The following is a 43381-nucleotide window of genomic DNA, read 5'->3' as shown; positions in this document are numbered from 1 at the left end:
AGTAGGCACCCACTGCTAAACCTACCGAGATCCAAATCGCTTCCATTCCAGCGACGTAAGCATAACCTGGCAATCCTAGTAAAAGCCAGCTACTCATATCAGAAGCACCCGCACTTAAAGCGGCGACCCCCCCACCTAATCTTCTTCCGCCTAAAACATAGTCTGATAAATTGTTAGTCATTCGATAGGCAACAAGACCGATCGCTAACATCCCTACTAAATATACGATAAACGTAACTAACGTTGCTGTTTCCAATTTTATTCTCTCCCCTCAACGAAATAAGTAATAATCGACAATACAATTAATAGCGGCATTGGAACGAATAGCCAAAATACCGTAGCTCCCGTTAAAACGAACTCCATATGATCACTCTCCTAATCTTAAATGTGAAATATCCACTTACACTAAAAAGTATGATTTTTTTAAAATTCTCGATTAATTTCTTTTTGAAACGAGAAATTTATTTCTTAATCATTCCTCTTAACGCGAAACTAACATTTTGTGGTCTTTCCGCTAATCTTCTCATAAAGTAGCCGTACCAATCGTTCCCATACGGAACATAAATTCGAACGGTGTAGCCCTCTTTCGCTATTTCTCGTTGTAATTCTGTTCTAAATCCATAAAGAAATTGAAATTCAAATTGAGTCTTCGGAATTCCCTTTCCGTCTGTAAACGCTTTCAATTCATTGATAATTCGATGATCGTGCGTCGCAATTGCCGTATAACTACCACCTAACAAATGTTGTTTAATTAAATTTAAATAATTATCATATATTGTTGTTTGATCTTGATAACAAACTTCTGGCGATTCTTTATATGCTCCTTTTATTAACCGTACAGAAGTTCCTTTTAAATCTTTAAGATCTTCTTGGGCACGGTGTAAATAACCTTGAATAGCTGTTCCTACATTGTCATAATCTTTACGTAACTCGTTAAAAATATCTAACGTTTCTTGGCAATGAGCATAATCTTCCATATCAATTCGGACAAAGTTGTTATACTTTTTCGCTGTTTGAACAATTCGACGGATATTGTTTAAACAAAGCTCGCGATCGATATCTAAACCTAATTGTGTTAATTTTAATGATAAATTGCAGTTAACCCCCGCTTGGTCAATCGCTTCTAACGTCTTTACACAATAGTCTGTCGATTCGATGGCTTCATCTTTATTAATGACAAACTCCCCTAAATGATCGACAGTACAGATTAAACCTTGACTATTTAACTTTTTTACCGTCTCAATCACACTAGGAATAGTTTCTCCAGCTACGACGTTCGATGCACCAAATTTTAAGCCCCATTTTTTTGCACTATTATTTAATAATTTATTTTTTGATAAGAACAGAAAAAATTGTCTCGACGCTTTTTCAACGATCATTTAAATCCCTCCCCATTTTCATAAAAATTTGCAAAACACGTCTCAATTACGCATTCTACAAATGAAAGACCGTTTATTTTTCTTTTTTAATCGCTTGTTATTTCTTAATTTGGAATCTTTGGAATCTCCCCCTAACTTTCCCCTCCTTAAAAGTATTTTCCAACTTTTATAAATGCAATTCCCATGCCAAATTTAAAATGTTCAGAATTGTACGAATTAATATAATTAAGAGAAAAAATTGACGCAAAACTATTTGGCGGTTTATAATATTTTTTGCAGGTAGGTGCTATATCATTTTGCATTAACGGTTAGGAGGAGCAACATGAGTTTGGAAGAAGAAGTTAAACATTTAAGATACTTAAACGATATTTATAAAAGTATTCTTGACGAAATTAATGTTGGTGTCCAAGTAATTGATCAAACTGGTAATACAATTATTTATAATCCTAAAAAAATGCAACTAGAATCGATGGCGATTGAAGATGTTTTAAACAAAAATTTACTTGAAATTTTTAACTTTAAAAATAAAAAAGATAGTAGGTTGTTACAATCATTAGAAAAAGGAGTTAAAACAAACGCTACGAAACAAACGTATTTTAATAATAAAGGAAAAGAAATTACGACAATTAATAATACATATCCAATTGTAAAAAATGGTGAAACGATTGCAGCTGTAGAAATTGCCAATGATATTACTCAATATGAACGACTAAAGAAAAGTGTCTTAAAGACAGGCGATACTAGATATACGTTCGATAGTATTATTGGAGAGAGCAAAGCATTAAAAAATGTAATTGAAGCAGGAAAGAGAGCAACTAGAACTTCCTCTTCCGTATTAATCATCGGTGAAACAGGAACCGGTAAAGAGTTGTTTGCTCAAAGTATCCACAACGGTAGTGGTCGTTCACATATGCCTTTTGTTTCACAAAACTGCGCTGCTTTACCTGATAATTTAGTTGAAAGTTTGTTATTCGGTACTAAAAAAGGAGCGTTTACTGGGGCAATTGATCAACCAGGCTTATTAGAGCAAGCCGAAGGAGGAACACTTTTACTTGATGAGATTAACTCTTTAAACCCTATATTACAAGCAAAGCTTTTAAGAGCGATTCAAGAAAGAGTGATTCGAAGAGTAGGCGATACGAAAGATAAAGAAATTGACGTACGTATCATAGCAACAATGAATGAAGATCCGATTGATGCTATCGCCAATGATCGACTTCGTAAAGACCTTTACTACCGCCTTAGTGTTGTTTCATTATTTGTCCCTCCTCTAAAGGAAAGAAAAGAAGACATACCGCTACTCGCGACAAAGTTTATTGAGAAATATAATTCCTTATTTCAATTAAATATTAAAAAAATATCGAACGAAGTATACCAACTTTTTTATGAATATAATTGGCCTGGCAACGTAAGGGAGCTAGAACATATTATTGAAGGTGCGATGAATTTAATTATCGATGACGATGTGATCAACTTTAGTCATTTGCCAAATCATTTTATTCATAAAAAAAAGCAATCACCAAAACAGTCATCTACCTCTTTAGAAAATTCCGTTAATGAAGATTTCAAGAAAAAACTAAAAGATTACCTCGAGGACGCCGAAGCTAACTACTTAAAAGCGGTCCTCAGTAACCATAAAAATAACGTTTCTCATACCGCTAGCATTCTTGGAATAAGTAGGCAAAGTCTTCAATACAGATTGCGAAAATATCAAATTTATAAACAATCGTAACCAAACTTTCTATAGTTCTCATTGTTCTCTTTATAAAAAAAAAATCGCTGTAGGCTGTCCAAAACAAAGTGTCAGACACTTATGGGACCGCCTACAGTGATTTTGTTTGTATTTAATTCGCTACAATATTGACAAGCTTATTAGGAACTGCAATCACTTTTCGAATTGTTTTTCCTTCAAGCTCGGCTTTCACTTTATCATTTTCTTTAGCGAGTTGCTCCATCTCTTCTCGACTTGAATCTTTTGGAATGACTAATTTCGCTTTTAGCTTACCGTTAACTTGAACGACAATTTCAACCTCATCTTCAACAAGCATGCTTTCTTTATACGTTGGCCATGAAGCATAAGCTAACGTTTCACTATGGCCAAGCTTTTGCCAAATTTCTTCTGATACGTGTGGCGCGACTGGAGAAAGTAATTTTACAAAACCTTCGATTAACGATTTTGGTAACTGTTCTTGCTTGTATGCTTCGTTGATAAATACCATTAATTGTGAGATCCCTACGTTAAAACGTAGTCCAGCAAAGTCGTCAGATACTTTCTTCACTGTTTGGTGATAAACGCGCTGGAAGTTCTCATCGCCATCTACATCTTTAATGATAGGATTTAATGAACCTTCATCAGTAACGAATAAACGCCATACACGGTCTAAGAAACGGCGCGCTCCATCAAGACCATTTTCACTCCAAGCAATCGATGCATCTAATGGTCCCATAAACATTTCATAAAGACGTAGTGTATCGGCACCATGGCTTGTTACGATATCATCTGGATTTACGACATTTCCTTTTGATTTACTCATTTTTTCGTTATTTTCACCGAGGATCATTCCTTGGTTAAAAAGCTTTTGGAACGGCTCTTTCGTTGGAACAATTCCTAAATCGTAAAGAACTTTGTGCCAGAAACGCGCATACAACAGGTGAAGAACCGCATGCTCCGCACCTCCGATATATATATCAATCGGAAGCCATTTTTTTAGTTTTTCTGGATCTGCTAAAGCTTCTTTGTTATGCGGGTCGATATAACGTAAATAATACCAGCAACTACCTGCCCATTGTGGCATTGTATTCGTTTCTCGTCGACCTTTTTTGCCGGTTTCAGAATCGACAACATGTAACCAATCCGTAGCATTCGCTAACGGCGATTCTCCTGTTCCAGAAGGCTTAATTTCTGACATTTCTGGAAGAATTAACGGCAACTCTGATTCCGGTAATGGCTTCATTGTTCCGTCTTCAAAATGAATAATCGGAATCGGTTCTCCCCAATAACGTTGACGGCTAAACAACCAGTCACGAAGGCGATACGTTATTTTTTTCGTACCTTTTTCTTTTTCTTCCAACCAATCAATCATTTTCGCAATCGCTTCTTCTTTATTTAAACCATTTAAGAAGTCGGAGTTAACAAGCGTTCCATCTCCAGTGTAAGCTTCTTTGGAAATATCTCCACCAGAAACTACTTCTACGATCGGAAGCTCAAATGTTTGAGCAAACTCATAGTCACGCTCATCATGACCAGGAACGGCCATAATTGCCCCTGAACCGTAAGTCGCTAACACGTAATCTGCAATCCATATAGGTAATTTTGCTCCATTTACGGGGTTAATCGCATAAGCACCAGTAAATACCCCTGTTTTTTCTTTCGCAAGTTCTGTTCTTTCAAGATCACTTTTCGTTGCGACTTTTTTCTTATAAGTATCAACAGCATCTTTTTGTTTTTCAGTCGTAATTTGATCAACTAGTTTATGCTCTGGTGCAAACACTGCGTATGTAGCACCAAATAGTGTATCTGGTCTCGTTGTAAAGACGATAAAATCTTGGTCATGACCATCAATTTCAAACGTGATTTCCGCTCCTTCAGAACGACCAATCCAGTTACGTTGCATATCTTTAATACTTTCAGGCCAATCTAAATCTTCTAAATCATCAAGAAGACGGTCTGCGTACGCCGTAATTTTTAACATCCATTGTTTCATTGGACGACGTTCAACCGGATGTCCCCCACGTTCACTTTTTCCGTCAATGACTTCCTCATTTGCAAGCACCGTTCCTAGTGCTGGGCACCAGTTAACCGGAACTTCATCCACATAAGCAAGACCCTTGTTATAAAGTTGAAGGAAAATCCATTGTGTCCATTTGTAATAGTCTGGATCCGTTGTATTTACTTCACGATCCCAATCATAAGAAAACCCTAACGCTTTAATTTGACGACGAAAATTATCGATATTCGTTTGCGTAAATTCATTCGGGTGCTTTCCAGTATCGAGTGCAAACTGCTCAGCAGGTAAACCAAACGCGTCCCACCCCATTGGATGTAAAACGTTATAGCCTTGCATTCGTTTCATTCTTGATAAAATATCAGTAGCTGTATATCCTTCAGGATGCCCTACATGAAGACCTGCACCAGATGGATACGGAAACATATCAAGCGCATAAAACTTTTCTTTTGTTTCGTCTTCTTCTGTTTTAAACGTTTTATTTTCTTCCCAATAATGTTGCCACTTTTTTTCTATTTCTTGATGTGAATACGACATAATAAAAAACCTCCTTCATTTTCTCTATGTAATTTAAATTTGATGAATAAGCATTCATAGCCTGTAAACCAAAAGCCCATCATTTAGTATTTAAACGGCTAGTGATCCCCAAACCAACTAACCACTAACCAACTAATCAACAAAATATAAAAAACCTCCCACCACTAACGTTAACGTTAGGGACGAGAGGTTAATAAACGAAATTTTCCCGCGGTACCACCCAATTTAGTGTTGGATACACTCACTTGTTTAACTCCTTAACGCGGAAGACGACAAGAACTACTAAGTTTCACTCTTGCAACTTTAAGGCGAGTTCATGGATCTCTATGATTGACTTGCACCTACCGTCAACTCTCTAGGTCACGAGGTTCCATTACTACTCCTCTTCATTGTTTTTTTCTCGATGAGTAATTTAATTAATCTCATAATTTGTATTGTATGAATTTGTCGAATAAATGTCAATAACTTATTTCACATTTTAGTCAATTTTTTTAAAATATATACCGTAACTTAATAAATATTTATAGTAAAAGCCACAATCTTTACGAAAAGAGCCTTTAAAAAGAGTTTGTTGGCAAATTAATTTTAACTATCTCCCTTAACACAAACATTGTTTCGTCCTTCATGTTTCGCTTTATATAAAGCGTCGTCAGCATCCTGATACAGCCTAACTGGATCAACTTCTCCACCGTTGTATGAAGCAACTCCAATTGACACTGTAATATTTATTTTTTCTTTGCTAGGTAAAATAAAAGAGTGCCTTTCAACGGCTATTCGAATTCTACAAGCAACTTCCTCTGCTTGTTGTAAATTGCACCTATCAAGTAAAACAGAAAACTCTTCTCCACCATTTCGCGCTACAATATCACCATCTCTCATTAATTTCTTTAACAGTAAGGCGAGCTGTTTTAAAACTTCATCACCAGCTGGATGTCCGTATTTATCGTTTACTTTTTTAAAATAATCAATATCAATAATACAAACCGCACAATCCTCTTTTGCTGACTGCGCCTTTTCTAACATTAAATTATAGTAATAATCAAATGACCTCACATTGAATAAACCTGTTAACGGATCACGCTGCGATCTATCTTTATATTGATTGTACAATTCCGTATACCTTCTAATATAATTAACGAAATAAAGAGTTAAAAAGCCTCCGATAAGTGAACTTACTATATGAAAAAAAGCAATATTTAAAACTTGAGAAAATGCGTCCACAACTATGTATAAGGCTAACGTAAAAACAAATTGACTATATAAAAGTAATAACGTCCATTTTTTTATCCCCTTAACTTTGACGTAACGAACGATGATACCTGCACCAATCGCCATTGTAAACATCATAAACAGTGATACCACCGAAGAAAAGTTTACATCAATAAAAAAACGACCAATCGAAATAATTGCAGCTGATACAATCGCAGGGAGAAAGCCACCAAAGTACGCTACAAGTATGACTGGTATATGCCTTAAATCTAGTATAGTAATCTCATTCACTTGAATGCTGTAATGCATTAAAATAATACCAAGCACTCCACCAATAATTCCATCTAAAATTTTTATTTTAGTTCGTGAATTTAGAGTAAGCCGGTTATTTTTTAAAGCTTGGTGCCAAAAAAATGTGAACGACGTCAAAACCGCAATATTTACAATTAAGTCACTAATCATGTTAATTAGTCCTTTCACAATATAGTAAATATCATGATGAAATTTTTTAAGGAAAATTTTTATTAATGAAATTATATCATAATTTTACCAATATTAAGAAATGTTTTTTACGAAATTAAACTTAAATAACATTGATGTGTCTTGAAACTAAATAGCTTTACTAGCTTCACAATACAAAAACCAGCATGACGATGAACGCCACGATCTATTATGGAAAAATGTCGGTCAACTTTCTTTCGCTTCGCTGTAAATCTCTAACGACCTTTAGAGGCTCACTCAAGAAAACCGACCGAGCATTCTTTTTTCATAAGATTAGCTTGCTTTCATTTCTTTTTTTACAATACCTTCTTCTAAATGCCGATCATAGAAATACGTGGACACAAAGCCAATCAAGAACATTAACATTAAGCCGTAAAATAATACTTGCATCCCGTAAATGTCAACAACAATTCCACCAAGGAGCGGCCCTACCATCCGACCACCTTGCGCGATACTATTAACGACACCTTGATAAAAGCCAGCTTTTCCTTTAGGGGCTAGCTGATGAGCAATCGTCGGCACTGCCGGCCAAACAAACATTTCACCGATCGTTAAAATAATCATAGCGACTACAAAGACACTAAACACTTCTGCTTGTGCCAAAACAAAAAACGAAACCATAAATACGCCAAGACCAAAATAAATTTGTCCCTTTAACGTATGGAACCATTTATTAATCATACCAGATATAAGTGGTTGACCTAATACGATTAAAGCTCCATTTACCGTCCAAATTAAACTATATTGTTGTAGGCTAATACCCAACGATTGCGTGTGAACAGAAATCGTTGATGGCCATTGTGAGTATGCAATCCAAGAAATTACAAAACCGATACATAAAATGAGTAGTGCTTTAAATCTAGACTTGTTTGCAATCAGTGTTTTTTGGTCAAAAACATTGGTTTGTTGTGCAGTATCAATAGCTTCGCCTTGCATTCCTCTATAACCGAAGAAAGCAACTAAAAAGAAAATGAAAAACATAAAGCCATTGGCAAAAAAGACGTAATCAAACCTAATTGATGCGACGAGCCCACCTAAAGCAGCTCCAACAGCAATTCCGAAGTTTTGAGCGACATAAATCGAATTAAATGCCTTTCGTCCTCCCTCAGGCCAAACAGTTCCTGCCATTGCATACATGGATGGAAATGTCATTCCTGAACCGAAACCTATACAAATTAATAAAACAACATAATAGTTAAAACTGTGAAAAAATGCTAATGTAAATGCACTTGTCATTGTAATAGAAATACCTAATACAATCGTTTTATAGCCACCAATTCGATCAAAAAGTCTACCACCAATTAAATTACCAATGACTCCTGCACCAGAATTCATCATTAGAACAAGACCGGCAACACTTAATGATTTCCCCAATTCTTGATGAATGTAAATCATATTTAATGGCCACAAAAAAGAAGCGCCCATTACGTTAATCACCATTCCGATGATCAGTAACCATAACGCCTTTGGATATTTTGGCATATTGACCTCTACCTCTCTCTATTTCGTCTCTCTAAGGGAATTGTATGCCATTGGAAGGGATTTAGCAATGTTAATTTTTGTGCGGGATACCTTCACCTTTCATTTATAATAATAGTTTACAAATAGCCTTCCTCCATCATTTTCAACAAATCACTCTCTGCTAAAATAATGTCATCTGTCGCACGGACACTGATTTCATGAGCTACTTTTTGTGCTTCTTTCACCGCCTTTTCTTCATTAACAGTTAGTAACTTACCTTCTTCGACAATTACTTCGCCATCTATTAGCACAGTTTCAACTTCATTGCCACGAGCAGAATAAACTAAGTTCGGAACGATGTTGCGGATTGGGCTCGTAATGATCGGCGATAAATTAGGATGTTGTAAATCGACTATAATGACATCAGCTTTCTTCCCTTTTTTCAGCGATCCTACTTCATGATCTAAACCGATCGATTTTGCTGCTTCAATGGTCGCTAAACGTAAAGCAAGTGGGGCTGGAAAAACCGTAGGGTCACTTCGTTTTACTTTATTTAAAATTGCTGCAAACTTCATCTCATTGAACATATTGTTATTGTTATTTCCTGGAGCTTGGTCACTCCCTAGTCCTGCCACACCGCCCGCTTCGATAAATTGCATCACTGGTGGAACTAAGCCATCGATAATCCCAATACTCCCGGCACAATAAATCATTGATGCACCACTTTTCGCGACGATCGCAGTTTCTTCATCTGTCGCTTCTGTCAGGTGTACTGTAATAAGGCGGTCATCTAGATAGTTAATGTCTTGTAAAAATTGGACTGATCTTTTCCCGTAACGCTTAACCATTTGCTCAATTTCTCGATCTCCTTGAGCAAGATGCATATGGAGCTTCGTATCATATTTAATTGCTAACTCTCGGGTATGTAAAAGCAACTCATGACTCATCATATCAGGACCATGCGGACCGAACATTACAGTTATGCGACCATTTTCTTTTTCATGCCACTTTTCCATTAATGTTATATTTTCTTGTAATTTACGCTCACCTATTGTGGGGTCAAATGGATATAATTCTCCGACTGGAATTTTGCCAATATCATTAGGAATTTCGTTCACCATCTCTGCAACACGGGCACGAGCACCTACTGTAACATAATTTTCAACTAACTTATTCATCGACGTATCATAATCACAAAAAGTTGTCGTCCCTGCCTTTACTCCTTCAATAATATTTACTAAAGATCCTTTGACCGTATCTTCTTCATGCACATGTTTTAAAAAAGGCCATAGCCCCTTTTGCATCCAATGGTTCATATCTTGAGAAACGCCACGAACGATCGATAAGCCTGTATGAATATGGGAGTCAATCAAGCCGGGCATCACTAATTTATTTTTCGCGTCAATCACTCGATCAGCGCTATACCTAGCCGTTAGTTCTTCTGTCCCCCCCACAGCCTCAATCATATTTCCGTTAATCGCCACTGCTCCATTTTCAATCATTCCTACACCTTTGCCTTCCATCGTCATCACAAAAGCGTTCTTAATAAGTAAATTAACGTTCATTCTAATGACCTCCTCATCTTCAAATCTAGACTTTTCACTATTATCTATTTTCCTTCACTCAACTATGTTGTAAACTACAAGTAGAAAAAATTTAGCTACACTAAATAGTTTAATATTTATTTCACTATTCTGGCAAGTCGCACATTTAAAGCTTACATATAATATTAGGACACGCATGAGGAGAAATTAAAAATGTCCAAAGTAAAAGTTCAAGGCAAATGGGTACTCAGCTGAGCAAACATTCGCTGCTGAAATACTTTTGCCAATAATGCTCAATAAAACCTTTTCTAGAATATTAAAAACCTTTTATGTTAAAATGCACAAAAAGCCTATTGGAGGATTCAACAATGATTGATTTACGCAGTGATACAATTACTAAACCGACAAAAGCAATGCGCGAAGCGATGTACAACGCTGAAGTCGGTGATGACGTTTACGGTGAAGACCCATCCATTAATAAATTAGAAAAACTTGCAGCACAAATGTTAGGAAAAGAAGCGGCATTATTTGTGACGAGCGGAACACAAGGAAACCAAATAGCCGTACTTACTCATTGTCGCCCGGGTGACGAAATTATTTTAGATGAAGATGCTCATATCTTCTTTTATGAAGGTGGGGCAATTTCAGCGTTCGCAGGAGTTCAACCTAGAACGATTAAGTCGGAAAACGGTTTACTTTGTCCTGATAAATTAAAAGAAGCGATTCGGTCGGACGACATTCACTTTCCAGACACTAGCCTTATTTGCCTTGAAAATACTCATAACCGTGGAGGCGGCGCCGCTATTCCACCATCACATATGGAAAAACTATTTACGGTCGCAAATGAACACAATATACCTGTTCATTTAGATGGAGCCCGCCTGTTCAACGCGGCAGTCGCTTTAAATGAACCGTTAACTGAGTTTACAAAATATACAACAACGGTCCAAATTTGTTTATCAAAAGGATTAGGTGCGCCTGTCGGTTCGATTTTAGCAGGGCCGAAAGACTTTATTCAAAAAGCTCGTAAATGGCGAAAAAGATTAGGTGGTGGCCTAAGACAAGTTGGGATCCTTGGAGCTGCTGGTCTTATTGCTTTGAACGACATGGTCGACCGTTTAGCCGAAGATCATGAAAGTGCAAAAGCACTAGCAAAAGGACTCGACAAACACCCACAGCTTTCAATTGCCAACAATGTTGATACGAACATCGTCTTAATCGATATTAGTAAAACGGGAAAGCATTCAACAGAATTTATTGATATGCTAAAAAAAGCAGAGATACTGGCTGTTCCATTCGGTCCTTCGACGGTTCGTTTTACAACACATTATGATTTGAATAAACAGCAAATTGAAGACGCGGTTCAAAAAATTTTGAGTTTTGAGTTTTGAGTTAATGAAAGTTTTGCTTCGCAGCTTTCATCAACCAATTATAGTAATTATTATCGATATAGAAAGAAAGGATTAATTATGAATATTAAAGGTCAAGAAACGCCGATCATGTTTGGTGAGAAGCGCTACCATTCATGGAATTATCATCTCCGCCAACAGTTTGGAGAAAAAATCTTTAAAATACCACTTGATGCGGGATTTGATTGCCCTAATCGTGACGGTACTGTCGCTCATGGCGGCTGCACATTTTGTAGTGAACGTGGTTCTGGTGATTTTGCCGGGGACCGTAAAGACGACCTCATTACACAATTTCATTCGATTAAAGAAAAGATGCATAAAAAATGGCCGAACGGAAAGTACCTCGGCTATTTTCAAGCTTATACGAATACATTCGCTCCTGTGGAAGAATTAAAAGAAATGTTTGAAGTGATCCTTGAGCAAGAAGGAGTAGTTGGCCTCTCAATTGCGACACGTCCTGATTGCCTTCCCGATGATGTTGTCGAGTATTTAGCTGAGCTAAACGAGCGAACTTACTTATGGGTTGAGCTCGGATTACAAACGGTTCACGAAAGCACAGCTGACTTAATTAATCGAGCGCATGATTATGAGACGTATGTCGATGGCGTTGAAAAGTTACGAAAGCACAATATTCGCATCTGTTCTCATATTATTAACGGGTTACCAATGGAAAACTACGACATGATGATGGAGACAGCAAAAGAAGTAGCAAAGCTTGATGTCCAAGGAATAAAAATTCACCTATTACACCTATTACGTAAGACAGCAATGGTAAAGCAGTATGAAAAAGGAATGTTGGAATTTATGAGTGCCGACAAATACATTCAGCTCGTTTGTGATCAGCTTGAAGTCATCCCACCAGAATTTGTGATTCATCGCTTAACTGGTGATGGTCCTGCCGACTTAATGATTGGTCCAATGTGGAGTCTAAATAAATGGCACGTATTAAACGGTATCGACGCCGAGTTGAAAAAACGCAATAGCTGGCAAGGTAAGTTTTATCAAAGGGGGAATAGCTAATGAAAGTATTAGGTATTCTTCCTTTTGCACGAAAACTTTTAAGTGAGGCTGTGTCCACAGGGGACATTACGATTGATGGAACGGTAGGAAATGGGCATGACACATTATTTTTAGCAGAGCTCGTTGGTGATTCTGGCCATGTATATGGTTTTGACATTCAAGAAGACGCAATTAACAAAACTAGAGACCGATTATTAAAAAACGAGTGCCTTACGCAAACAACCCTTTCACAAATAGGTCATGAAAACGCGTTACAAACCATACCTGAAAAGCATCACGGTAAGGTCGCTGGGTGTATTTTTAATCTCGGGTATTTGCCTGGTGGGGATAAAACAATTGTCACTAAACCAAACACGACGTTAAAAGCAATCACTGATGTTTTTTCAATGCTAAAAAAAGAAGGCATTATCGTTCTCGTCATTTATCATGGTCATGAAGAAGGAAAGAATGAAAAAGATGAGCTTCTAAAATTCGTTGAAAATATTGATCAAAAAGAAGCGCATGTTCTAACCTATCAATTTATCAATCAAAAAAACGATCCACCTTTTATCATCGCAATCGAAAAAAGATGAACAAAATTTCAAATTTTTGATAATTTTTAGAAAATTGTATTGACAGGCTTACCTCCTTTCAATCAAACTATAATTGAAGTGAAATTTTTGAAGTAGGGGGGGAGTCTATTGAGATTATTGGAAGAGATTTTGCAAAACAATGAATCTTTTGTACAAGAAAGAAAGTTTGAACCTTACTTAACAACTAAGTTTCCAGACAAAAAGTTAGTAATTGTTACATGCATGGATACTCGTCTAACAGAAATGCTACCTCAGGCCTTAAACTTAAAAAATGGAGATGCAAAAATTATTAAAAATGCGGGTGCTGTTATTTCTCATCCGTTCGGAAGTATAATGCGAAGTATCATTGTTGCGATTTACGCATTAAAAGCCGAAGAAGTATGTATTATCGGTCACCACGGTTGTGGGATGGCAGGATTGGAAGCAAATGTGATTATGGATCAAGTAGAAGAAAGAGGAATTGACAATAATACAATTGAAACGCTTCACTTTTCTGGAGTCGATATTAAATCTTGGTTAAAAGGTTTTTCAAGCGTTGAAGAAAGTGTCTCACACAGTGTAGAAATGGTAAAAAAACACCCACTACTACCAAAAGAGATTCCAGTACACGGTCTCGTCATTGATCCAGACACTGGAAAACTAGACCTTGTAGTGAACGGATATGAATTAAACGAAATGAGCGCCCAATAAGGCGCTCATTTTTTGCCGTTTTCCGTATTTTAACGTATGCACTAAAAAGTGATGATGTGTAAGGTAAAAAGCTGAATATTGGTAGCCTTTTGGAAAAACGCTTAATTTTCTTTTGTGACATTTTCTATATTTTTCCCATAAAAAATTGCATCCATCTCCATTTTTAAGCGATTTTCGATTTCACGCTCTTCTTCTGACGTTAGCTGGTCTTTTTTAGAACCGAAAAGATAATTTTCTAATTGAAAATCTTTTAGCTTACATTTCGTATGAAATATATTATCAGGATATACATTCACATCAATCATGTCGTATAACTCTTTTACATCGTCTGGGATGTAATTTTGGATTGAATTGATTTCGTGATCGATGAATAGTTTATGCCCACTAATGTCTCTCGTAAATCCTCGTACGCGGTAGTCCATCGTCATTACATCGGTCTCAAAAGAGTAAATTAAATAATTTAATGCTTTTAATGGAGAAATTTCTCCACAAGTTGCGACATCAATATCCGCTCGAAAGGTACTAATTCCTTCACTCGGGTGATATTCAGGGTATGTGTGTACCGTAATATGGCTTTTATCTAACTGCATCGTTACCGCATTCGGAAGTGGTCCCGGTGACTCTTCATACGATTCAGTTGGTACTTCAACGATCGGTCCCTCCGAAACTAACATCGTTACGCTTGCTCCTTGTGGAACATAATCTTGTTTGGCGGTATTCAATACATGTGCCCCGATAATATCAGCGACATGGTTTAATATTTTGGTAAGTCTGTCCGCATTATACTGTTCATCAATATAAGTGATGTACGCTTCCCGTTCCTCTTTTGTTTTTGTATAACAAATATCATACATATTAAAACTTAAAGATTTAGTTAAGTTGTTAAAACCGTGCAAAGTAATCCGTTGTTCTGGAGTAAGCATAATAAATCCCCCATATGTAGTATAATTATTGTTTCTTTACTGTTGTTGATTCAACATTTCGCAATAAATATTATTATGTTACCCCATTTGAGTGAATTTCATAATTACCAAAAATGAGCGACAACTTCAGGTTGTCACTCATTTCTTTAACCTACGATATAACCAACCGTTAAAAAAGAAAAACCATGTTGAACCGCCCCCGACTCTTAGAAGTCGTTTAGCAATAGCCCTTACTTTTTTCTGTTTTCTCACCTTTTCGTCTGCCAAATAAATCGCTAATAGACCTTTATTAATAAAATAATGAAACTGCCAATCTGGCATATGCCGAATACTTTTATCAGCTTCAACCGCGAAGTGTTCAAGCCTTTCGATTAACTTCTGTTCACTTTCGTAATAAAAACAAAAATTCAAATCTCCACCTTGAAGATCCTCCTCTTGATCAATAAAATAATCAAGCATAATATGGAGCCCTTGAACCCATGGGAAATAACTATTTTTTACAAGAGATGCATCCTTTTTAGAAAAACCTTCATTCGTTGCATATGCGACAAGACAAAAAATACCTAACGTTGATCCCGCACATGCTGAAAATTCATACCAAAACATTTTAGGAAGTTCACTTTTATAATCATTAAACCATGACTCTAATCGTGGGACACGCTCTTCTATTTTTACATGTTTATGAACTTGTAAGTCACAATAATATTGAGCTAATTCAATATTTGCGGAATGTATGTGGTCGTAATTCGGCAACGTTGACAGCACTTCTTGACAGGTTGATACAAGATCATGCAAATAACCACCATCATCTTGCTCCTCGCGATATCGATAATAATTTTCAAGAGGCGTACCAGGTGTTAAAGCATGTAGCATCGAATCGTGAAGCGCGCGAAAATCTGCTGGGTCAAGCGAAGTGCTACGATCACATAGATTGTCTAAATAATCACTAATCGTCTGGTAAGCTACGATAAATCGAATCACTTTATCAATGTCTGCACCTGCTAAAATTCCGTAAATGCTGCCACCCTCACAATGAAACGTTTTTGTCTCAATGCTAGCTAATGCCTGTTTTCTAAGTTCACTGTTCGGTATGTTGCTCGCTTTCTCTTTCCAGCCATCTAAATAATGGTGGACACGAGGTAATACTTCTTTATAAATTTTCGCCATCATCGTCCATGGCTGTTTTGGAATACTACTCAACGGTCGCAATCCTCCTAAAGTCGTATAAATCTACTTTTTCTAACACTTGAGTGAATTTCATAATTACCAAAAATGAGCCACATCACGCAATATATATTTTACGAATGGTTTTGACGCAACTTATATTGATCTTAGTGGCGAGAATAATGAATTATGAAATTCATTGACTTATATAAAATTAAAGCGATTAAGGCAATTGATTACCATTTAAATTCACATGCATATCGGCAAATGATTTCGCCACATGAAACACTCTTTCCTTTTCAGGTTCATTAAATACCTCATGATAAAGACTTGGCCATTCTTTATAGTACTTATCATCAATCGTCAATTGATTAAACCACTGGGCAACCGCTTCTTTGGCAACGATTAGATCTTCACCACCTTGTAATATAAGTAGTGGGACATTAGGAAATTTTTTCACTTTCTTATGACTGTCCTCGATTGCCTTACTAAGCTCATAATACCAGCGGACAGAAACTTTTTTTACGATATGTGGGTCACTTTCATCTCTTTTTATCATTTCTTGACAACGTGTTCCTGGTGCTAAATCTGTTGGAAGTCGCAATGTCGGAGTGACTTTATTTAACAGCGATGCACCAAAATGCTTCATTTTTGATGGCGGCTTAACAAGGCCTAAACAAGGTGAGGACAAAATAATCGCATCTACTTGTAAATTTCTTTTTAACATTGTTTGGATCACCACAAGACCACCCATACTGTGCCCTAAAAGAAAAACTGGTAGCTCATAGTGTTTCGCTCTTTCAAACCATTGTTCTATCGCCGTAATATATTGAGAAAACGAATCGATATGCCCTTTATGTTTTGGACTTTCCCCTTGTCCTGGTAAATCGCCCATAACTACGTGGAAACCTGTATCGGTTAGTTTGTTTATTAACCACTCGTAACGAGCGTGATATTCATTGGCACCATGGACAATAACAAACACTGCTTTTGCTTCTGAACTCTCCCAAACTTTCATCTTAAACTCTCCCTCCCCAAAAAACTTATTTCTATATACATATTTTAATGAATTTCATAATTCATGATTCTCGCCACTAAGATCAATATATAGTTGCGTCAAAACCAATCGCAAACTATATATTGCATGATGTGGCTCATTTTCGGTAATTATGAAATTCACTCATTTAGTACCGAAAGCATTTAATCTTTGTTAAACTAAATTAAAAATACCATTGTTAACGAGGTGATTCAATTATGATCTATCCGTATAAGGAAAAATATCCAAAAATCGCAGATAGTGCGTTTATCGCTGATTTTGTAACAGTCACTGGAGATGTAAAAATCGGTGAATACTCGAGTATTTGGTTTAACACGGTCATCCGTGGTGATGTTTCACCAACAATTATTGGCGATCGCGTAAATGTTCAAGACAATTGTACGTTGCACCAAAGTCCCCAGTACCCACTTATCATTGAAGATGATGTTACTGTAGGTCACCAAGTTTTATTACATAGTTGCTCGATTAAAAAAGGGGCATTAATCGGGATGGGATCCATCGTTTTAGATGGAGCAGAGATAGGTGAAGGTGCATTTATAGGAGCTGGAAGTCTAGTACCACAAGGCAAAAAAATACCACCTAACAGCTTAGCCTTTGGCCGTCCTGCGAAAGTAGTACGAGAGCTCAGTGACGCTGATTTAGAAGATATGACAAGAATTCGCCGTGAATATGTAGAAAAAGGACAGTATTATAAAGAAATAAAGAACAGTAATCGATAGTCTAGAAAACCGGAGGGTGGGCCAAAAGTGTCTGACACCACGCGGATCGTACTAAATATAGACAAGAAAGATTAATCGAATGTCTATATTTGGTGCCTAGTGGTGTCTGACACTTTATTTTAGGCGGAGGCGCGCCCTAACCAACAAACCAACTATCCAACAAACCAACTATATAACTCGTCGCTTCGGGATCACAAATGGCATTTGTTCATTACCGATTAGCCTTTTACCCTCTGTTAAAGTAACATCTTTATCAAGAATGACATTTTCTAAAATCGCCCCTTCACCAATTTCACAGCGTTGCATAATAATCGAATTCTTTACGATTGCATTTTTATGAACTTTAACACCACGAAATAAAATACTATTCTCTACCGTTCCCTCTATGATACAACCGTTGCCAACCAATGAATTAGAAACATTTGCGCTTTCTAAATATCTTGCCGGAGGCTCGTTTTTCACTTTCGTATTAATCGTTTGTTCATTAAAAAATAAATCTCGGTAAAAATTCGGGTTTAGTAAATGTAAATTATTTTTATAATAACTTTCGACAGAATTTATGACACAATGTACCCCTGTATATTTAAAGGCCTGAATGTTAAGGTTATCTACTTCACTAGCAATACAATCGTTAAACAAATGCGAAGCGCCATGAGCTATGCCATACTCAACAAGCTGTAGTAAAAGCTTTTTACTAACTAAATACATATTCATGTAAACATTGTTATTATATTCTTCGTTGGTTACTTCAACGACACGGCCTTCTTCCGTAACGGATAACTTCTGACATTGTTTGTGCTCGGGCTCTAGCATATCTACTTTTTTATAAATAAGTGTGATATCTGCGTCACTGCTTTGATGATGTTCAAATACCTCTTGATAATTAATACCACAAACATGTTGACTCCCCGATATAAGTACATATTCAGCTTTACCACGATGGAAAAAGTCAATGTTGTTATGAAAATGTTGTAAATCACCTTTAGATATATCCGTAGGGTCATTCCAATCAGGGGGTAAAATAAACAAGCCACCGTACTTCGTGTCTAAATCCCATGATTTTCCTTTGCCAAGATGGTCCATTAAGGAGCGGTACTTTTTACGAGTAAAAACAGCAATGTCAGCAAACCCAGCATTAGCCATATTAGAGATACCAAAATCTATAAGACGATATCTCCCACCGAACGGAACAGCTGCACCACAACGAAAATATGTTAATTCATTTAAGAAGTCTTGCTCATTGTCTAAGTTAATGACTCCCATCATTTTCATTACTCTATCCTCCTTTAAATATGACCTTTAACTCTTCACTGCTACATTTGAATTTGCTGAAATATGACTATTTTCACCGATTAACGTAATTTCACTTTCTTGAGATGGTTCTGGTTCAATCACTGCTCCATCCTCAATGAATGAATTTTCTCCAATAATCGCTTTATTGATGGTAACGTTTTTACCGATTTTCACATTAGGCATAATCACCGAATCTCTAATACTACTTCCTTCTCCAACATGGACACCGAAAAATAAAATAGAATGGTCCACATTTCCATCAACGTAACACCCTTCATTAATGAGAGCTCTATTTACTGTTGCCTTTTGTGAAATATATTGAGGAGGTTGATTCGGATTCACCGAATACATTCGCCAATTCATATCATTTAAATTAAACTGAGGTTCATCCTCCAATAAATCCATATTTGCTTTCCATAGGCTTTCGACTGTTCCAACGTCTTTCCAGTAACCTTGGAACTTATAAGCATAAAGACGTTTTCCATCATCTAATATTTTCGGCAATACATTTTTACCAAAATCATGGCTTGACCGTAAATTTGCCGCATCTTCGCTTAAGTATGTTTTTAATAAATCCCAATTAAAAATATAGATGCCCATAGAGGCTAAGTTATTTTGTGGATTTTCAGGCTTCTCATCAAATGTGTGAATGCTCAAATCTTCGTTTGTGTTTAATATGCCGAACCGACTTGCTTCTTCCCAAGGTACTTCAATCACAGAAATGGTCACATCAGCTGCTTTTTCCTGGTGATATTGAAGCATTTTCGCATAATTCATTTTATAAATATGATCACCTGATAAAATAAGCACGTATTGAGGATCATATTGCTCTATAAAATTTATGTTTTGATAAATCGCATCGGCTGTGCCTTTATACCAATTGCCACCTTCTTGTGCTTGAAATGGTGGTAAAACACTTACTCCTCCGTACTTACGGTCTAAACTCCAGGCAGATCCAATTCCGATATAGCTATTTAATATAAGTGGTTGATATTGGGTAAGAACCCCTACTGTATCAATGCCTGAATTCGTACAATTACTTAATGGGAAATCAATGATACGATATTTCCCTCCAAAATAAACCGCAGGCTTTGCCAGCTTTTTCGTTAAAAGTTGTAACCTTTTTCCTTCCCCACCAGCTAGTAGCATCGCTACGCACTCTTTTTTACTTTTCATTCATATCCTCCTTACTTAAAGCATACTTCTACTAAAAAACCCCTCTATTTCATATTTATACATAGGTAAGGTAAATAGACCAGCTAATAAATATAGACTTATAATTTTCACTAAATAATTCTCGAACCGTGAACTTTATCAAATTAACCATGTGTTCAAAAATAATGAGCATAAACTATATATGTTAATGAAAGTCACACATGTGGTTATAAAAGTAAAAAAGAGATCATATATAAACTTTTGGTATATTGTATAATGTTTCTCGCAGTTAAAAAAGATAGGCAAATTACTTAAAACTAGTAATTTTCATAATTTGACATCTTTTTTAACTAGAAAATTGGATAACTATAAGCCTTGGCAAAAATAGGTGATCGCTGAAAAAAATTTATCGACTACTTTCGAGGGAGAAAAGGAGATTTATGTAACAATTTGCATTAAAAAACCACATTCAGTTGAGCAAAAGCTCTCTCAACTAAATGTGGTCTAGTTCAATTTATATAATGATTATTTATTTAAAGCTTGTTGTTTTAAAGCTTCTGCTTTGTCCGTCATCTCCCAAGGAAGTTCAACATCTGTTCTTCCGAAGTGACCATATGCCGCTGTTTGTTTGTAAATTGGGCGACGAAGATCTAACATTTTAATGATGCCTGCTGGACGAAGGTCAAAGTTTGAACGAACGACCTCTACTAGTACTTCTTCAGTCACTTTCCCTGTTCCGAATGTATCAATTGAAATTGACACAGGCTGGGCAACACCAATCGCATAAGCTAACTGAACTTCACAGCGATCTGCAAGACCAGCTGCTACGATATTTTTTGCAACGTAACGGGCTGCATAAGCTGCAGAGCGGTCTACTTTTGTAGCATCCTTTCCTGAAAAGGCACCGCCACCGTGACGAGCGTAGCCACCATACGTATCAACGATAATTTTGCGACCAGTAAGACCGGCATCACCTTGAGGTCCACCAATAACGAAACGTCCTGTTGGATTAATGAAGTATTTTGTTGCTTCATCAATTAAATCTGCAGGGACAACTGGCTTAATCACATACTCTTTTAAATTACGTTGAATTTGCTCTAATGAAATTTCTGGGTGGTGTTGAGTAGAAATAACGATCGTGTCAATTCGTACCGGTTTGCCATTTTCATCATATTCAACAGTTACTTGCGTTTTGCCGTCAGGTCTTAAGTATGGAAGAATTTCTTCTTTGCGTACTTCTGTTAAACGACGAGCTATTTTATGTGCAAGAGAAATTGGTAATGGCATTAATTCAGCAGTCTCATTATCTGCGTAACCAAACATTAAACCTTGATCCCCAGCACCAATCGCTTCAATTTCAGCATCTGACATTTGCCCTTCCCGAGCTTCAAGCGCTTGGTCAACCCCTTGAGCAATATCGGCTGACTGCTCATCAATGGATGTTAGTACGGCGCAAGTTTCAGAATCAAAACCGTATTTTGCACGAGTATAACCAATATCACGAATTGTTTCGCGAACAATTTTCGGGATATCTACATATGTAGATGTCGTAATTTCACCGGCCACTAAAACTAACCCTGTCGTTACTGAAGTTTCACAAGCTACACGAGCATTAGGGTCTTTCGCTAAAATTGCATCAAGAATTGAATCTGAAATTTGGTCACAAATCTTGTCTGGATGACCTTCCGTTACACTTTCAGAAGTAAATAAACGTCTTGTTTTCTTTTCTGTCATTAATTGTACCTCCTTTATCCTAATTAGGATATGCACTTCTTTGATACGGTACTCATTTTTCCCAGTGTCTGACACCATACATGGACAAAATCATAAAAAGGACCGTCCTGAGTGAATATATGGTATCTAGTGCCACCTTTATGTAGCCTCATAATATTAGAAAAAAACCTTTTCCAAAAGAGAGGAAAAGGTTTTTAATTAATCCGCTTCGCCTCTTATCGATCAAGACAATCGTCTTGCAGCAGGTTAGCACCTTTTCACTATATAAAACGTGAAGCAAGTAACAAACATTGCGCTTTCACTATAAGTGTTGGTTGCCGGGCTTCCTCGGGCCTGTCCCTCCACCGACTCGGGATAAGAGTATCCGTTCGGGACATATCATAACGCAACCGCCTATTATTGTCAACTTTTATCAGCTGACTCACATAGTTCCGGTAAATTATTTTTCTAAAAAAATGTTAATAAAATTAACATAATTTTGTTCCAAATTTTTCGCTATTAGTATAGACTAATAATGTAAATGTGTTATACTAATTCATATCAAAGATGAATTTTATATACAAAACAAACAAACAAAAACGAAATAATACTATTTTTTTAAGAAAGGGTTTGGGTGCGAATGAGTACACTTAGTTACGAAACAGAATTAGACAAAGTATTAAAAGGTGAAAATGTATGTCATGATTTATCGGTCTCTCAACTAGTAGAACAGTCTCTTGAAAGAAAAGAAGGAATGCTGACTTCAACTGGAGCCCTTCGCGCAACAACTGGGAAATATACAGGAAGATCTCCAAAAGATAAATATATTGTTGAAGAAACATCTGTTAGAGATAAAATTAACTGGGGAAATGTTAATCAACCTATTAGTAAAGAAGTATTCGAAAACCTTTATAAAAAAGTTCTGAACTACTTACAAAAGAAAGATCAAGTTTTCGTATCTAAAAATTTTGCAGGTGCAGATAAAAACTATCAATTGCCAATTCGCGTAGTTAATGAATATGCATGGCATAATTTATTTGCTCGTCAATTATTTATTCGCCCGACACAAGAAGAATTAAAAACTCACGAAGCTAAATTTACGGTCATTTCTGCTCCTGGGTTTAAAGCAGACCCTAATATAGATGGAACAAAATCTGAAACATTTATTATGATTTCATTTGAAAAGCGTGTAGTTTTAATTGGTGGAACTGAGTATGCTGGTGAAATTAAAAAATCCATTTTCTCAATTATGAACTACTTGTTACCTGAACAAAACGTGTTATCAATGCATTGCTCTGCAAACGTAGGAAATGAAGGGGACGTAGCCCTATTTTTCGGACTATCCGGAACAGGAAAAACGACGTTATCGGCAGACCCTGAGCGCCATTTAATTGGTGATGACGAGCATGGCTGGTCACATACAGGAGTATTTAACATTGAAGGTGGCTGTTACGCGAAATGCATTAACTTATCTGAAGAAAAAGAGCCTCAAATTTATAACGCCATTCGATTTGGCTCAGTACTCGAAAATGTTATGTTAGATGATCAGCGCAAACCTGATTATGATGATACACAATTAACAGAAAATACTCGTGCAGCATACCCACTTGAGTTAATTCCAAATTCGGTTATGCCAAGTGTTGCTGGTCATCCGAATACAATTATATTTTTAACTGCTGATGCATTTGGTGTGTTACCGCCGATCAGTAAGCTAACAAAAGAACAAGCGATGTACCATTTCCTTTCTGGTTACACTAGTAAACTAGCAGGTACTGAGCGTGGTATAACAAGCCCTGAGGCAACGTTCTCAACGTGCTTTGGTGCACCATTCCTACCACTTCCTGCTAACCGTTATGCAGAAATGTTAGGTGAGAAAATTAACCAGCATGAAGTGCAAGTATTTCTAGTGAACACAGGCTGGTCTGGTGGAGAGTACGGAGTTGGAAAACGAATGAACTTATCTTACACTCGTGCAATGGTTCAAGCTGCTCTGCAAGGTGAATTAAATACGGTTGAAACGATTGTTGACCCAACATTCGGATTAAATATTCCAGCACATTGCCCAGGGGTACCTGATGAAGTGCTTCAACCGCGCGAAACTTGGACGGACAAAGTAGCTTACGATGCAAAAGCAGCAGAACTAGCTACTCAATTCCAAGAGAACTTTAAAAAGTTTGCTAAAGTGTCAGACGAGATTCTTAACGCAGGTCCTAAAGTATAAAATTTACCCGGCCTAGCTTAACTAAACTGATGCTCTACTAGCTATATAAAACACCGTTTTCTATGAAGGACTTAGCACTACCTTCGTAGGAAGCGGTGTTTTTGCTTTGAATCGTAATGTCAGTCAATAGCCCTTTTTTTTCTAATAATCACTAATTCTTCACACACACATCTAGGCGAATGAACATAGACTATCACAGCTAAAACTAAATATATTTATTCAGGAGGAATTAATATGAAAGGCTTACGAAAACTTTTACTTTTGAGTTTTATCGCACTAGTAACAACACTTTTAGCAGTCGGGTGTTCTTCTAATGATGACATGGATAAAGTACGTTTAGCGGAAGTAACACGTTCCATCTTTTACGCTCCACAATATGTAGCAATCTCTGAAGGTTTCTTTGAAGAAGAAGGAATAGAAATTGATTTGACGACGACTTGGGGTGGCGACACAACGATGACGACGTTATTAGCTAATGGAGCTGACGTTGCCCTTGTAGGTGCTGAAACATCTATATACGTTTATGCCCAAGATGCCAATGATCCACCAATTAACTTTGCAGCTTTAACACAAACGGACGGAACGTTTTTAGTTTCTAGAGAGCCTATCGATGATTTTAATTGGGATATGTTGAAAGGTAGCACATTCCTAGGGCAGCGCACAGGTGGCATGCCACAAATGGTTGGTGAGCATGTATTAAGAAATCATGGAATTGACCCTCACGGAGATTTAAATTTAATACAAAACATTGATTTTGGTAATATTCCTAGCGCCTTTGCTTCAGGCACTGGTGATTATGTTCAACTTTTTGAACCGACGGCAACACAATTTGAACTTGATGGGATTGGCCACATCGTAGCCTCATTTGGCGTTGAGTCTGGGACAGTTCCTTACACTGGCTTTATGGCAAAACAAAGCTACATTGATAAAAATGGCGAAGTCCTCGAGCGATTCACAAAAGCTTTATATAGAGCACAACAATGGATTGAAGCAAGTTCTACTGAGGAAATCGCAAAATCAATTCAACCTTTTTTTAGCGATACTTCCCTTGAAGTCATCGAATATGTCGTGGAAAATTACAAATCTCAAGGTTCATACGCTACTACGCCAAGAATTAAAGAGGAAGCGTGGGAAAACCTTCATACCATCATGGAGCAAGCAGGAGAATTACCAATGACAGTTCCGTATGAAGAATTAGTTAATACAGAAATTGCTGAGAAAGTAATGGAGTAAGTTTTGGGTTTTGAGTAAAAAGTTTTGAGTTTTGAGTGAAGAGTTTTGAGTTGTGTGAGTAACGCTTCGTTGTCTATTTTAACAGCAGAGATTGCTTCAACCACACTTGAGCTAAAAGAGCTAAGGAGCGAGGCTACCAACAACTCAACACTCAACACTCTTAACTCAAAACTACTAATAAAAGGGAGGGTTTTGCTGTGTCTATCGTAAAAATTAATAATGTCGATAAAACATTTTTTACTAAAAAAGCTGCAACAACCGCCCTCAAAGATATTTCACTCTCTATTGAAGATGGGGAATTTGTTTCATTAATTGGGCCAAGTGGATGTGGTAAAACGACATTGCTATCATTGATTGCCGGCCTTTTCCAACCGACAAACGGAGAGATTAATATTGAGGGGCAGCAAATATTGCGTCCATCACCGAAAACCGGTTATATGCTTCAACAAGATTATTTATTTCCATGGCTTACGATTGAACAAAATATTACACTCGGTTTAAAAACGATGAAAAAACTAAATGAAACTACAAGAGAGAACGCCTTATCTTTATTAGATAAAATGGGGCTTTTAGATAAAAGGAGAGATTATCCGAGTCAACTGTCCGGTGGAATGCGACAGCGTGTCGCTCTCGTTCGCATGTTAGCTACGGAACCTTCACTACTTTTATTAGATGAGCCGTTTTCTGCTTTAGACTATCAAACGAAATTAAAGTTAGAAGACCTCGTTTCATTAACGCTTAAAGAACAAAAGAAAACAGCGATTTTAGTGACTCATGATATTGGGGAAGCGATCGCGATGTCTGATCGAATTATTTTACTTTCAGCTCGCCCGGGAACAATTCACCAAGTTTTTGACGTACCTGAAGTCTTACGTCAATTAGCACCATTTAAAGCGCGCAACCATAGTGAATACAATAAGCTCTTTCAACATATATGGAAGGAGTTGGAGAGCCTTGAAGAAGAAAATATCTGAGCTTCATGAACAGTATAAGCATAAAAAACGTATCGAAAAAATTAAAATTATTATTTGCCAATTAAGTATTTTAATCTTTTTCTTCGCATCCTGGGAGATTGCCTCAAGAATGCGTTGGATAGATCCACTATTGTTTAGTATGCCTTCGAGGGTATGGAATTTATTTTTAGAAAAAATCCAAGATGGTAGCTTACTTACTCACGCATCAGTCACTTTATTTGAAACGATCGCAGGATTTATATTAGGAACGGTCATCGGAACATTTATCGCAGCCATTTTGTGGTGGTCGCCGTTTTTATCAAGGGTTTTAGATCCTTACCTTGTAGTTTTAAACTCGATGCCTAAAATTGCTTTAGGACCCATATTAATCGTCGGCCTAGGACCAGGGTACTCGTCGATTATAGCGATGGGGGCATTGATATCAGTTATTATTACGACACTCGTCGTATACAATGCTTTTAAAAATGTCGATGAAAACTATTTAAAGGTTGTTCAGACGTTCGGTGCGACGAAACCACAATCTTTTACTTCCGTCGTTTTACCTGCGACATTACCGACGATCATCTCAACATTAAAAGTTAACGTCGGTCTGTCTTGGGTAGGTGTCATTGTAGGGGAATTTCTCGTTTCTAAACAAGGACTCGGATATATGATTATTTATGGTTTCCAAGTATTTAACTTCAACCTTGTCATTTTGAGTTTGTTAGTTATTGCCGTCCTTGCAACAGTTATGTATCAAGGCGTAGAGTTACTAGAGCGGAAACTAATGAAACAACTACAGTAAAGCGAACTCGTTTCAGCAAGCTGAAACATCGAGATATCAGATGGAGTCCCGACTCCATCTGATTAAATTCCCACCTACGCTACGCGTTGAGGTGGGAGTTTATTTTATAACCCTTAAACCATTTCCGAGCTTTTTTAAGTTTTAAATACTTAGTTCTTCTCGGTGCCTTTCTAACCATTGTAAACTATTGGTAAGAACACCATCTTTCATAATAAAACTATATTGTTTATCTTGCTTTATCTCATTAGGAAGTGTTTTTAACAAAACAGGTCCAGCGGTTTCAAAATAATGATCTTTTTCTTTTAACGTTGAGATTTTCGCAAAGTAAATATTTTTTATAACAACATCGTTTCTTGCGGTAACTTTATACTGACCAATTTTCACAAGGTTTTCGACGATGCCTCCGGTCTCCTCGTACACTTCACGAACAGCGGCTTCATCTGCGGTTTCTCTCTCTTCAACTTTCCCCCCAGGAAATTCAATGCCGCGATCTTCGTGACGGGTCAAGAGCCACTCTTCTTTATATTTACAAATCACCCAGACATGTTTAGGCTGTTTCGAGAAATAATCTTTTTCAAATGACAATTCAACTTTATTATTATAAAAATCAAAAAACGTATAATTTTTAGTTTGCAACAGAACAAATGACACTCCTATCTCCCTTATATTTTTTTCTATTATACACACCATTAGTAGAAAAAACGCAAGTACATTGCATATTTAAATTTAAAGTTATTCATTCGTCTTCTGAAGGTTTAATAAAACTAACGGTAATTAAAACCGACACCAAACTTACAAAAGTAATTACAGCAAATAAGGTGAAATGTGAAGCTTTCATTAACACAGCAACAACCGGTGGGCCAAGAGCAACCCCAACAAAACGCATACTACTGTAGACAGAAGTGACCGTCCCTCGTTGCGCCTTCTCAATACCTTCAGTTACTAAAGCATCTAAACTAGGTAAGGCAAAGCCAATTCCTAAACCAGAAGCAAACATCGCGGTAAGTAAAACGTATATATCTTTTGTAAAGGCAACGGAAAAGTTGGCTATCGTTAAAATGATTAAGCCAACGGTTGTTACTATTTTCATTTTTTGCTTTTCTTTCCCTATTGCTTTCCCCGTTATGAACGATGAAAAACAAAGAGCTGCTAACGGGATCGCAAGAATAATCCCCTTCTTAATCCCATCAATATTATGTTGTTCTTCGAGCATTGTTGACAAATAAAATAAGACACCGAAAAGGACAAACATACAAATACAGCCAATGGCAAAAACAGCATACAACCAACGACCTTCGTTTTTACAAATATATTTTAATGACCTAATAAAAGCATCTAATTTCGGTGGTGTTGTTGACAATGGTGGTGTTGAAACTAAAAAGTTCATCATTAATATCGAAATTAAACAAAAAACAGGAAATGCAAAAAAAGGCATAAACCAAACCATTGCCGCTAATGCCGCACCTAATATCGGACTTAACACTTTCCCAAACGTATTTGACGTTTCAATGACACCTAACCCATTACTGACATCACTTTCATCTTGAAAAAGATCACCTACTAAAGGCATAACAATTGGAGCGGCACCTGCAGCACCAACACCTTGGAGCAACCGCCCAATTATAATTAAATTGTATGGATCTTTAACTTGCCATGACGCCCAGCCTGAAATTAATCCACCTATCGCTGCAATAATTAAACTCGGAATTATTATTACTTTTCTTCCGTACTGATCCGATAAATATCCTGCAATAGGAATTAAAATAATTGCGACAACTGAGTACACCGTAATAATTAAGCTACTTTGTAAAGCAGTTATACCAAGTTTTTTTTCAATCGTCGGAAGTACCGGAATCAACATGGAATTCCCAAGAGTCATGACTAAAGGAATAGACGCTATCGACACAAGTTCCCACGTTTGCTTTTTTTCCATAAAAAAACTCGCCCCTCTTTAGAAAATTTCATTAAAAAAATAATTTAATGAATTTCATAATTCAATATTGTCGCCATTAAGTATCTATATGTAGTTGCGTTAAACCGCCCGGAACTACATATAGCTTGATATGGCTCATTTTAGGTAATTATGAAATTCACTCAATTAAAGTTGCATTAACTTCAATTTGTAAGTGCGAGCCTTCACCTATTTCCTCACTCAAAATTCTTACTCTTATTATTTTAGAAAAGAAAAAATCTATTCTAGAAGGTTAAATTATAAATAAAATTGCTTTTTACATACAAAACACTCATGACGATTTACCGTCACCACCTACTATGTAAAAGAACGAGCGATTTCCTTCACTTCGCTGTAAACTTCTAGCGAATTTTAGAGGCTTGTTCAGGAAATCACTCGTTCTTTTTTCTTACAAAAGTTCATGACTTCATTCCATCATCAATTATTATGTATGTAGATGTTGGGAGTTTTTTTTCAAACTTTCCAACCAACTATCCAACTATCCAACTAAAAAACAAGTGAATATTTTCCTGAGCTTTAGGATAAATTATCAATGACCATTTATCATTTATACTCGGTTATGAATTCGTATTGTGCTTAATAGCACGTAAGAATGACTTAAGAATAAATACGATAGATGGAAATATTAAGATATGATTTAGGAGGAATTTTTTAATGCAAGGTAAAGTAAAATGGTTTAATGCAGAAAAAGGATTTGGATTTATTGAAGTTGAAGGGGAAGATGATGTCTTTGTTCATTTTTCTGCAATTCAAGGTGATGGTTTCAAATCATTAGATGAAGGGCAAAGTGTTAGCTTTGAGGTTGAACAAGGTAACCGAGGTCCACAAGCCGTTAATGTTGAGAAAATATAAGAAATTTTAAGCAATTTGTAAAAAAATGAGGGTGTCCCATCAAAAGTGTCAAACACTGCAAGCATTAATTACAGACGAACGTCTAATTAGTACGTCTATATTTATTGTCTTTCGCGTGCTGACCCTTATGGGACACCCTCATTCACTTTAGGCTAGAGGTAAAGCATGATTACACTTTAAATACTTTGACTGACTGACGGAGCTCTTCTGAAATATTCGTAAGCTTTACTGCACTAGCAGCAACCTCTTGCATCGATGCAGTTTGTTCCTCTGTAGACGCAGCAACATTTTGCATATATTCCGCAGATTGTTCGGTAATTTCTTTTACTTTCGTCGTCATTGAAACCATATCTTCAACACCAGCAGTTACTTCTTCAACACCGGCGGCCACTTCTTCAAGCTGAGAAGATACTCCGTTTACCGAACTTGTAATTGTTCCAAAGGCTTCCCCAGCATCATGAATAATTGTAATACCTTCTTTTACTGCTCCACTACTATCATTCATCGAGTCAACTGCTTTAGTTGCTTCTTCTTGAATTTCGATAATTAAACTACTAATTTGTTGAGCAGACTTGCCCGATTGTTCCGCTAGCTTTCTTACCTCATCGGCGACAACAGCAAAACCTTTTCCTTGCTCTCCGGCACGAGCTGCTTCAATAGCTGCATTTAGCGCTAATAAATTCGTTTGATCGGCGACTTCAGTTATTAAACTAATAATCTGATTTATTTCATTTGTTTTAGAGCTTAAATGCCCGACAACTTTAGAAGAATCTTCTGTTTTAGTATTGATTAAGTTCATTTGTTGCACCGCTTGCTTTACAACTTCATTTCCTTGAGTAGCTGAATTGCTCATTTCAACAGAAGCATCAGTGACGCTTTGGATGTTCGTCGTAATTTGGTTCATGCCAACTGAAATCTCTCCAGCAATTGCTGCTACCGAATTCGTGTTTTCCATTTGTTTCTCAGTTCCGAATGTTACTTCTTGGATGGCATTTGCTATTTGTTCAGTCGCCTTTGAAGTTTGCTCAGAATTGTGGGTTAAAATATTTGACGAACTTGCAACATCGTTTGAAGTATTAATAACGCCATTGATTAATTTATTTAAATTATTTTTCATCTCTTCAAAACTATGAACTAGCTGACCAATTTCATCTTCGGAATCTTTCTTAATTTCCTTTGTAAAATCTCCGTTACCAGCAGCCGTCATCACTTCAGAAACTTTTCTTAAACGCTTGGACATTCTTCTTGAATACCAAATTAAAGTAGAAATAATCACTATAATAGCAACAATTAAAATAATTAAAAAGATTGTCATCGTTTCTTGTATCGTTTCATCAATAAAACTTTGTGATGCTCCAACATACCAAATTCCGATCGTCTCACCACTTGCATCAAGGATTGGCATATAACCTGTTTGGTATGTATTTCCAACAACATCCGCTACACCATAATAAGTTTGTCCACCAACTAAAACTGCATTGGCTATTTCTTCCGACACTTGGGTCCCTACAGCTCTTTGACCATCTACGATAACATTGGTCGCAACACGAGTATCTGCTAAAAAGATCGTTACCGTTCCGTTCGTCAGTGCTGCAATTTCATCTACTAAGTCAAAATTATCTGAAATTTTCTCTTCCCCTTTATATAGGTCTCCACCTTTAGTTGACCAATCTCCGGGGTATTTCGCATCTATGTACTCATAACCTAACGGTAAATCGGTTCTTACTTTTTCCATCGCGGCTTGCTCGGCAGCACTTTCAACTTGTTTTAATACTACTGCACTCATAACAACAGCGAGTAATATTATAAAACTTAAAACAAGTAAGTTTATTTTTGTTGCTAATTTTAATCTACTAAACACAAACTTAACCTCCTATTATTTTGAGAATTCCTTTGTAGAAAGATGTTCTAATAACCAACAAAATATGTAAACAAAAACATTAGTCATAGTGTCCTCCCTACTTTGCCTAATGACCGAAGATTAACCATTCTAATTTTGATTTATTATCAGTTTCTTTTTGCTGTCTAACGGTGTTTATTTTTGGACAGTCCAGCCCTTCAATAAGTGAATGCTTTCCACTAATACAAAAACAGTAAGGCAAATGATTTCTCACTTGCCTTACTTAAGCTAGTTATACATCCTTTTTTTCTTCCGTTTTTGCTTCATTTGTTGACTTTTTGTCGTCATCCTCAAATTCATTCGTTAATTCTTTTGTAGATTTTTTAAATTCTTTTAACGTTTGCCCCATCGCTCTACCGATTTCTGGAAGCTTTTTCGGTCCGAAAATTACTAAGGCAATAACTAAGATTAAAACTAAACCTGGAATTCCAATATTACTTAACATACATTCTCCCCCTTACGATGCTTGATTAACATCAATTGTTCTTTCTTAGACTTTTGATCAAACAAAAATATTTAAATTACCTTATTGATTCAACGAATTTCATAATTCATTATTCTCGCCCACTAAGAGCAATATATAGTTACGCCAAAGCCATTCGCAAACTATATATTGCGTGATATGGCTCATCTTTGGTAATTATGAAATTCACTCATTAAAAAAATTAGGCTTTATCGCTTCAACTACTTTATAACCACCTAAACGTTCGACTTGTTGCTTAAATTCAGTTGAACGGATCACTTCCATTAACTGTTGACCTGCATCACTTTCATAAAAGCTATTTGTCATGACTAAGTCATAATTTTCGTCAGCAACAGGAATAAAATCAAGCCCCATTGTTTGTGCAGCAGAATAAACCCCTAAACCAACACTATTTTCTTTTTCTTTTACTTCAGCAGCAACACTTAAGTGCGAAAACATTTCTCTTTCGTAACCTTGAATTTGCTCTGAGGTTAACGAATGTTGTTTGAGTAGTGAGTCAAATAAAATACGTGTTCCAGCTCCACGTTGCCGGTTTACGTAGGCCCCTCCTTTCTCAACAATGTCATCAATCTTATTAATCGAAAGTGGGTTTCCTTTCGGAACGATCCAACCTTGCTCTCTTTTTAAAAACGGAATGTGCACCACTTGTTGTCCTGCTAAATATTTTTCGATGTATGGTACATTATACGTTTCTGTCTCAGGATCTAGAAGGTGAACTCCAGTCACATGAGCTTCACCTTTTCTAATGGCCATTAGTCCAGCCAAACTACCAACATGTGAAGAAATGACTTGGCGGTTCACGTCTCGTCTTCTTAATAACGAAGAAACGATGTCGATTGTTAAATCATGACTCCCAGTAAATAAAACCGCTTTTTTTAGTGCGTCGACCGGTTTATAAAGCTCAACTTCCACTTCTTCGCCTTGTTCTAATCCTAAACTATCCGGCGGTACGACTAGAACACCATCAGCTCGAACCATCGACATCGTCACACCTGCTGCTCGTGTTAAAGGATTAGCGATAAATTCACCGTTAACATAACCGACGTTCATGCGAACAAAATCTTCTGCGCCCATATTTGAAACAACTCTACGCCCGAGACGTACTTTCAACGTTTCCCGCTCCGGTTCTTGAATGCCTTGATAATGATAAAGAAGAGGGCGGAGGAACCACTCTAGCGCTAAATATGCAGAAACTGGATATCCCGGAACTCCGATAATCGGTTTTCCTTTCACTTCTCCCAAAATCACGGGCTTCCCTGGCCGAGTTGCAATTCCGTGCGTATAAACTTCACCTAGTTCATTAATGACATGGTATGTGTAATCTTTTGAACCAGCAGATGAACCTGCATTAATAATAATTACGTCGGCTTCTTCGGCACCTTTTTCAATCGCCGTTCGAATATGATCTGGGTCATCAACAGTAATATCAGAAAGTAATGGGTCTCCTCCCCACTCTTCTACAAAACCAGCAAATACTGTCCCGTTAAACTCAATAATATTCCCTGGTTCGAGGGGAGCACCTGGTTGTCTAAGCTCATTTCCCGTCGGTAAAATCGCTACTTTCGGTTTTTTTACAACAGGAAGCTCTTGGACGCCACCTGCGAGTAACGCTCCTAAATCAGCAGGTCTTAACGTATGGCCTTGAGGTAAAATCATTTCGCCACAAACAACATCTTCACCGACAGGACGAATGTTTTGCCACGGTGTTGCCGGAACAATAATTTCAACCGTTTCAGCATCAATTTCCTGAAGTTCCTCGACGATAATAACCGCATTAAACTCATTAGGGATCGGGTTTCCTGTATCAACATATTTAAAATCGCTGTCTTTTTTCAAATGGAGCGGACGTTGTTCATGTGCCTCATACGTATTTTCAGCACGAACAGCAATCCCATCCATCGCAGACGCGTGATAATGAGGTGTAGAAATATTAGCAAAAATAGGTAAAGCTGTTACTCTACCTAGAGCCTTATTCGTACGAATGTTTTCGATTTCAGGAGTTAACGTTACGTTATTAATAAACTCTTCCCTGGCTACATGTCTCGGTTTATCTTGTAAATATACTTTTCGGTTTGTTTGTATTTGACTCACGTATTGGCTCCTCCTAACGTAACAAAATCGCTGGTACAAGATCACCTTGTCTTGCACCTTCATTTTCAGCTTCAATTTCTACCATTGCATCACTTTGAACAAGTGTGGAAATTAAGCCTGACTTTCCGATAATAGGTTCGGCCCACCACTCGCCGTCTCTTTCTAGCAATTTCACTCGAACATAGTCCGTTCTCCCCATTGAAGAATGGATGTTTTTCATTAAACGAACTTGCACTCGATCTAACTTGTTACGAGAAGCTTCACCACTTAATTTTTGAACAATTTTCTCTCCAAATAAGGAGAATATTATCATTGCGCTAGCCGGATGGCCAGGTAACCCAATCACTGGTTTCTCATTTGCCATTGATAAAATTGTCGGTTTTCCTGGCTTGATCGACACACCATGAATAAAGACACCAGGCTCACCAAGAGATTCAATCACTTGTGTCGTAAAATCTTTCGCCCCTACTGAACTTCCCCCTGATAAAACAAGACAATCAACTTGTTCAAATAATTCCTTTGCACGCTTTTGATATTCATCATAATCATCAGTAACAATTCCAGCGTAAACCGCCTTTGCGCCCCACTCTTGCACAAGGCTTGTAATCGTAAGTGCGTTTACATCTCTAACTTGGCCTATTTCTAAATATTCAGTTGTATAAGGAACAATTTCATCACCACTTGACAAATAACCGACCGTCAATTGCTTAAAAACAGTAACATGAGTTTTACCAATAGCTGCAATAGCACCTAGTTCTTGCGGGCGAAGCTTTGTCCCATTTTCAATCAACACTTCACCAACGCGTACATCTTCACCAATTTGAATAATGTTTTCACCTGGAGCCACTTGTTTGTACGTATTCAATAAACCATTCAAATCTTCACAGTGCTCAATCATGATAACGCTATCACTTTGCGGTGGAATCATTCCACCTGTCGGGACATAAATCGCCTCTCCACTTTGTAGTGGAGCAGTAGCAGCTTCCCCCATTTGGACACTACCAGCGACATTTAAAAATCCAGGCATCGTCTCGGAAGATCCAAACGTTTCTTTCGCCTTGACAGCATAGCCATCAACGGTTGATCTTGGAAAACTCGGAATAGACTCTGTAGCAATAATCTCCTCCGCAAGAACTCGACGGAACGCCTCTTCTAACGGAATTACCTCTGTTTCCTTGACCGCCTTGACAAGCTCTTCAATTTGAGCAAACGTTTCTTCTACCGTTTTCACTTTAAAAAATTGCATCAATGATCACCCTCCCTCTTTTTTGTTGAGAGATGCTATTTTTCAGCTAACTTCTTTGCTTCTTCATATTCCGAAGGATGATTCATATTATAGAAAACTTGTTCAATATTATCAATTTCTTTGTTTAATAGTTTTTCTTCTGAAATATAATTTACTTTCATTCGTTGTAGTAAATGTTTCAGTCGCAATTGGTCACTCTGTATACACTCTGTTACTTCCGATAATACAGTTTTTTTATATACAGCAAACAGCGGATGCTGCTTTCCGTTAATGACTGGAATAACAGCGTCAAAACCTTCACTTTCTTGAACTAAAAATTGAGCTATCTCGTCTGAAACAAAAGGCATATCACATGCAACAACGATATTTACATCATTATTTGAGGCAGATAGCCCTGCTTCAATCCCCGCTAATGGACCTTTATTTTGATAGTTGTCACTGACGGTTGGAATGTTTAAAAATCGATATTTCTCTTTATCATTAGTCACTAAGATGATATTTTCAAAAGTGCTAGCTAACTGATTTTTAATTCTTTCAATATTAGCAAGGCCATTAATCGGTAATAGAGCTTTATTTTGTCCCATGCGACTAGACTTACCACCCGCCAAAATAATTACACCAGCGTCCATGGCTTCACTCCTATTCAATGATGAGTTTTGAGTTTTGAGTTTTTTGTGGGTAAATGCTTCGAAGACTATAAGTAAGAGATCAGTTACCCAAACTTTGATATTATTAAAGCTACGGAGCAAGGCTTTCACTAACTCATATCTCTTCACTCAAAACTCATAACTAGCTACTAACTACTAACTTCTTCCTTCGGTATGCCGAAGCCTTTTTCTTGAGCAATGATATCTAAATGAATACTATTAACGTCTAATAAGAAAGGTGTTAGTTTTTTATATTTCTTTCTAGTATCGATGATTTTCATATAACTATTACACTCTTCACAAACTTCGATTTGTAAATTTTTGTCTTCCTCAACTGTGTAGTAACTTAACTTTTTGTGATCTTCGTTACCACAACTTGAACATTGAAGACGTTTCTGTTGCCATTTAGCTTCACAGCGTGGACAAACGATCATCTTTGATCCTTTCCCTTCAAGAACTGCTAAGCGGATCGGCTCTCCGCAACAAGGGCAACTTCCTTTCGTTTCCAAAGCTGAAAGATCTTCTTTAAATACTTCAGATACAACACGTAAAAATGGTCGAATCGCATGTTCTGCGATAAGGTACGGTAGCCACTGGGCTACATTCGCCTCTTCAGCGTATTTTGCAAAAAATAGTTGATTAAAAGCTAATACTTCGTCAGCCCAACGCTTTACTACGCCATCATTCAGACTCTCTTTTATTGTTTTAATATCATTTATAAGTTTAGGGTCTTTTTCTACTAAAAGATCTCCTAACTCAAAAACCCATTCTTTATATTGCTCTAAGTTAATTACCACTTCTGTTTGCGCAATTACTGGTACTTGTTTTTCGGTTAAAGTTTGTTTTTCAATGATGGTAGATGCTTCTAATTTCTTTTGCCATTCCTTTTGTAAATTAGAAATATCTGTCTGTAAGGCTAAATATTCTTTGGAGATTACGGATGATTTCATTTATGTCACCTCAATTTTAAATTTAACTAAAAGCGAATTTTATATAAATCTTGAATGTTGAATGTTGAATTATAAACTTTGTAAGTCTAAATTCTTTCACAATCCATAACTCAAAATTCAATCTTTATGACTACCACTAGTATATCAACCTAACTAATAAAAACATGTGAGAAAAAACACGATTAGCCTAAAAACTGATACATACGATAGCTTGTTCAAAAAACATTCATATTTTAAGAAAAGCGCAAGCGCCTTGGTCCTGCGATTACTCGTCGCAAAACTTTCACTGTAGCAAATTCAGTGGAGTGTCTTGGCTAGACAACTTTCCTAAATTTATTTATAAATACAAAGGAATAGCTGTCCGAAATGGACAGCATTCCCTTGCAATTTCACTATAATGAGTGCTTTAAGAAGATATTCTTATGCACCTTTGTCTTTCTTTTTAGGAGCTTCTTTAATTTCACCTTTTGCTACTAACTCATCATACCATTTACCGTGATGATCTTTCGCATAATCTACTGGAACATCACCTTTTGTCATTCCTTGCATGGAAATTTTCGAGTTAGGGTGACCACAACTTAAGAACACGTGACCGACAACAACAGCTGCTGCTAAACCAAATCCAATATTATGAAGCGGATATGCCCATTGTATTATTCCTGTTGAGAATAAATGTGGCATCCAGATTACAATCCCTGAACCAATTAAGATAACAGCACAAACAATTTGCATAATAGAATTTAATTTTTCACCAGCATTATAGAAATCTTGTTTTGGCATATCTTTCACATGGCCTCCGAAAAACTCTTTCGGAAATTTCGCGAAAAATTGAAAATCACTTTTTCTCCATGTGAAAGCTTGCTTGATCCAATGAAAGAAGCTTTTTGGATCAGTAATTAAGATAATGAACACTGGTAAGATAAATACAACTGCAAATATACGGTGTAATAATCGTAAGTTTTCTGGTCCACCGAACACTCCATACATCCAGCTAAAGAAGTCCGTATAAAGTGGTAGGCCGGTAATATAGAGAGCCAGGAAAGCAACTGCATTAATCCAGTGAACGATGATTACAGGCTTACTAAAACGTTTCACCGTTTGTTGTTGACTACTCATTACTCTCTTCCCCCTCATCTGCACCATGGTCATCTTTATTAAATAGTTTGTTAGAAATATAACCACCAATAACTGCCATCGTTGTTACACCTAGCATTGCTTTTCCTAGTGGTTGTGCATAATCTTTCCAAACAGTTGCCGAAAGTGGTACTCGTGGATTTTCTGGTAATCCGTACACGCTCGGTGGCTCTGCAAGTAAATAAAATGTTTGTGTACCTTCAACACCGACAGGGTTATAAATATTGGCATTCGGAAAACGCTCTTTAATTTCAGCTAAACGCTCTTCAGCTAAAGCCTCCATATCGGCTTTCTCACCATAAATTAAAGCATCCATATGACAAATTTCAACACAAGCTGGTTGATCACCTTCACGTAATCTGTCAACACACATCACACATTTTTGTGCTAACTCATACTCAGTTCCATTTTCATCAGTGTGAGTTTCCAACTCTACAATTCCAAATGGACAGTTTTGAACACAATACCCACAACCAATACACTTATCGTAGTTTGTATTAACTGTACCAAACTCAGTAAAATGCATTGCATCTGCAGGACATACTTTAACACAAGCAGCATCAGTACAATGAAAGCATGCTGTATGACGGAATAACCATTCAAAACGGTTACCTTCAGCTACGTGTTCGGTGAACGTCAGCATGTTCCAAGTATTTGCACCACATTTATCATGTGATTGATAACTTCCCTTGAATTCTTCTGGATCCACCGGAAGGTCGTTCCAGTTTTTACACGCTACCATACACGCGCGACAACCATTACAACGTGTCGTATCAACTAGTTTTGCATATTTAGTCGTCATTAGTCAGCCCTCCTTACATCACCGAGGAATGCTTTATATTCTGGAATCATTGTGTTTGCATCCCCAATATGTGGTGTTAACGTATTCGCAATTGCTCCTGTTGTAATTCCCATATAGCCCCAATGCCACGGCATTCCGATATGGTGAACTTTTTCACCGCGAATTGTGTATGGTTTAAAGCGTTTTGTTACCATTGCATACGCTTCGATTTCACCACGAGCCGAACTAATAACTACTTTATCTTTATTTTTTATGCCTTTTTCTTCTGCTAACTCTTCACTCAGTTCAACGAACATATGACCTTGTAATTCTGAAAGCCATTCAAGGTTACGTGTCATTGAACCTGATTGCCAGTGTTCCGTTAAGCGATAAGTCGTTACAACAATTGGGAATTGAGAGCGATCACCTTTTTCGTTATAATCACCTGTCCAAATAACGACTGCTGGGTTTAAGTCAACGCTTGAGAACGCATTCGGTACAGGACTTTCGTACGGCTCATAGTGCTCTGGGAATGGGCCATCATTCATTGGAGCAAATAAGCCCCCATGTCCATGAGCATTCATGATAAACGGATCATCTCCGCTATGCCCTGCTAGTGCAGGTGCTCCTGGTTCTGCAGGTGTGCCTGGTGCTTTTACTGCCGCAAAGTCTGGTACATCGTAGCTGTTAGCCCAAGTTTCTCCATCCCACCAAATCACTTTTTTATCGTCACTCCATGGCTGACCATTTAAATCTGCACTCGCACGATTATATAAAATACGGCGGTTTAGCGGCCAAGCAAAAGACCAATTTAAATAGTTTTCCATACCAGTATCCTTATTATCGCGATCTTTTGCTCTATTCTTCTCCTCATCTGGTCCGGCATCAGGATAGACACCACTATAAATCCAGTTTCCACAAGATGTTGTACCGTCATCTTGAAGTTGTGTAAAGTTGAGAACCGTTTTACCAGTTGTTAAATCATAACCATTAATTTCACGGTTAATGAGGTCGTTACTCGGGTAATCTCCGTCACCAAAGCTCCAGTTAAGTGCATTAATGATGTTACCTTTCGTTGAATTATCACCTTGATAAAGCTTCTTTACACGTTTCGCTAAATTATGGCAAATCCATGCGTCAGCCTTTGCTTCACCTTTAGGTTCAAGAGCCTTCCAACGGAATTGCTTCCAACGACTTGAGTTTGTTACTGCACCTTCTTTTTCATAAGGTCCACAAGCTGGCAACATGAATACTTCCGTATTAATACTTTCTGGATTACTTCCTGCTTTTTGCTTCCAGAACGCAGCTGTTTCGGTTTCCCAAAGATCAATCGCCACTAACCAGTCAAGGTTTTCCATTGCTTTTTGCTCTTTTGTCGTGTTTGGTCCACCGACAATTGGATTCTGCCCCCATACGAGCATTCCTTTAATGTCACCGTCATACATTGCCTCAAACAATGAAATATGCGAGCTATTTCGAGAGTTTTTCGGTAAATAGTCATATAAAAAGTCATTTTCTTTTGTAGCCGCATCCCCGTACCATGCTTTTAGTAAGCTCACTAAATACTTAGGTCGGTTATTCCACCAGCCACCATGTGGAGTTTCATTTTTGTTATATGAAGCAAGATCCTTATGACGTTCAGTTCCAGTTGGTGCAGGTAGATAACCTGGTAATATATGGAAAAGTAAAGCCATATCAGTCGATCCCTGTACGTTACATTCTCCGCGCATGGCATTTACACCACCACCAGGAACCCCAATGTTTCCTAATAACAACTGGATTAATCCATAAGCACGAACATTCTGCGAACCAACCGTATGTTGCGTCGTCCCCATCGCATACATAATCGTTCCTGATTTTCCTACTTGACCTGTTGCACAAAAGGCTTCAGCCATTTTTAAGAAATCTTCTTTCGGTGTACCTGTTACTGAGCAAACCGTATCGACATCATAACGAGAATAGTGCTCTTTCATTAATTGATAAACAGATCGAGGGTGTTGTAGCGTTTCATCTTTTAAAATGTTTCCATCCTCATCGGTTTGGAACGTCCAAGTACTTTGATCATAACTACGACTGTTTTCATCATAGCCTGAGAAAATACCATCATTGAATTGATAATCTTCGTTAACTAAGAAGGAAGCATTTGTATAATTGACCACATACTCTTTATGAATTAAATCGTTTTCAATTGCATAATGGATCAGTCCGCCAATTAAAGGAATATCCGTTCCCGAACGGAAAGGTGCATAAATATGCGCTTGTGTAGACGTTCTCGTATAGCGAGGATCCGCTGAAATAACAGTTGCGCCTCTCTCTTTTGCTTTCTGAACAAACTTCATACTAATCGGATGATTTTCAGCTGGGTTTGCCCCAATAATTAAAGCACAATCAGTATGCTGAATATCATTCCAATGGTTTGTCATTGCGCCACGACCAACTGTAGGTGCCAGACCGGCAACCGTAGAGCTGTGTCATATACGAGCCTGATGCTCAATAAACGTTGCGCCTAACCCTCTCATAAATTTTGCAATTAAGTAACATTCTTCATTTTCAAGAGCCGCTCCACCTAAAGAAGCGATCGCTTCTGTGCGGTTTACAGTAATCCCATTCTCTCTTTCTACAAAACTTTCATCACGTGTCTTTTTAATCTTTTCGGCAATTTTATTTAATGTCCAATCCCAATCTTTTTCTACCCACTCACTACTTCCCGGTGCACGGTATAAAGGTTTTTCTACACGGCGATCTGAAGTGTAGAGTTGACGGATGGACGTACCTTTACTACATAATGATCCTTTGTTGATCGGATGATCTGGATCCCCTTCGGTGTACAAAACGTCATTTTTCTCCTCATTGACGTGTACTAAAATACCACAACCAACTGAACAATAAGGACAAATTGTCGGTGTAGTTGATGCACGAGCAATTTTATACTCGTTTGCTTGAGCCTTTGCTTCGTTTGGATTGAAGCCTAATTCAACAACAGCTACAGTAGCTGCAGTTGCACCTGACAGCTTTAAAAACTGTCTACGTGATAAATCAAACATTATTTATTCCTCCCCCTATTTTGTCTGATGACTAGGTCATCAACACCCTTAAAAAAGATTCATTTACGTAACTAAGACTAATTCTCTAATTCTTTCAAACAAGAAAATAAAAATATAAAGACAGAACGCTTATAAAATCTCTTTTTTAAGGTCGTTCCCCAGCAACCTTCGATACATCATTTAAAACTTTTCCTTGTGATGTATAGACGGTAGCCATTTTTCCCCGAATGTAGCCGACGACTTCAATTTGCAAAAAATTTGCAAGTTGAACCGCTTGCTTTGTTGCAGCTGTTCTAGTGCCAATTAAACCGATCCCAAAACGGGCAGCTTTTGACAACATTTCGTAGGAGACTCTTCCAGTTGTAAGTAATATTAAACTCTTCGGATCGAGCCCCTCACGCACCGCATATCCCAATACTTTGTCGACTGCATTGTGACGACCAATATCTTCGCGAACAATAATATTTCCATCGCTATCAACAATACATGCACCGTGCATACCACCAGTTTCTAAATAAAGCGGAGAATTTTGTGCAAATTCATGACGCTTTTTTAATAAATAAGATAGATTGACGGTTCTGTTTGTAGTGATCTTTGGAAATTTTTTTACATCAGTCATTGAAAAGAACGTGACTCCTTTTCCACAACCTGCAGTAAAAGTTTTTTGTTTTTGCGAAAACTCCTCAGCGTCAAACTCATTATTCATTTCAACGAGTATTCTGCCGTGGTCTTCATCTATAGTTAACCTTTTCAGGTCGCTGGGTCCATTTATTATCCCTTCTGAATAAAGATACCCGATTGCCCAATCATCAAGATCGGCTTTTGTTAACTGGAACGTCGCCAGCTCATTTCCATCGATGAAAAGCGTAACCGGATATTCATCCGGACAAAACTTTCGAGTCATCCATATCCCCCCCTAAATTCAATGAGCGCGTTTACAAAAGTAATCGCTTTCTTTTAACCCCATTGTTAAATTTGACTTATTTAATAGAAATTT

At 37.3% G+C, this 43381-nt stretch carries 35 protein-coding genes, 1 riboswitch and 1 other annotated feature; of the genes, 11 read left to right on the top strand and 24 right to left on the bottom strand.

What is annotated here, in order from left to right; translation table 11 throughout:
- Both BKP35_RS12090 and BKP35_RS12085 read right to left on the bottom strand, forming a co-directional pair.
- Window positions 1-256, bottom strand: a 256-nt coding sequence (locus BKP35_RS12090) for a sodium:solute symporter family transporter (RefSeq protein WP_420534829.1), incomplete at its 3' end; no start/stop codon positions are given.
- A gap of 205 nt (window positions 257-461) precedes the next feature.
- On the bottom strand, window positions 462-1376 hold the full coding sequence (locus BKP35_RS12085) for a proline dehydrogenase family protein (RefSeq protein ID WP_071313617.1): 915 nt from the start codon (window positions 1374-1376) through the stop codon (window positions 462-464).
- Window positions 1377-1701: 325 nt separating this feature from the next.
- On the opposite strand from BKP35_RS12085, the gene BKP35_RS12080 reads away from it, so the two are divergent.
- Window positions 1702-3111 (top strand): sigma-54 interaction domain-containing protein, encoded by a 1410-nt coding sequence (locus tag BKP35_RS12080; RefSeq protein ID WP_071313601.1) that lies wholly within the window; start codon window positions 1702-1704, stop codon window positions 3109-3111.
- Between the two features lie 112 nt (window positions 3112-3223).
- On the opposite strand, the gene leuS is transcribed toward BKP35_RS12080, so the two are convergent.
- From leuS to BKP35_RS12060, 4 genes are all read right to left on the bottom strand, one after another.
- The gene (gene leuS / locus BKP35_RS12075) at window positions 3224-5641 is read right to left on the bottom strand and encodes a leucine--tRNA ligase (RefSeq protein WP_071313600.1); all 2418 of its coding nucleotides are present in this window, start codon (window positions 5639-5641) and stop codon (window positions 3224-3226) included.
- A 175-nt stretch (window positions 5642-5816) separates the two neighbouring features.
- Window positions 5817-6040 (bottom strand) — a binding site (T-box leader).
- 186 nt (window positions 6041-6226) lie between these two features.
- Window positions 6227-7312: a GGDEF domain-containing protein gene (locus tag BKP35_RS12070; protein ID WP_071313599.1), complete on the bottom strand. Its 1086-nt coding sequence runs from the start codon at window positions 7310-7312 to the stop codon at window positions 6227-6229.
- 312 nt (window positions 7313-7624) lie between these two features.
- The gene (locus tag BKP35_RS12065; protein ID WP_071313598.1) at window positions 7625-8833 is read right to left on the bottom strand and encodes an MDR family MFS transporter; all 1209 of its coding nucleotides are present in this window, start codon (window positions 8831-8833) and stop codon (window positions 7625-7627) included.
- Between the two features lie 116 nt (window positions 8834-8949).
- On the bottom strand, window positions 8950-10377 hold the full coding sequence (locus tag BKP35_RS12060; RefSeq protein WP_071313597.1) for an amidohydrolase family protein: 1428 nt from the start codon (window positions 10375-10377) through the stop codon (window positions 8950-8952).
- Between the two features lie 347 nt (window positions 10378-10724).
- On the opposite strand from BKP35_RS12060, the gene ltaE reads away from it, so the two are divergent.
- The 4 genes from ltaE to BKP35_RS12040 all read left to right on the top strand — a co-directional run bounded on the left by ltaE (window position 10725) and on the right by BKP35_RS12040 (window position 14047).
- Window positions 10725-11747, top strand: coding sequence for a low-specificity L-threonine aldolase (ltaE, locus tag BKP35_RS12055; RefSeq protein WP_071313596.1), 1023 nt, complete (start codon window positions 10725-10727; stop codon window positions 11745-11747).
- A 78-nt stretch (window positions 11748-11825) separates the two neighbouring features.
- The gene (gene mnmL / locus BKP35_RS12050; protein ID WP_071313595.1) at window positions 11826-12785 is read left to right on the top strand and encodes a tRNA modification radical SAM protein MnmL/YtqA; all 960 of its coding nucleotides are present in this window, start codon (window positions 11826-11828) and stop codon (window positions 12783-12785) included.
- Window positions 12785-13357 carry a tRNA 5-(aminomethyl)-2-thiouridylate-methyltransferase MnmM gene (gene mnmM / locus BKP35_RS12045; RefSeq protein WP_071313594.1) on the top strand — a complete coding sequence of 191 codons (573 nt, stop codon included), beginning with the start codon at window positions 12785-12787 and terminating at the stop codon, window positions 13355-13357. Before mnmL ends, mnmM begins: the two co-directional genes overlap by 1 nt.
- A gap of 108 nt (window positions 13358-13465) precedes the next feature.
- Window positions 13466-14047, top strand: a complete 582-nt coding sequence (locus BKP35_RS12040) for a beta-class carbonic anhydrase (protein WP_071313593.1) — start codon at window positions 13466-13468, stop codon at window positions 14045-14047.
- A 101-nt stretch (window positions 14048-14148) separates the two neighbouring features.
- On the opposite strand, the gene speD is transcribed toward BKP35_RS12040, so the two are convergent.
- The 3 genes from speD to BKP35_RS12025 form a co-directional block, all read right to left on the bottom strand.
- A complete protein-coding gene (gene speD / locus BKP35_RS12035; RefSeq protein ID WP_420534828.1) occupies window positions 14149-14970 on the bottom strand; it encodes an adenosylmethionine decarboxylase in 822 nt (273 codons plus the stop codon).
- A gap of 138 nt (window positions 14971-15108) precedes the next feature.
- Entirely contained in the window at window positions 15109-16140 is a 1032-nt protein-coding gene (locus BKP35_RS12030; RefSeq protein ID WP_071313616.1) for a tetraprenyl-beta-curcumene synthase family protein, read from the bottom strand.
- A 217-nt stretch (window positions 16141-16357) separates the two neighbouring features.
- Window positions 16358-17152: an alpha/beta hydrolase gene (locus tag BKP35_RS12025; protein WP_071313591.1), complete on the bottom strand. Its 795-nt coding sequence runs from the start codon at window positions 17150-17152 to the stop codon at window positions 16358-16360.
- Between the two features lie 236 nt (window positions 17153-17388).
- On the opposite strand from BKP35_RS12025, the gene BKP35_RS12020 reads away from it, so the two are divergent.
- On the top strand, window positions 17389-17910 hold the full coding sequence (locus BKP35_RS12020; protein WP_071313590.1) for a gamma carbonic anhydrase: 522 nt from the start codon (window positions 17389-17391) through the stop codon (window positions 17908-17910).
- A gap of 168 nt (window positions 17911-18078) precedes the next feature.
- Here the strand turns inward: BKP35_RS12020 and glgD are convergent, their stop codons facing one another.
- The 3 genes from glgD to metK form a co-directional block, all read right to left on the bottom strand.
- A complete protein-coding gene (glgD, locus tag BKP35_RS12015; protein WP_071313589.1) occupies window positions 18079-19182 on the bottom strand; it encodes a glucose-1-phosphate adenylyltransferase subunit GlgD in 1104 nt (367 codons plus the stop codon).
- A gap of 27 nt (window positions 19183-19209) precedes the next feature.
- Window positions 19210-20379, bottom strand: a complete 1170-nt coding sequence (locus tag BKP35_RS12010) for a glucose-1-phosphate adenylyltransferase (protein WP_071313588.1) — start codon at window positions 20377-20379, stop codon at window positions 19210-19212.
- 504 nt (window positions 20380-20883) lie between these two features.
- The gene (gene metK / locus BKP35_RS12005; protein ID WP_071313587.1) at window positions 20884-22092 is read right to left on the bottom strand and encodes a methionine adenosyltransferase; all 1209 of its coding nucleotides are present in this window, start codon (window positions 22090-22092) and stop codon (window positions 20884-20886) included.
- A 212-nt stretch (window positions 22093-22304) separates the two neighbouring features.
- A riboswitch (SAM riboswitch) is annotated at window positions 22305-22453 on the bottom strand.
- Window positions 22454-22711: 258 nt separating this feature from the next.
- On the opposite strand from metK, the gene pckA reads away from it, so the two are divergent.
- From pckA to BKP35_RS11985, 4 genes are all read left to right on the top strand, one after another.
- Window positions 22712-24292, top strand: a complete 1581-nt coding sequence (gene pckA, locus BKP35_RS12000; RefSeq protein ID WP_071313586.1) for a phosphoenolpyruvate carboxykinase (ATP) — start codon at window positions 22712-22714, stop codon at window positions 24290-24292.
- A gap of 234 nt (window positions 24293-24526) precedes the next feature.
- The gene (locus BKP35_RS11995; RefSeq protein WP_071313585.1) at window positions 24527-25525 is read left to right on the top strand and encodes an ABC transporter substrate-binding protein; all 999 of its coding nucleotides are present in this window, start codon (window positions 24527-24529) and stop codon (window positions 25523-25525) included.
- Between the two features lie 197 nt (window positions 25526-25722).
- A complete protein-coding gene (locus tag BKP35_RS11990) occupies window positions 25723-26499 on the top strand; it encodes an ABC transporter ATP-binding protein (protein WP_071313584.1) in 777 nt (258 codons plus the stop codon).
- A complete protein-coding gene (locus BKP35_RS11985) occupies window positions 26480-27283 on the top strand; it encodes an ABC transporter permease (protein WP_084031625.1) in 804 nt (267 codons plus the stop codon). The genes BKP35_RS11990 and BKP35_RS11985 overlap by 20 nt, the downstream gene beginning before the upstream one ends.
- A gap of 141 nt (window positions 27284-27424) precedes the next feature.
- Here BKP35_RS11985 and ytkD read toward each other — a convergent pair whose 3' ends face one another.
- Entirely contained in the window at window positions 27425-27919 is a 495-nt protein-coding gene (ytkD, locus tag BKP35_RS11980; protein WP_071313583.1) for an RNA deprotection pyrophosphohydrolase, read from the bottom strand.
- 100 nt (window positions 27920-28019) lie between these two features.
- Window positions 28020-29216, bottom strand: a complete 1197-nt coding sequence (locus BKP35_RS11975) for a bacillibactin exporter BcbE (RefSeq protein ID WP_071313582.1) — start codon at window positions 29214-29216, stop codon at window positions 28020-28022.
- A gap of 693 nt (window positions 29217-29909) precedes the next feature.
- Here BKP35_RS11975 and BKP35_RS11970 point away from each other — a divergent pair.
- A complete protein-coding gene (locus tag BKP35_RS11970) occupies window positions 29910-30107 on the top strand; it encodes a cold-shock protein (protein WP_071313581.1) in 198 nt (65 codons plus the stop codon).
- A 169-nt stretch (window positions 30108-30276) separates the two neighbouring features.
- Here the strand turns inward: BKP35_RS11970 and BKP35_RS11965 are convergent, their stop codons facing one another.
- The 10 genes from BKP35_RS11965 to fdhD all read right to left on the bottom strand — a co-directional run bounded on the left by BKP35_RS11965 (window position 30277) and on the right by fdhD (window position 43288).
- On the bottom strand, window positions 30277-31968 hold the full coding sequence (locus BKP35_RS11965) for a methyl-accepting chemotaxis protein (protein ID WP_071313580.1): 1692 nt from the start codon (window positions 31966-31968) through the stop codon (window positions 30277-30279).
- 271 nt (window positions 31969-32239) lie between these two features.
- Window positions 32240-32452, bottom strand: a complete 213-nt coding sequence (locus BKP35_RS11960; RefSeq protein ID WP_071313579.1) for a twin-arginine translocase TatA/TatE family subunit — start codon at window positions 32450-32452, stop codon at window positions 32240-32242.
- Between the two features lie 204 nt (window positions 32453-32656).
- Window positions 32657-34582: a molybdopterin biosynthesis protein gene (locus BKP35_RS11955; RefSeq protein WP_071313578.1), complete on the bottom strand. Its 1926-nt coding sequence runs from the start codon at window positions 34580-34582 to the stop codon at window positions 32657-32659.
- 13 nt (window positions 34583-34595) lie between these two features.
- A complete protein-coding gene (locus tag BKP35_RS11950; protein WP_071313577.1) occupies window positions 34596-35828 on the bottom strand; it encodes a molybdopterin molybdotransferase MoeA in 1233 nt (410 codons plus the stop codon).
- A gap of 35 nt (window positions 35829-35863) precedes the next feature.
- Window positions 35864-36457, bottom strand: a complete 594-nt coding sequence (gene mobA, locus BKP35_RS11945; RefSeq protein ID WP_071313576.1) for a molybdenum cofactor guanylyltransferase — start codon at window positions 36455-36457, stop codon at window positions 35864-35866.
- Window positions 36458-36624: 167 nt separating this feature from the next.
- Complete coding sequence (locus tag BKP35_RS11940; protein WP_071313575.1) at window positions 36625-37425, bottom strand: formate dehydrogenase accessory protein FdhE; 801 nt, start codon at window positions 37423-37425, stop codon at window positions 36625-36627.
- A gap of 420 nt (window positions 37426-37845) precedes the next feature.
- Entirely contained in the window at window positions 37846-38541 is a 696-nt protein-coding gene (locus BKP35_RS11935) for a formate dehydrogenase subunit gamma (RefSeq protein ID WP_071313574.1), read from the bottom strand.
- Window positions 38534-39361, bottom strand: coding sequence for a 4Fe-4S dicluster domain-containing protein (locus tag BKP35_RS11930; protein WP_071313573.1), 828 nt, complete (start codon window positions 39359-39361; stop codon window positions 38534-38536). The genes BKP35_RS11935 and BKP35_RS11930 overlap by 8 nt, the downstream gene beginning before the upstream one ends.
- On the bottom strand, window positions 39361-42384 hold the full coding sequence (gene fdnG, locus BKP35_RS11925) for a formate dehydrogenase-N subunit alpha (protein ID WP_084031622.1): 3024 nt from the start codon (window positions 42382-42384) through the stop codon (window positions 39361-39363). Before fdnG ends, BKP35_RS11930 begins: the two co-directional genes overlap by 1 nt.
- A 145-nt stretch (window positions 42385-42529) precedes the next feature.
- Window positions 42530-43288, bottom strand: coding sequence for a formate dehydrogenase accessory sulfurtransferase FdhD (gene fdhD / locus BKP35_RS11915; protein WP_071313570.1), 759 nt, complete (start codon window positions 43286-43288; stop codon window positions 42530-42532).
- Window positions 43289-43381 lie beyond the last annotated feature (93 nt).

The sequence above is a fragment of the Anaerobacillus arseniciselenatis genome, from assembly GCF_001865995.1.
Taxonomy (GTDB): domain Bacteria; phylum Bacillota; class Bacilli; order Bacillales; family Anaerobacillaceae; genus Anaerobacillus; species Anaerobacillus arseniciselenatis.
This window is presented reverse-complemented; position numbering and strand designations above follow the sequence as displayed.

Excerpts from the sequence above, each read along its gene's own strand:
- speD (WP_420534828.1), bottom strand. The coding sequence starts at position 14,970 with ATGCTTACTCCAGAACAACGGATTACTTTGCACGGTTTTAACAACTTA.
- leuS (WP_071313600.1), bottom strand. The coding sequence starts at position 5,641 with ATGTCGTATTCACATCAAGAAATAGAAAAAAAGTGGCAACATTATTGG.
- pckA (WP_071313586.1), top strand. The coding sequence starts at position 22,712 with ATGAGTACACTTAGTTACGAAACAGAATTAGACAAAGTATTAAAAGGT.
- metK (WP_071313587.1), bottom strand. The coding sequence starts at position 22,092 with ATGACAGAAAAGAAAACAAGACGTTTATTTACTTCTGAAAGTGTAACG.
- mobA (WP_071313576.1), bottom strand. The coding sequence starts at position 36,457 with ATGGACGCTGGTGTAATTATTTTGGCGGGTGGTAAGTCTAGTCGCATG.
- BKP35_RS12010 (WP_071313588.1), bottom strand. The coding sequence starts at position 20,379 with ATGAAAAGTAAAAAAGAGTGCGTAGCGATGCTACTAGCTGGTGGGGAA.
- ltaE (WP_071313596.1), top strand. The coding sequence starts at position 10,725 with ATGATTGATTTACGCAGTGATACAATTACTAAACCGACAAAAGCAATG.
- BKP35_RS11975 (WP_071313582.1), bottom strand. The coding sequence starts at position 29,216 with ATGGAAAAAAAGCAAACGTGGGAACTTGTGTCGATAGCGTCTATTCCT.
- BKP35_RS12030 (WP_071313616.1), bottom strand. The coding sequence starts at position 16,140 with ATGATGGCGAAAATTTATAAAGAAGTATTACCTCGTGTCCACCATTAT.
- BKP35_RS12060 (WP_071313597.1), bottom strand. The coding sequence starts at position 10,377 with ATGAACGTTAATTTACTTATTAAGAACGCTTTTGTGATGACGATGGAA.
- fdhD (WP_071313570.1), bottom strand. The coding sequence starts at position 43,288 with ATGACTCGAAAGTTTTGTCCGGATGAATATCCGGTTACGCTTTTCATC.
- BKP35_RS12070 (WP_071313599.1), bottom strand. The coding sequence starts at position 7,312 with ATGATTAGTGACTTAATTGTAAATATTGCGGTTTTGACGTCGTTCACA.
- BKP35_RS12080 (WP_071313601.1), top strand. The coding sequence starts at position 1,702 with ATGAGTTTGGAAGAAGAAGTTAAACATTTAAGATACTTAAACGATATT.
- mnmM (WP_071313594.1), top strand. The coding sequence starts at position 12,785 with ATGAAAGTATTAGGTATTCTTCCTTTTGCACGAAAACTTTTAAGTGAG.
- BKP35_RS12020 (WP_071313590.1), top strand. The coding sequence starts at position 17,389 with ATGATCTATCCGTATAAGGAAAAATATCCAAAAATCGCAGATAGTGCG.
- BKP35_RS11930 (WP_071313573.1), bottom strand. The coding sequence starts at position 39,361 with ATGACGACTAAATATGCAAAACTAGTTGATACGACACGTTGTAATGGT.
- glgD (WP_071313589.1), bottom strand. The coding sequence starts at position 19,182 with ATGAAAATGATGGGAGTCATTAACTTAGACAATGAGCAAGACTTCTTA.
- BKP35_RS11935 (WP_071313574.1), bottom strand. The coding sequence starts at position 38,541 with ATGAGTAGTCAACAACAAACGGTGAAACGTTTTAGTAAGCCTGTAATC.
- BKP35_RS11950 (WP_071313577.1), bottom strand. The coding sequence starts at position 35,828 with ATGCAATTTTTTAAAGTGAAAACGGTAGAAGAAACGTTTGCTCAAATT.
- BKP35_RS12025 (WP_071313591.1), bottom strand. The coding sequence starts at position 17,152 with ATGAAAGTTTGGGAGAGTTCAGAAGCAAAAGCAGTGTTTGTTATTGTC.
- BKP35_RS11960 (WP_071313579.1), bottom strand. The coding sequence starts at position 32,452 with ATGTTAAGTAATATTGGAATTCCAGGTTTAGTTTTAATCTTAGTTATT.
- BKP35_RS11940 (WP_071313575.1), bottom strand. The coding sequence starts at position 37,425 with ATGAAATCATCCGTAATCTCCAAAGAATATTTAGCCTTACAGACAGAT.
- mnmL (WP_071313595.1), top strand. The coding sequence starts at position 11,826 with ATGAATATTAAAGGTCAAGAAACGCCGATCATGTTTGGTGAGAAGCGC.
- BKP35_RS12065 (WP_071313598.1), bottom strand. The coding sequence starts at position 8,833 with ATGCCAAAATATCCAAAGGCGTTATGGTTACTGATCATCGGAATGGTG.
- BKP35_RS11995 (WP_071313585.1), top strand. The coding sequence starts at position 24,527 with ATGAAAGGCTTACGAAAACTTTTACTTTTGAGTTTTATCGCACTAGTA.
- BKP35_RS11970 (WP_071313581.1), top strand. The coding sequence starts at position 29,910 with ATGCAAGGTAAAGTAAAATGGTTTAATGCAGAAAAAGGATTTGGATTT.